Here is a 57,671-nt window from a genome sequence, read left to right on the forward strand (position 1 = left end):
TGACAGTACTGGAATATGCAGATAGAATCATCCCGACAGAAGACCATGATATTTCCAGTGAAATGCTTCGTCTCCTGACGAAAAAAGGCGTCAAATTCGTTACAGGTGCCAAGGTATTGCCTGAAACCCTGAAAACGGATGATTCAGCATCCATTTCTGCTGAAGTCAAAGGTTCGGTAGAGGAATTCACAGCTGAAAAAATGCTGGTTTCCGTAGGCAGATCGGCAAATGTTGAAGGGATCGGCCTTGAAAATACGGAGATTGTGAAAGAAAAAGGTTTTATTGAAACCAATGACTTTTTCCAAACGAAGGAATCACATATCTATGCGATCGGTGACTGTATCGGCGGTCTGCAATTGGCACACGTTGCCTCCCATGAAGGTATTACGGCCGTTGAACATATTGCAGGCAAAAAACCGGAACCGCTGGATTATTCGCTCATTTCAAAATGTGTATATTCAAGCCCAGAGGCTGCAAGTGTCGGTTTGACGGAAGATCAGGCAAATAAGGAAGGCTATGACCTTAAAATAGGGAAATTCCCATTCCGTGCAGTTGGTAAGGCCCTTGTTTTCGGGGAAGCGGATGGTTTTGTCAAAATCATCGCCGATAAGAAAACGGATGATATACTGGGCGTTCATATGATCGGGCCACATGTTACGGATATGATTTCAGAAGCTGGACTTGCAAAAGTGCTTGATGCGACACCTTGGGAAATAGGCAAGACAATTCATCCGCACCCAAGCCTTTCCGAAGCAATCGGAGAGGCGGCCCTTGCTGTCGATGGACGTGCCATTCATTCATAAAGAATAAGGTCAGGAGGTTTTATGATGGTAGAAAAACGTCATGAACAATTAGGCTTAAATGAGGAAACGGTTTTAGATATGTACCGGACAATGCTTTTGTCCCGCAGAATTGATGAGCGCATGTGGCTTTTAAACCGATCCGGGAAAATTCCCTTCGTGATTTCCTGCCAGGGGCAAGAAGCTGCTCAGGTTGGGGCTGCGTTTGCGCTTGATCGGCAAAAGGATTATGTACTGCCTTATTATCGGGATGTAGGTGTTGTGCTTACCTTCGGAATGACCGCAAAAGACTTGATGCTTTCAGGCTTCGCGAAAGAGGAAGATCCCAATTCCGGCGGGCGCCAAATGCCTGGTCATTTTGGTCAAAAGAAAAATAGGATCGTCACTGGTTCATCGCCTGTAACGACACAGGTCCCGCATGCTGTCGGAATTGCCCTTGCAGGGAAGATGGAAGGTAAGGATTTGGTAACATTCGTAACGTTTGGGGAAGGTTCATCCAATCAGGGCGATTTTCATGAAGGGGCCAACTTTGCAGGTGTGCATAAGCTACCGGTCATTTTCATGTGTGAAAATAATAAATATGCGATTTCCGTTCCTATTGAGAAACAGCTATCGTGTGAAAATGTTTCCGACAGGGCGATTGGATATGGGATGCCTGGAATAACGGTGGATGGCAATGACCCATTGGAAGTGTATGCTGCGGTGAAAGAAGCGGCTGACCGTGCACGAAGGGGAGAAGGCCCTACACTGGTAGAAACCGTCTCATACAGGCTCACACCACATTCAAGTGATGATGATGACCGAAGCTACCGGACGGCGGACGAAGTGGCCGAAGCCAAAACGAAGGATTCCATAATGACATTTGGAGCCTATTTAAAAGAAGTGGGAATCATGGATGATGACCTTGAGAAACAAATGAATGATGAAGTAATGAAGATAGTCAACGAAGCAACCGATTATGCTGAAAATGCTCCATATCCGAAGGCTGAAAGTGCTATGAATCATGTATATGCACAAAAGTAAGGGGGTAATAGAATGCCAGTGATTTCATATATAGATGCCGTGACAATGGCAATGAGGGAAGAGATGGAACGAGATTCCCGTGTATTCGTATTGGGAGAGGATGTAGGAAAAAAAGGCGGGGTCTTTAAAGCCACTAATGGTTTATACGACCAATTCGGTGAAGAGAGGGTCATCGATACCCCGCTCGCTGAATCTGCAATCGCAGGAGTTGGGATTGGAGCCGCCATGTATGGGCTTCGGCCGATAGCTGAGATGCAATTCGCTGATTTCATCATGCCTGCCATTAACCAAATCGTTTCAGAGGCAGCCAAAATCAGATACCGTTCCAATAATGACTGGAGCTGTCCTATGGTAATCCGTGCTCCATATGGAGGGGGGATTCATGGAGCTCTTTATCATTCGCAATCGGTTGAAGCGATCTTTGCCAATCAGCCGGGCTTGAAAATTGTGATGCCTTCCACTCCTTATGATGTAAAGGGTTTGCTTAAAGCTGCCATTCGCGACGAAGACCCAGTGCTTTTCTTTGAACATAAACGCGCGTACCGCTTGATCAAGGGTGAGGTGCCTACTGAAGATTATGTACTTCCCATCGGTAAGGCGGATGTGAAAAGGGAAGGGGAAGACATTACTGTCATCTCCTATGGCCTTTGTGTGCATTTTGCCCTTCAGGCAGCCGAAAAATTAGCTGCAGATGGAATTTCTGCACATGTTCTTGACTTGCGTACCGTCTATCCTTTGGATAAGGATGCTATCATAGAAGCGGCTTCTAAAACAGGGAAAGTATTACTTGTTACGGAAGATAATAAAGAAGGAAGCATCATGAGTGAGGTCGCAGCCATAATAGCCGAGCATTGCCTTTTTGATTTGGATGCCCCTGTAAAACGATTGGCCGGCCCGGATGTACCTGCCATGCCTTATGCGCCTACGATGGAAAAACAATTCATGGTGAATCCCGATAAAGTGGAAAAAGCAATGAGGGAATTGGCCGAGTATTAATGACTGTTAAGAAGGAGGAATGAATTATGGCTATGGAATTAATGAAGATGCCCCAACTAGGCGAAAGTGTCACGGAGGGAACCATCAGTAAATGGCTTGTGAAGCCTGGGGATCATGTCACGAAATACGACCCGCTAGCTGAAGTGATGACGGATAAAGTAAATGCTGAGGTTCCTTCTTCCTTCACCGGCATCATCAAGGAATTGAAAGCGGATGAGAATCAAACATTGGCAGTCGGGGAAGTCATCTGCTCGATTGAAGTTGAAACGGCAAAGACGGATAACGAAAATGCCGGGCAAGTTTCTCATAGTGAGGAAAAAGTTGATGCACCTGTTACAAGAGATGTGCAGCAAGCGGCAGAACCATCAAGGAAAGCTCGCTATTCGCCAGCTGTGTTAAAACTTTCCCAGGAGCATGGAATCGATCTATCAAAAGTTAAAGGAACGGGGAATGAGGGACGGATCACCCGTAAAGATTTACTGAAACTTGTTGAATCAGGGAATCTTCCTAAGGCGGATGAGCCTTCCGCAATTTCCGATGCGGCTCCTAAAGAGATCGCCCCTCAAGTCAATCGTCAAACAAGTCCAGTAACAAACGTGCCGACTGCGGCAGGTGACAAGGAAATACCGGTAACCGGCATCCGTAAGGCAATTGCGTCCAATATGTTGAAAAGTAAGCACGAAATTCCGCATGCTTGGACGATGGTGGAAGTTGACGCCAGCAATATGGTGAAATTGCGTGATAATCTAAAATCCGATTTCAAACAAAAAGAAGGCTATAATTTAACGTACTTTGCCTTTTTCGTAAAAGCGGTTGCTCAAGCCCTTACGGAATTTCCAGAACTGAATTCGATGTGGGCCGGCGAAAAAATCGTACAAAAGAAAGAAATCAATATATCGATAGCCGTTGCAACTGAAGATGCCCTATTTGTTCCGGTCATTAAAAATGCAGATGAAAAATCAATCAAAGGTATAGCAAGGGAAATACAGGAACTTGCATCCAAAGTGAAGTCAGGTAAGTTAAAAGCAGAGGATATGCAAGGTGGTACGTTCACTGTTAATAACACTGGCTCTTTCGGTTCTGTCCAGTCCATGGGAATCATCAATTATCCACAGGCAGCCATTTTACAGGTTGAAACGATTGTAAAACGTCCAGTGGTCATTAATGACATGATTGCAGTACGAGATATGGTGAATCTCTGTTTATCACTTGATCATCGTGTTTTGGACGGACTGGTATGCGGACGATTCCTCGCGAGGGTCAAAGAAATCATCGAAAAGATTTCCAAAGACAACACTCCCATATACTAAAATGAAAAAAGGAAGGCCGGAAGGTCCTTCCTTTTTTTTGCACTTCGCTTTTCCGTAGAAAAACATCGACAAAAATTTTATTTTTGCTATTATTTTATTAAGAGCTGTTCTAATACAGGTCAGGGGCTGTACTTGATTTGAAGAGGCAAAATAGGCTAGTGGTTTCCCTAATAACAGGTTTGCTAATTTCTATTGTCTTAAATTTCAAGAAAATTATGGTAGAATGTTAGTATAATCCAGATCAAATTGACGGGAGGGTGGTTTTCTTATCCAAAACTGACTGAGCGTTCGTTCTCCCAATGAAGGAAAAGGGCGTATGAGGATAAGAAAGCGATTACAGATGGAACTGAAAAATGTAAAAAACATAACCTTTCCTAAGCCTTCTTATGAAGAGTGGAAAGAAGCTGCGGAAGCAAGTTTAAAAGGGAAAAGTGTAGAAAAGCTTAAAACGAATACATATGAGGGCATCGCTTTATATCCACTCTATACAGAAAAGGCGGAATCAACGGAAAAAGTAGCTGAATTGCCAGGATTTTTCCCTTTCACCCGAGGAACGTCCCCAACGGGATATCATGACAAACCTTGGCTTGTCGTTCAACCTGTAAGCGGTATCACGGCTGAAGAAGCAAATGAAAAGATGAGGGCTGCATTCAAGCGCGGTCAAAATGTCGTGGCATACCCTGCACGATTGCTTTCCGAGGGAGCAAGGGCTGAAACATTGTTTAAGGAAATACCATTAAAAGAAATGCCGGTTTTCATTGACCTTAAGGGGAAACAAAAAGAATTATTCCCTCAATTCAAAGCTGTTGCCGAAGCACAAAATACCCAATTGACAGGCGTCATTGCTGAAGATCCAATTGCAGAATGGCTCATTTGCGGTCAGCTGCCAGAAGATACGGATAACTATTTTGCAGAATGGCTGAAGACGATCCAGGATTATCAGAAGGTAGGCAGTGATTTAAAAACAGTTTTGATTAATACGGCAGTCTACCATAATGGAGGAGCCAACGCCGTACAAGAAATAGCTTACGGATTATCGGCAGCCGTCCAATATCTATTGGAAGGGCAAAAGCAAGGGCTTTCTATTGCTGCGGTTTCTGAAAAAATAGTATTCTCGTTTGCAGTGGATTCAAATTACTTCATGTCCATCGCTAAACTGAGGGCTGCCAGAAGGCTTTGGGCAGGTCTTGCAGAAGCTTTCGATACAGCATCGGACCATTTTAAAATGACGATACATGCCGTAACTTCCGAGTTGACAGAAACGCTATATGATCAGCACGTCAATATTCTTCGGACCACGAACCAAGCTTTTGCAGCAGCTATCGGAGGCATTCAATATCTTCAAATCCATCCATTTACACACGCAACAGGTGAAACCGATGAGTTTTCAGAAAGAATTGCCCGTAATACTCACTTGATTTTAAAAGAAGAAACAAATATTACAACAGTCGTCGATCCTGCTGGCGGTTCATGGTATGTTGAGCAACTAACGGATGAATTGGCTGAAAAGGTTTGGGCAAAATTCCTTGAAATCGATGCAGCTGGGGGGATTCTGGAGCTAATTAAACAAAGTACCCTTCAGAAAGAAATAGCTGAAGTTTTCAAAGGAAGAGTTCAAAATGCGGCTTTCAGAAAAGAAAGTATCATCGGAACGAATGTATATCCAAATCCCGCTGATAAGATTAAAACCACGACAAAGGATAAACATGTGTCATATATGAAAGTTGCGAAGCCGATTGGCATTACCCCACTTGAATTGGAGCGGGTATCCAGTCAGTTCGAACAGATAAGACTACGCAGTGAAAAGTTTAAAGGAATAAGCGGAACGGCTCCAACTATCGGTTTAATTAATTTGAAAAATCTCAAATCCTATAAACCTCGTGCAGATTTCGTTCAAAGTCTTGCGGCAGCAGGTGGTATCGAAACAATCGTCAGTAAGGGATGTCAAACCGTTGAGGAAGCAATCGATTATGTAGCTGCGACCAAGCTCCCAATCTATTGTCTTTGCGGAAGTGATGGTGACTATTCGGAATTAGCGCCAGTCATCATTAAAGAAATTAAAAAGCAATTCCCTGAAATCACTATTTATAGTGCCGGCAAGCAGCAAGAAGAATTGGAGATTACACTAAGAGAAGCCGGGGTCAAAGATTTTATCCATGTTAAAACGAATGCAATATCCATTTTACTTGAATTATTGCAAAAGCTAGGGGTGAACTGAAATGAAAAAACCGAATTTTTCTGCTATAAATCCTGCTAAGTCCGAAATGAAAGGTACAGTGGAAGCATGGAAAAAGGAAGTCGAAAAAGCCGTTGGGAAAAACATTGAGGATCTTCTGTTTGAAACCAATGAACAAATAAAAATCAAACCGCTTTATGTTGAGGAAGATATTCGCGGCCTGGAACATATGGAAAGTGTGCCAGGCATCGCTCCTTTTACAAGGGGGCCCTATCCTTCGATGTATGTCAATCGTCCTTGGACGGTACGGCAGTATGCAGGTTTTTCGACTGCTGAGGAATCCAATGCGTTTTACAGACGTAATCTGGCGATGGGGCAAAAAGGGCTCTCAGTTGCTTTTGATTTAGCTACACACCGCGGTTATGACTCCGATCATCCACGCGTTGTCGGTGATGTGGGGAAGGCGGGAGTTGCCATTGATTCCATTCTTGACATGAAGATCCTGTTCGACGGCATTCCGCTTGATCAGATGTCCGTGTCAATGACAATGAACGGTGCAGTATTACCGATCCTTGCGTTTTATATCGTGACAGCTGAAGAACAAGGCGTAACACAGGATAAGCTTTCAGGCACGATTCAAAATGACATCTTAAAGGAATACATGGTTAGGAATACGTATATCTACCCGCCTGAAATGTCCATGAAAATCATAGCTGATATCTTTGAGTATACTTCCAAATATATGCCCAAGTTCAATTCCATTTCCATCTCCGGTTATCATCTGCAAGAAGCGGGGGCGCCGGCTGATATCGAACTTGCCTATACGTTGGCGGATGGGCTTGAGTATGCACGTACCGGAATGAAAGCAGGCATTGATATCGATAAATTTGCACCACGTCTGTCATTCTTCTGGGCTGTAGGAATGAACTATTTCATGGAAGTTGCGAAAATGCGGGCGGCTCGTTTCATTTGGTCAAAACTGATGAAACAATTCGAACCGAAAAATAATAAAGCGATGGCATTGAGGACTCATTCCCAAACCTCCGGCTGGAGCCTTTCCGAGCAGGATCCGTTTAACAATGTCGCAAGGACCCTTATTGAAGCGCATGCTGCTGCACTTGGACATACACAGTCGCTCCATACTAATGCATTGGATGAGGCCATTGCCCTGCCAACGGATTTCTCGGCGCGTATTGCACGTAATACACAGCTCTATCTGCAGGAGGAAACCGGGATCACAAAAGTAATCGATCCATGGGCGGGTTCTTACTATGTAGAATCGCTCACTAATGAATTGATCGAACGGGCTTGGGCGCACATAGAAGAAATCGAAGGTCTGGGAGGAATGGCGAAGGCAATTGAAACCGGCCTTCCAAAAATGAGGATCGAGGAAGCCGCTGCAAAGCGTCAGGCTAAAATCGATTCTCAAGATGAAACGATCGTAGGCGTCAATAAGTATCGGTTGAAAAAAGAAGATCCGATTGAAATACTGGAGATTGACAATACAGCAGTTCGGGAAAGTCAGCTTAAGCGTTTGAGCGAATTAAAAGCGAAACGTGATCAGGCAAAGGTGGATGAAGCTCTTCAAGCGCTTTCAATGGCTGCCAGAACTGGAGAGGGTAACCTTCTTGAACTGGCTGTGCAAGCAGCAAGAGTACGGGCTTCATTAGGTGAAATATCCGATGCGATCGAAGAGGTGGCTGGACGTCACAAAGCAACGATCCGTTCTATCAGCGGCGTATACAGCTCGGCATACTCAAAAGAAGCGGAAATTGAGGAAGTCGTCCGCATGACGGAAGAATTCCTTGAAAATGAAGGAAGAAGACCGCGTTTGTTAATGGCTAAAATGGGCCAGGACGGTCATGATCGCGGAGCTAAAGTAGTCGGAACGGGGTTTGCGGATTTAGGCTATGATGTCGATATCGGTCCATTATTCCAAACACCGAAAGAAACCGCCATCCAGGCAGTGGAAAATGATGTGCATGTAGTCGGAATGAGTTCCCTTGCTGCCGGCCATAAAACATTGTTGCCGCAGCTTATGACGGAACTGAAGAACTTGGGACGAGAGGACATCATAGTGATAGTAGGCGGCGTCATCCCTGCACAGGATTATGATTATCTTATGGAAAATGGCGCTACAGCCATTTTTGGACCTGGGACGGTCATTCCGCAGGCAGCAAAGAAAGTGCTTCAGGAAATATACAATCGCCTCGGATATGAGGAAGTGGCCCAATAATGAGTGAAGACAAGAAGCCGGAATGGGTCGATCTTAACAATCAGGAAGGTTTTGCTTCTTCATTAAAGCCAGGTGTGGAATTAGCGGCCAGCCAAAACAAACCTTCAAAAAGCAAATTCGTCAAAAAACATAATGTAAACATACCGGTCCATGAACTTAAAGAGGGAATCATAAAAGGGGACAGGGCCAAGCTAGCCAAAGGGATTACATTGGTTGAAAGCAATGCATCCCACCATTTGGATCATGCACAGGAATTATTGCAGGCCGTCCTTCCTTATACAGGGAACTCAATGCGCATCGGGATTTCCGGAGTGCCCGGTGCCGGGAAAAGTACCTTCATCGAGACGTTCGGAACCTACTTATGTGACAGGGGCCATAAGGTTGCCGTTCTAGCCGTCGATCCAAGCTCTTCGGTCAATGGCGGAAGTATACTGGGCGATAAGACAAGGATGGAGGAACTGGCTAGAAACCCCCATGCCTTCATAAGACCCTCACCATCCGAAGGAACTTTGGGCGGGGTTCACCGCAAAACGAGGGAAACGATGTTGCTTTGTGAAGCGGCAGGATTTGATGTGATACTGATAGAAACTGTCGGGGTCGGTCAGAGTGAAGCTATAGTTCGAAGTATGGTCGACTTCTTCATGCTTCTTGTCCTAACGGGTGCCGGAGATGAATTGCAAGGGATGAAAAAAGGGATTCTGGAACTTGTGGACGGAATTGTTGTCAATAAGGCCGACGGCGAGAACCTCCCCCTGGCGATTAGGACGAAATCCGAATATAGCAGAATCCTGCACTTCCTTCAGCCAGCCACAAAGGGTTGGGCAGGAAAGGCATATACTTGTTCCGCCATAACCGGTAAAGGAATTCCTGAACTTTGGGATGTATTGAATGAATTTTCCCATATGACCAAGGAATTGGGTGTTTTTCAAGAACGGAGAAGAATGCAATCTAGGGAATGGCTTTATTCATTGATCGATCACCAGCTTAAAACGATGTTTTATAAAAATGAAACCGTCAAGAGTCTTCTCCCTATACTCGAGAATCAAGTGATGTCAGGGAATAAAACGGTCACTGCTGCCGTTAAGCAGGCCTTTCAATCTTTTGCCGAAACATTTAAGTCTAATGAAAAATAAATGGGATGGGGCAGGCATGGATCATCTCCCACGCCTGCCCCATCCTTTTGTAAGTCTTGTTGTTACACACATGATTGCCGCTCCCCTTTCGTTTTAAACATGTTCGGAACGGATTATGCGGTTTTAACAGGTAAATTTATTGAATCACGAAGAGGCAATTGTTATGATAGGATTGAAGAGAAAACTTGGAAGGAGCAAATGCCATGAATATGGATTTTAATTTTTTAATGAACGACGTAGTCAAACAGGCTCGTGATGAGATTAAGACTGCTGGATATACAGAACTGACCACTCCCGAAGAAGTAGAGGAAGTATTTGCACAAAAAGGAACGACACTTGTTATGGTAAACTCCGTTTGTGGCTGCGCTGGGGGAATAGCTAGACCTGCAGCTGCTCATGCAATCCATAATGATAAACGCCCAGATCAGCTTGTAACCGTTTTTGCTGGGCAAGATAAAGAGGCGACGGAAAAAGCCCGTGATTATTTCGAAGGATATCCGCCGTCATCCCCATCATTTGCATTGCTGAAGGATGGAAAAATCATCACCATGATAGAACGCCATGAAATTGAAGGGCACCACCCGATGTCTGTAGTAGAAAAATTACAAGACTACTTCGATCAATATTGCGAAGAAGTTTAATCCGTATCGATAACCAAAAAACCCGCCCAATCGGCGGGTTTTAGTTTGTCGACAAAAAGAGGATTGGAATGGTCTCATCCTGAACATGCTTAAAACAAGACTAGAACTTCATAGGTGGTTTTTGCTTTAAACCATAATTGGATTGCAGCGATTACGAAACCCCTCCAGGATAATTGGCTTTTAAGCCCTTGCTTTAATGAGGCATGGCAGACAGTCGGCGGAAAGGGAGCAGATTTCTGGAATCAACAGAAATGTAATTTTTAGAGAACCTGTAGGCTGGACACTCCCGAACCAAATTTAAGAACAGATGATCCTTGATTGTGTTTTACATTGATCCTTAATGGATGAAGAAATTTGCGACACTCCTGCCGAGTAACTGGCTAGCCGAGACCCCACAGGCGGCTTGCGCCGAGGAGGCATGGCAGACAGTCGGCGGAAAGGGAGCAGATTTCTGGAATCAACAGAAATACTTTTTTAAGAAAAAAACTATATGAAAACTGGCTTTTGTTCGAATTTTGTCTACAGTCTATACCCACCCAATCGGTGGTTTTTTTTATTCATGAAATTGCATAAGTCAGGAACTTTTGGGAAAGAAGATAGATATGGAAGCGGATATATTACCTTTGGTGAGAAAGCACGAAGCCCAAATGTTAAATTATGATAATATTCTGAAAAATGAATCTATTATTTACGTTATTGAATAATTATTAGAGTGTGTTAAAATACACATTAGTGTATGAATATTAGTTATTCGAAATTTAACTAACCTATTTTAATAACAAGAGAATTGAAAATATCATTTTGGAGGAATAATAATGAAGTTGAAAAAGCAGTTAGCATTGTTGCTTACTTCTATTTTATTAGTAGGTATTTTAGCGGCATGCGGAACATCAGAGAAAGAAGATAAGAACACAGCTGACAATGAAGACAAAAAGGTCCTGGTAATGGGAACATCTGCGGATTATCCGCCATTTGAATTTGTTGAAACATCTAAAAGTGATGAAATCCAAGGATTTGACATTGATATCGCTAAAGCAATCGGAAAAAAATTAGGTTATGAGGTCGAAGTGAAGGACATTGACTTTAATAGTCTTGTGCCTGCCCTGGAAAATAAATCGGTCGATTTCGTTATCTCCGGAATGACTCCAACTGAAAAACGTGAGCAATCAGTCGATTTCAGTGATATTTACTATACAGCTAAAAACATGATCATTACGACAAAGGACAGTAAAATCAAAACTGTTGAAGATTTAAAAGGGAAGACGGTTGGCGTACAGCTTGCATCCATTCAGGAGACATTGGCAAATGACTTGAATAAATCCCAAGATATCGGGATGAAAGTTGAAAAAAGGAATCGTATTCCTGAGGTTGTTCAAGAAATGTCAACAGGACGTTTTGACGCCGTGATCATGGAAGATACTGTGGCAAAAGGCTACTTGAAAGATAATAAAGAATTGGTGGGGCATTTGATCGAGTCCGGTGAACAAGATGCCGGTTCGGCAATCGCTTTCCAAAAAGGAAGCAAGTTAACTGAAGAATTCAATGCCGAGTTGAAAAAAATGTTAGAGAATGGTGAAATGGAAAAATTAATATTAAAATGGTTCGGTGGCAGTGAAACTGAATAATGCAGAGAGATGAAAAGCGTTCAGAATGCCTTCTGAACGTTTTTCCGCGCTTTATTGTTAATAAAATGAAGCAGGAGAAAGGCCCGATAACGGCCTCATAAGAGAGGATGAATGGAGTGAATCTGGAATTTGAAAGGATTATGCCTTCCCTTCCATATATCCTGGAGGGAATACCGACTACATTAAAGGTTGTAGCGGTAGCGGCAGTAATCGGATTTGTTTTGGGAATATTATTATCTATACTTAAAATCAGCAGAATCAAGCCATTGAATTGGATTGCTGACTTTTATACATCCATTTTTCGCGGTACCCCTTTGGTGCTGCAATTAATGCTGATTTATTTTGGTTCACCACAAATATTAGGGATTCAAATCGAAGCGTTCCAAGCAGCATTTTTAGCATTCGGTCTAAATTCAGCTGCATATATCTCTGAAATTATCAGGGGAGGCATTTTAGCGGTCGATAAAGGCCAACGAGAGGCTGCACTTGCACTTGGGGTTCCCTATTCAGGGATGATGCTTAATATTATCCTTCCGCAGGCCATCAAGAACATCCTGCCATCCCTTGTTAACGAATTGATTTCCTTAACGAAGGAATCAGCCGTTGTCACAATTATTGGATTAGGGGATATCATGCGCCGTGCTTATATTGTCGGCGGTGAGACATATAAATTCTTCGAGCCGATTTTATTTGCCGGTCTCATTTATTATGTGATGGTCATGATTCTTACCATCTTAGGCAAAGTGATTGAAAGGAGAATGAGACGCAGTGATTAAAATTGATGGACTAAAAAAAAATTATGGTAAGCTCGAAGTTTTAAAAGGAATCAGCACCGAGATAGGACAGGGTGAAGTGGTAGCGATCATCGGTCCATCCGGTTCGGGAAAATCAACATTCTTACGCTGCATCAATATGCTTGAAACTCCAACTGATGGTCAAATCAGGTTTAAAGATCAAATCATCACTGAAAAAAAGACCAATATCATGAAAGTGCGTGAAAATGTCGGAATGGTATTTCAACATTTTCATTTATTTCCACATAAAACCGTACTGGAGAATCTGATATATGCACCTATGAAGGTGAAAAAATTATCAAAGGCCGAGGCTGTAAAACAAGCTCGTGAGCTATTGACTAAAGTCGGTTTGGCCGATAAAGAATCGACTTATCCGAATCGTCTGTCAGGCGGACAAAAACAAAGGGTCGCGATTGCACGGGCATTGGCAATGAACCCGGAAGTAATGCTTTTCGATGAGCCGACTTCAGCGCTTGATCCCGAGATGGTAAAAGAAGTGCTCGAGGTTATGAAGTCACTGGCACATACGGGGATGACCATGCTGATCGTAACGCATGAAATGGGATTCGCCAAAGAAGTGGCCGATCGAGTACTATTCCTGGACGGGGGTCTGCTCGTTGAGGAAAGTGCTCCGGAAGATTTCTTTTCCAATCCGAAAAGCCAGCGTGCAAAAGACTTCTTGGAAAAAGTTTTATAAGCTAAAGCAAATAGTATATAATTGTGAAAAAAGGTAACGTTTAGTTACCTTTTTTATTTTTTTCCTATAATGTATTTTTGCGTGCATGTATTTAGAAAAATTGGAAATTTAACTCGCAAAGGACTGTAAAAATATCTGATTTCCTGATAGTATTATAATAGATAGAGAAAGAGCCAGGTGATACATAACAATGTTTAAAATCGGATACAGGACGATTAAAACTGCTTTGGGGGCCACCCTGGCAATTATTATTGCACAAATGCTTAATCTCGAATATTTTTCTGCCGCAGGAATCATTGCGATCTTATGCATCCAAGTTACAAAAAAGAAGTCGGTGTATGCCTCCTGGCACCGGTTTTTAGCTTGTTTGATTGCAATGGCCTATGCATCCCTATTATTTCAGTTCATCGCATTTCATCCGCTGATAATAGGTTTGATTCTCTTGATTTTCATTCCAACGACAGTGGCCTTGAAGATTAATGAGGGGATCGTGACGAGCAGCGTCATCATCATGCACCTATACGGGTCCGGTAACATCACTTTTTCCCTGCTGATCAATGAAACGATATTAATTGCAGTTGGAGTTGGAGTGGCACTTGTCATGAATCTGTACATGCCCAGTGTCGATGACAAACTGCTGGCCTATCAGGAAAATATCGAAACGAACTTCAGTGCGATCTTGATGGGAATTGTCCGCTATTTGAGGGATAATGATCACACATGGGATGGTAAGGAAATTACCGAAACAGCCAATCTTCTTAATCAAGCCAAGAGCCTTGCCTTCAGGGACGTGGAAAATCATTTCTTAAGGGAAGAAGACCTGTATTACCATTATTTCAAAATGCGTGAAAAGCAATTTGAAATAATTGAACGAATTCTTCCCCTGGTCACGAATATTCCGTTGGTCGTCAAGCAAAGCGGGATAGTGGCTGATTTTATAGAAGATTTGGCAGAAAACGTCCACCCACAAAATACGGCCATCCTTTATCTGAAGAAGCTTGAAGAAATGGAGATTCATTTTAGGGGAATGGCACTGCCGCAGACACGTGAAGAGTTCGAATCCAGGGCTGCATTACTGCAGCTCATGAAGGAAATGGAGCGCTATTTATTGTTGAAGCATTCCTTCAAGGGATTACCCAAGCTGACCGGCAACCGAATGAAAAAGAGGCACTTGGCTTAAACTAAGTAAAAAAGTAAAGGAATGATACAAATGAAATGGATCCTTTCTTTGTTGCTTATGCTATCTTTGTGGCCGTTACAGGTACAGGCCCAGCCTCAATCGGTTAAGCCTGTCGATCCGTTTATCATCATCAATAAAGCCAACAATAAATTGGCGTTCATTGATGATAACGAGGTCAAGGAGATTCTGCCGGTCGGTACGGGAAAGAGTCAGGAACTGACACCTGAAGGGATCTTCACGGTCAAAGTAAAAGCGGTCAATCCATATTACCGGAAAAAGAATATTCCTGGCGGTGATCCCAGGAACCCTTTGGGGTCGCGGTGGATTGGCTTCGATGCGCGAAATACCGATGGGAGGATATACGGCATACATGGTACGAATCAGCCATCATCGATTGGTGAATATATTTCAAATGGCTGTGTACGGATGCATAAATCCGATGTGGAGCGTTTGTACGAAAAAGTCCCCATCGGCACTAAGGTGTTGATCACCCTATCGAACGAGGATTTCAAAACGCTGGCTAAGAAAAACGGAGCGATAAAATAAAGAGAGGGAAGCTTTTTGCTCCCCTCCCCATTACGGTGTCTATTACATAAGAAATGCGATACCTGATAATAAGCTCGTTAATAACATTGAGATAAGCATTAAATACACGACGATCTTTCTGATTTTCTTGTTTCCCATATGCTCTCTCCCTCAATACAGTTTGATTGATTTTATTTTAACTTGAACATTTAGTAGAAACAAGTAAAAGTATAATGTTCATATTATTCCGAATCTTAAAAGGCTTTAATGCAAGATTAGTAGTATTTTAATGGAGTCATCCAATAATACATAGCATGGGGGTTTTTATGATGATTAAAAATATCGATCATATCGGTATTGCCGTCAAGTCACTAGACGAAGCCTTGCCGCTTTACACGGAAACGTTGAAATTGAAACTTGAAGGAATCGAGACAGTGGAGAGCCAAGGAGTGAAAGTGGCCTTCATCCTGGCAGGCAATACCCGTTTGGAATTGTTGGAAGCGTTGTCACCTGCAAGCCCAATCGCCAAATTCATCGAAAAACGCGGTGAAGGGATTCATCATGTGGCACTTGGCGTCGAAGACATCGAAGATAGAATAAAAGAAATCAAAGAAGCTGGATTGCGCATGATTGATGATTCTTCAAGAAAGGGAGCGCACAATGCGGATGTTGCTTTCGTTCATCCGAAGTCTACCGCGGGAGTATTATATGAGCTTTGTGAACAAGCATTATCAAAGGAGGAGCAGAAATGACAGACATTTATGATACGATCAATGACCTATATGACAGACGCCGCAAAGTGGAAATGGGCGGCGGTGAAGAAAGAATCGATAAGCAGCATGATAAGGGCAAACTTACGGCAAGGGAAAGAATTGAACTTCTAGTTGATCCAGGTACTTTCATCGAGCTTAATCCTTTTATCAAACACCGTAATACCAATTTCGGAATGGAAAAGGAAGAAGGGCCGGGAGAAGGGGTTGTCACCGGTTACGGAAAGGTCAACGGCCGCGACATTTATCTGTTTTCACAGGATTTTACTGTTTTTGGCGGTGCACTCGGTGAAATGCATGCTCTGAAAATTGCCAATGTTATGGATTTGGCAGCGGAAAATGGAGCCCCTTTCATAGGTTTGAACGATTCCGGCGGGGCGCGTATTCAAGAAGGCGTAGTTTCGCTTGACGGATATGGCCAAATATTTTACCGGAATTCCATATATTCAGGGGTCATTCCACAGATTTCGGTTATTATGGGACCTTGTGCAGGCGGAGCCGTATATTCCCCAGCCATTACCGACTTTGTCTTCATGGTTGAAAAAACGAGCCAAATGTTCATAACAGGCCCTAAAGTCATTGAAACGGTTACAGGTGAAAAGATTTCATCCGAAGGATTGGGCGGAGCGACTGTACATAATACCATAAGCGGTAATGCCCATTTCAAAGGAGCATCTGAGGAGCAAGTTTTGGCTGACGTTAGACGGCTCCTGAGCTATCTTCCACAAAATAATGAAGAGAAGCCGCCGGTTTTGGAAGCGGATGAGGGAGATGACTACCGGCCGGACTTAACGGATGTAGTCCCTTATGAAGGCATCCGCCCATATGATGTTCGGAAAGTATTGGAGCAGGTTGTCGATGAGGGTTCCTTTATGGAAGTGCAAGAGGGCTTTGCGAAAAACATAGTGGTCGGCTTGGCGCGGATCAAAGGGAAATCTGTGGGGCTTGTCTGTAACCAGCCAAAGGTGTTGGCGGGGGGACTTGATATAGATTCATCAGATAAAGCTGCCCGTTTTATTCGTTTTTGTGACTCGTTTAACATTCCGCTTATTACGTTTGAAGACGTTTCAGGTTTTTTCCCCGGCGTTAAACAAGAACATGGCGGGATCATTCGCCACGGTGCAAAGCTGCTATATGCTTATTCGGAAGCAACAGTACCTAAATTGACGATCATTCTGCGAAAAGCATACGGAGGAGCTTATGTGGCTCTTAATAGTAAATCCATCGGTGCGGATCTTACATTTGCATGGCCGAATGCTGAAATCGCTGTAATGGGTTCTGCTGGAGCGGCAAATATCATTTTTGCCCGTGAAATTCAAAATAGCCAGGATCCGGAAGCGACACGAGCAGCTAAAATTGAAGAATACCGTGAGAAGTTCGCCAATCCATATGTTGCCGCAAGTCTTGGAATGGTGGATGATGTTATCGATCCCCGTGAAACCAGGATTAAGATCATTCAATCTCTTGATATGCTACGCAACAAAAAAGAAACTCGACCATGGAAAAAACACGGAAATATCCCATTGTGATCAAACGTTGCAAGGAGCCCAAACTTATCTGTTTTGGGCTCTTTTCCATACGGGGCCAAGATATCATTTTGAAATAAGTCATCATTCACTTTTTAAAACGGTCTTTAGGATCAGCATGCCACATTATTTGCCGGGGCGCCGCTTTTAGAAGTATAATTGAAGAGGAAAACTTTTTTGGAGGTTTTATTTTATGATTAATGAAGAACGTTTAGTTAATGAATTTATGGAATTGGTGCAGATCGATTCCGAAACGAAAAATGAAGCAGCCATCGCCAAAGTGCTGAAAGAAAAATTCGGGGCACTAGGTGTAGAAGTTTTTGAAGATGATACAACAGCAGTCACCGGTCATGGTGCAGGGAATTTAGTATGTACTTTAAAAGGAACGAAAGAAGGCGTAGATACCATTTATTTCACCTCCCATATGGATACGGTTGTACCGGGGAATGGAATCAAGCCTTCCATCAAAGATGGATACATAGTGTCAGACGGAACGACCATTTTAGGGGCGGATGACAAAGCTGGATTAGCGGTCATGTTAGAAACGCTTAAAGTGTTGAAAGAACAGAATATCGAACACGGTACCATCGAATTCATCATTACAGTCGGTGAAGAATCTGGCTTGGTAGGGGCAAAGGCATTGGATCGCTCCCTTGTAACGGCTAAATTCGGTTTTGCACTTGATAGTGATGGAAAAGTGGGCAATGTGGTTGTTGCTGCACCTACTCAGGCGAAAGTGTCCGCAACCATTTTAGGCAAGACTGCTCACGCTGGTGTCGCTCCAGAGAAAGGCGTTTCGGCCATTACGATCGCTGCCAAAGCAATCTCTAGAATGCCATTAGGAAGAATCGACGAGGAAACGACAGCCAATATCGGACGTTTCCAGGGGGGACAGCAAACCAATATTGTTTGTGACCATGTTGAAATCCTTGCAGAAGCAAGATCCTTGATCCCTGAAAAAATGGAAATACAGGTAGCGAAAATGAAAGAGGCTTTCGAGACTGCAGCCATTGAAATGGGCGGACGTGCTGAAGTTGAAGTTACCGTCATGTATCCTGGTTTTAAATATGGTGCTGGTGACCATGTTGTCGAAATTGCAAGAAAGGCAGCAGAGAAAATCGGCCGTCCATGCGAGCTGGTTAAAAGCGGCGGTGGAAGCGATGCAAATGTCATTGCAGGCTTTGGCATCCCTACTGTCAATCTCGCAGTGGGCTATGAAGATATCCATACTACGAATGAAAGAATTCCAGTTGAGGAATTAACGAAGCTAGCTGAAATGGTCATCACTATCATCAAAGAAGTTTCAGGGGAATAATCACCCATAATAGGTCAAGATGTTCAAAGTATTGAAAGAATATATGTACAGTCATCAATGACATGATGGCTGTTTTTCTTGGAGTGGAAGCATCTTTCACCGTGGTTACCAAAGATAAATAGGGGTACTTTAATAGAAATGTTTTTTATTTTTACAAGGATGTGACGGTCAAGCATGAAGGACATGTATCCCAAAAATGGCAGGGTCATTCTCCATGTAGACATGAATAGTTTCTATGCTTCAGTGGAAATGTCATATGATGTTTCATTGAAAGGCAAACCGCTTGCCATTGCAGGGAATGTTGAAGAGAGAAGGGGCATAATCGTCACCTGCAGCTATGAGGCGAGGAAGTTCGGGGTTAAAACGACCATGCCGATTTGGCAGGCAAAAAAATTATGTCCTCAATTAGTCATTCAGAAACCGAATTTCGAGCGCTATCGAAAGGCATCACTGGCTATTTTCGATGTTTTGAGGCAATATACAGAGATGGTTGAACCGGTTTCGATTGATGAGGGGTATCTGGATATCAGTGAATGCGCCGAATTGGGTTCGCCTTTAGATATAGCCAATAGCATTCAGGAAAGAATTTTTAATACGATGGATCTCCCTTGCAGTATCGGGATTGCCCCTAATAAATTTTTGGCCAAAACGGCTTCTGATATGAAGAAACCTATGGGTATCACCGTGTTAAGGAAACGGGACATTCCGGAAAAGCTCTGGCCTTTACAAGTGGGCGAAATGCATGGCATCGGGGATAAGACATCGGAAAAGCTTCAAACTATCGGGATAATGACGATCAGGGACCTTGCACACGCCAATGATAGTCAACTTAAACAGCTTCTTGGGATCAATGGCATCCGTTTGAAGGATAGGGCTAATGGAATTGACCCAAGGGTAGTGGATCCCGAAGCGATTTTTGAGCATAAGAGCATCGGGAACTCGACAACTCTTCCGCATGACTGCGCCAATCAAAAAGAATTGATCGGTGTATTGGAAAGGCTTTCCAAGAAAGTTTCCGTCCGCTTGAGAAGTAAACGCCTCCTTGGTCAAAAAATAGGTGTGACGATCCGTTACAAAGACCGCCGGACAATTACGAGAAGCAGAACGGTTCCTAATCCAGTTTTTGAAAAAAAGGATATTTTGGATGAAGCTATCGATCTCTTCATGAAAAATTGGAATGGGGAAGGAATCAGGCTTCTTGGTGTCACAGCCTATGATGTCATCGAAAAAGAGTCGGCCTTCAAGCAACTGGATATTTTCTCCTTTCAAGAGGATGCAGAAAAAGAACCTCTGTATGATGCGATGGAACACTTGCAAAATAAGTACGGAGAAAATATTATTAAAAAGGGATTACCCTTGAAAAACCGTTCAATAGGAACAGACACTAGCTTCAGTAAAGATTTCTTTGAGCAATCCAGGAGGAATGATCCTTCTTTTGACAAAGAATAGCGTACAAGCTGTGTAAAGATAGAGAGAAGGGATGATGAATCATGACAAAACAGCAGATTGGCGTTATCGGACTAGCCGTAATGGGCAAGAACCTTGCATTTAATATTGAAAGCAGGGGATATTCAATTTCCGTATATAATCGCTCAGGATCAAAAACGGACGAGATGATGAAGGAAGCGGAAGGCAAAAACGTAACAGCCGCTTATACGCTTGAAGAATTCGTCAATTCTTTGGAAACACCACGCAAAATTTTATTGATGGTTAAAGCCGGTGCGGCAACTGATGCAACAATCGAGCAATTAAAACCGTTGCTTGAAAAAGGTGATATCGTTATTGATGGAGGGAATACCTTCTTCAAGGACACTCAGCGCCGCAATGAGGAGTTAAGCAAGCTTGGCATCCATTTCATCGGTACAGGCGTGTCAGGGGGGGAAGAAGGAGCTCTAACAGGTCCTTCCATCATGCCTGGAGGTCAAAAGGAAGCATATGAACTTGTTGCACCGATTTTGAAGGATATTTCAGCTAAGGTCGATGGTGATGCTTGCTGCACGTATATCGGACCGGATGGGGCAGGTCATTATGTTAAAATGGTACATAATGGTATTGAATACGGGGACATGCAATTGATTTCCGAATCTTATTTCCTTCTGAAAAATCTCCTTGGACTATCTGCTGAAGAATTCCATGAAGTCTTTACTGAATGGAATGAAGGGGAACTTGATAGCTATTTAATTGAAATTACTGCTGATATTTTCAAAAAATATGATGAAGAAACCGGCAAGCCGATGGTCGATGTCATTTTGGATAAAGCTGGCCAAAAAGGTACAGGTAAATGGACAAGTCAAAGTGCGCTTGATCTTGGTGTTCCGCTTCCAATCATTACGGAATCCGTGTTTGCCCGGTTTATTTCAGCAATCAAGGACGAGCGTGTCGAAGCGAGTAAAATCCTTCGTGGTCCAAAAACCGATTCATTTACAGGCGACAAAAAAGCTTTGATTGAAAGTATCCGAAAAGCACTTTATATGAGCAAAATCTGTTCATATGCACAAGGATTTGCACAAATGAAAGCAGCATCAGAAGAAAATGGCTGGAACTTGCAATATGGGGAAATCGCGATGATTTTCCGTGGCGGCTGTATCATTCGTGCACAATTCCTCCAAAAAATCAAGGAAGCGTACGATCGTGAAGCGAACTTGAACAATCTTCTTCTAGATCCTTACTTCCAAGGGATCGTCGAAAGCTACCAAGGAGCTTTACGTGAGGTAGTATCAACGGCTGTGATGAACGGAATCCCGGTTCCTTGCTTGTCATCGGCACTTGCCTATTTCGACAGCTATCGTACAGAAACACTGCCAGCTAACCTGATTCAAGCTCAGCGTGACTATTTTGGAGCTCATACTTACCAACGCATTGATAAAGAAGGAACGTTCCATACCGAATGGATGGAAAAATAAAAAGTTCAAGCCGGCTTAGAAGGGGATTCCCTTTAAGCCGGCTTTTTTGTTTCATCATGTAAAAAGGGGGCGCTTGGCGCCCCCCTTTTATTACTATCTCCGATGCTCTACAAGGTCAATGACCCCTAATACAACATGTGCCAAACCGAAACCAAAAACCGTATTAGCTACCATTTTGTTTGAACCCCGGGTCTGCTTCATTGCATAACCCGCAGCTGTCACGGCTGTGCCCAACGCTGTTGGAATTAATCCTTCACGAATGTCCATCGTTTAATCCCTCCACATCGAAGTTAGCGGTACTGTCACTAAGCACCTTTTTTAGTGTATCCTCAGCAAAGGCTTACCATTCTTTTTAGAAAAGGGTAAAAATGGTAAAGATGAACTAGTTGTAAATAGTTCCAATTAATTTACCTTTTTTAGGGAAAATGTAGTATGATGTATGACATTCATCCTTGCTTTTATTAGGTTTAAACACCTGTGGAAAAAGGAATATAAACATTGAAAGAGATGGGCGGACCGTAGAATACAGTAGGCAGAAAGAGAGAGAAGGAGCGGAGGACTTTATGTTCATTATCTGGTGGGCTGTAGCCATTTTTTTATTTTTCATTGCCTTAGAATCCGGTGTTTCATTTTGGCTTAATTCAGAAAAAGAGGAAGAAATGTCTAAGTCCAAGGAAATGTTTCATATTATCCGGAATAAATTGCTGAGGAAGAGTGTTTCATGAAGAAGAAGGGATGCAGATTCAAATCTGCATCCCTTTTTCATTTCAATCATTATTTTCGTTTTTCTTGACTTGCCACCAAATATGTCCATCTTCCGCCAGGAGTTCATCGGATGCAAGTGGACCTGTTGATCCCGCTTCATAGTTAGGGAAAGACTCGTCTTTAGTATTTTCCCATGCATTGGAAATGGTATCGACGAACTTCCATGAGAGGGCAACCTCGTCCCAGTGCGTAAAGTTTGTAGCATCCCCGCGCATGCTGTCAAACAATAGCTTTTCATATGCCTCGGGAGAATTGATGTGTTCGATCCCTTTGTTCGAGACGGTCAGCTTCATTGGCTTTGTATTGGATGTCGTCCCGGATTTCTTGACATTTAAGTACAATGTGATACCTTCGTCAGGCTGGATATTGATGACGAGAAGATTCGGATTCAGCGTTTCTTCCGTTTTATAATACAGATTCATTGGGATATCTTTGAATTGAACAACGATATTCGTTGATTTGACATCCATTCTCTTACCGGTACGGATATAAAAAGGAACACCGGCCCAACGGAAGTTATCAATCATCAATTTACCCGCAACATAGGTCTCTGTGTTGGATTCGGGATTTACATTATGTTCATTTCGGTAGGCCGGAAGCATTTGACCGTCTATCGTTCCTTCACCATACTGGCCACGAACGAAGTATTGGTTGACTTCGTCGACCTTCATTGGTCGAAGTGAACGCAATGCCCGTACTTTTTCGCTTCGAATTTCTTCTGTCGTCAAAGCGATCGGGGGTTCCATTGCAAGCAAGGCCACCATTTGCAGTAGGTGGTTTTGGACCATATCCCTTAGGGCACCGCTGGTTTCATAATAACGCCCGCGTTCTTCAACGCCGAGTGTTTCGCTTGAAGTAACCTGGATGTTGGATATATATCTGTTATTCCATAGCGGCTCGAATAGGGCATTGGAAAAACGGATGACCTCGATATTTTGTACCATTTCTTTACCTAAATAATGATCGATGCGGTAGATTTCATCTTCAGCGAATGCAGTCCGAATCTGCTCATTCAATTGTTGTGCTGTTTCAAAACTGTGTCCAAATGGCTTCTCGATGACCAGGCGCTTATATCCATCCGTGTCACTCAGGCCTTGAGCTTTAATCTGTTCGGCAATCGTTCCGAAAAACTCAGGTGCCATCGCCAAATAGAAGATCCTGTTTCCTTCTAATTGATATTGTCCGTCTAATTGTTCGGCAATGTCTTTTAATTGCAAATATGACTCCGAACTTGAGACGTCATGGGAGTGATAATGGAAATGGGAAATGAATTCGTCGACCTTTTCTTCCGCATGTCCGAACGTAAGAATTGAGTCCTTGACACTTGTTTGGAACTCCTCGTTCGTCAATGGCCTTCTTGCCACTCCGACGACCGCGAACTTATTGATTTTCTCTTTTTGAAATAGTCGATATATGGAAGGAAACAATTTCCTTTTCGCTAAATCTCCGGTAGCACCAAAAATCATGATCAATGCTGTGGGTTTATTGTTTTCTGTCATGTTAAAACCTCAACTTTCCGTTAAATCTGTCTATAAAGTTGGAATTCCCGAATGTGTACCAATTTCTAATTTTACGTTTAGCTTTCCCTCAAAGCAATCAATTTGCGCATTTTTTCTCAGATTTCATTAAAAGTTTAATTTGGTTTCTGTTTTAATGGGTCATAAATGAAAGAGCACCTTGGTTATGCTATAGTTAAGGCATAAAGTATTTGCAACGGAGGTAGTATGAGTGGATTTCGTTTTATTGGGTACAGGCGCTGGCGTTCCGGCCAAAGCGCGTAATGTGACATCAATCGCCCTTCAATTATTGGAAGAACGAGGGACTATTTGGTTATTCGATTGTGGGGAAGCAACACAGCATCAAATATTAAAAACGGCAGTCAAACCGCGAAAGGTTGAAAAGATCTTCATCACCCATTTACATGGTGACCACATCTTCGGACTGCCTGGTTTTTTAAGCAGCAGATCTTTTCAGGGCGGAGTGGATAAATTGACCGTATATGGTCCACAAGGCATAGATTCATTCATTAAGACGAGCTTACAGGTGAGTGGAACTCATTTAAAATATCCCTTGGAAATCATCGAAATAGAAGAAGGCACAGTGTTTGAGGACGAACAATTCACAGTGACGGCCAAGTCGCTTGATCATGGCATTTACAGCATCGGTTATCGGATTGTGGAAAAAGATCGTCCGGGTAGCTTACTGGTCGACCGGCTGCGTTCCGAAGGTGTGAAGCCGGGGCCTCTTTTTAAAGCATTGAAAAATGGACAAACGGTCTGTCTCGATGATGGCCGTGTCATAAATGGGAAGGACTATATCAGTGCTCCGCATAAAGGCCGGATCATCACGATTCTTGGTGATACAAGAATGTGCAGCAATGCGCTCATTCTTGCTGAATCGGCGGATTACCTTGTTCATGAAGCTACATTTTCAGCGGAAGAATCTGAAATGGCATCAGCCTATTATCATTCGACCACCGTTCAGGCTGCAGAAACGGCTTTGAAAGCGGGAGCTAAGCATCTAATCCTTACCCATATCAGCTCACGGTATACTCCAGAGGATGCTGAGAGGCTAAAAGAGGAAAGCAAAGCGATCTTTGCAAATACGATCATGGGTGAAGATCTGATGGCAATTAAAGTTCCTTTGTATTCAGAGGAATCGGGCAGCTGAAATCAAAGCCAATGTTTGATATAATTAATCAATTGTTCATTGGATATTTAAAGGAGTGTAAATATGACTGACAAAAGTGACCTACATACTAAAGCAATGGATTTTCTCCTAAAAACAAGCCGGACTTTTTTCATTCCAATCAGTTATCTTCCAAAGGGATTACAAGAGGCTATTGGAGCTGCATACCTTTGCATGCGCGCCATTGATGAGATCGAGGACCACCCAGGTCTTCCGGCAGATAGTAAGGTTTCCCTGTTACAGGCCCTTAGTGAGCTGCCGGATGCGGATTTCAAGGAAGAAGATCTTCAAAAGTTATTTGAACCATATAAGGATGACCTGCCTGAGGTGACCCTGTTTCTTTCGGACTGGGTTGAATTTTGTCCCCCTGGTGCAAAAGACAAAGTCTTGGAGTCGACAAAGGAAATGGCCGAAGGCATGGCAAAATGGGTTATTAAGGACTGGCAAATCCATAATGAAGAGGAACTCGATGATTACACTTATTATGTTGCAGGTTTAGTAGGGGTCATGCTGTCTGATATGTGGAACTGGTACGATGGAACCGAAACGGACCGTGAACTTGCCATCGCATTTGGCCGTGGACTCCAAACGGTCAATATCCTGCGTAACCGCGAGGAAGATGCAGAACGTGGTGTGAACTTTTATCCCGATGGCTGGGGTTTCGACGAGATGCTTGCCCATACGGAGCGTAATCTTGCATTAGCCGATGCGTACATTGGAGAGATTAAAACGAAGGAAATCATCCAATTCTGTAAAATACCCTTGGAATTGGCAAAAGCCACATTGAAAGCCCTAAAAGAAGGCAAAGAAAAAATTGATCGGGCTACAGTTACCGAAATTGTCAGCCAGGTTGTCGAACATTGATTTTTCCAAAAGCTGCTGTGAAAGTTACCATACCTTTCACAGCAGCTTTTTTCATGTTTTACATGCAGAACTCAAAAAATTCTAAAAAGTTAAAAAATATATTGGAATAATTGGGACTAAACGATTATAATTTAGGAAATAAAAGCGAAAAAGCTGGCGTCGATAGAAAAACATTATTTTAAATAAGGAAAAAGCGGGGGGAAAATATGAAAAAGAAATTATATTCAACTGCAGCCATGACATTGGTCGCAGGTTTATTATTGGCTGGGTGTGGAAATGAAAAGGAAAAAGATGCGGCAAAGGATGAAAGCGGAAAGGATACCTTCAACATTGGGGTAACACAAATCGTTCAGCATGATTCCCTGGATCAAGCATATGAAGGCTTCCAGGCGGCATTGAAGGATAGTGACATCAATGCGAAATATGATCTTCAAATTGCTCAGGGTGACCAAAACAACAGCCAAACGATTGCCAATAACTTCGTTGGGGATAAAGTGGATCTGATATTTGCGAATTCGACTCCTAGTGCTCTAAGTGCTTTAAATGCGACCAAGGATATTCCGATCGTCTTTACATCGGTTACCGATCCTGTAGCGGGGGAGCTTGTCACTTCCTTGGAAAAACCAGGCGGAAATGTGACGGGTACGACGGATTCCCATCCTGAAGCCATTGCCAAGTCAATGAAATTCCTAGCGGAAGAGCTTGGCGCCAAAACGATTGGAACGGTTTATAACACAGGGGAGCAAAATTCAGTCGTCCAAATAAAAAATGTGAAGGCGGAAGCGAAAAAAGCTGGATTGAAAGTCGTGGAAGCATCCGTCTCGACTTCAGCGGATGTTAAACAGGCAACGGAATCATTAATCGGAAAAGCGGATGCTTTCTATATCATTACTGATAATACAGTTGTCTCGGCACTGGAATCGGTCATTTCCGTGGCAAATGATCAAGATATCCCCTTGTTTGTCGGCGAGCTTGATTCCGTGAATGCTGGCGGTTTTGCAGCATATGGCTTCAGTTACTATGATATTGGTTATGAAGCGGGGCAAAAAGCGGTTGAAATCCTCAAGGATGGTAAAAAACCTGGAGATATCCCGGTTCAATATCCACAAAAACTGAAATTGGTCATCAATGAAAAAGCAGCAAAAGATATGGGTGTTGAAATAAAAGAAGAATGGAAAGCAGATGCTGAGTTTGTAAAATAAACTCTGCTTTTGTTCGGGGAAGGAAGAAAAAAATGTTCTCAGCCTTATTCAACTCTTTTGAGTCGGGAATGATTTATGCAATCATGGCACTTGGTGTCTATTTAACATTCAGGATTCTCGATTTCCCGGATATGACTGTGGAAGGCAGTTTTGTGACAGGGGCGTCTGTTGCCGCGATTATGATCGTTAACGGTTACTCGCCGATCGTAGCCACGTTGTGTGCCATGGTGGCAGGGTTCATCGCTGGGACGATAACGGGGTTCCTTCATACGAAAGGGAAAATCAATCCTCTCTTGGCAGGTATCTTAATGATGATTGCGCTCTACTCGATCAATTTGCGGATCATGGGTGCATCCAACATTCCGTTGCTTTCCCAAACAACCATTATCACGAATATCCAGGATGCCTGGGCTGGCACCGGACTGGACAATTTGTTGAATGGTCTTTTATCATTCGTGGGTCTCGGTGACAGCCTGCCAAAAACGTGGGCCATATTAATCGTTATGCTGGTTGTGGCTGTAGTCATCCAAGCGGGAATGTCAGCGTTTTTAAAAACGGAAATTGGTCTTGCCTTACGGGCGACTGGTGATAATGAAGCCATGGTCAAGAGTTTTTCCGCCCATACCGGCAACATGAAGATCTTAGGACTTGCAATCGGAAATGCACTTGTGGCTTTTTCGGGATCCCTGGTTGCCCAATATAACGGTTTTAGCGATATAGGCATGGGGATTGGAATCATTGTCATCGGATTGGCATCCGTCATAATCGGTGAGGCTCTATTTGGTGCAAAAACGATTGCACGTGCTACGCTGGCTGTTATTGGAGGGGCGATCATTTACCGAATCGTCGTAACCTTGGCACTTCGCGTTGAATTCCTTGAAACGGGAGATGTTAAATTAATTACGGCACTTATTGTGGTCGGGGCACTTGTCATTCCAAAAATTTCCGATAAACAAAAGGAAAAAACCCGGAAGAAAAAGCGGCTTAAAGAAATACAGATGCGTCATGGTGGCACTTTACCGAAAGGGAGGGAAGAATATGCTTCGGTTAAATCAGATTTATAAAGTGTTCAATGAGGGAACACCAGATGAAAAGCTAGCCCTTGGAAATCTGGAACTGCAGATGACAAAAGGTGAATTTGTAACAGTCATCGGTAGTAATGGAGCAGGTAAATCGACTTTGATGAATATGATTTCCGGTAAGATTCTCCCTGATGCCGGTGAAGTCATCATCGATGGTGAAAACGTATCGGCCATTGAAGAACATGCCCGTGCAAAAATGATTGGACGCGTTTTTCAGGATCCCATGCTGGGTACTGCACCGCATATGACAATCGAAGAAAATATGGCAATTGCTTATGGCAGAACCAATAGAAGAGGTTTAGGCTTTGGGGTGACAAAAAAACGGAAAGAACTTTTTAAAGAATGTTTGGGCACCCTTCATTTAGGCTTGGAAAACCGGATGACTGCAAAAGTGGGATTATTGTCAGGAGGGGAGCGTCAGGCACTATCACTGCTGATGGCGACCTTCACCGATCCTAAAATCCTGCTTCTTGATGAACATACTGCAGCGCTTGATCCTTCGCGGGCAGAACTTGTTACAAACCTGACGAAGGAAATCGTCGAAAAGAACCAATTAACGACGTTGATGGTGACTCATAATATGCAGCAGGCAATCGATCTTGGAAATTCCCTGATCATGATGGATAAGGGACAGATCATTTTCGAAGCCAGAGGCGCTGCAAAGCAGAAGTTAACCGTCGAAAAACTGCTTAACGAATTCCAACGCATCAAAGGCGAAAAAATGATCAATGACCGTGCAGTGTTGATTTAAGATGATGAAAAGGCCCGACCCAGGTGAGATTAATCTTGGGTCAGGGCCTTTTTATTTTGGGGTAATTAATAAGATCAGGTCCTATTTCTGAAGAAATGCTTTGCCTAACAAAAATGGTTATTTGTGGGGTACTCATGAAAAATCTTGATATTAGATGTCAATCGCTGTCGGCTGTGCTCCATGATGAACTATCGTTCTTTCTGTTTCCGAAAATCATTTTTATGAATGGCCTTTTCTTCGTCTTTTTAGTGGCAGCAGCTTCTTCAGCCGCGAGGAAATAATCAAAGTGCTGGCCCGTTGGTGTTTCTAACGCTTCGATACGGGCTTCAAGCTTTTTAACGAGTTTGTGCATTTCTTCCATTTCACTTCTGTGCTGTAAAAGCTGATAGGATACAACATCGTCCGCTTTTGTTTTCAGGCCATTTTCAAGCCTGATGACCCGTTCAAGCAGTTGATCATGTTCTTTATTCGGTTCGGAGTGTTTCTGGATGGTTGCTTTTCTAACTTTTTTCTCTGAGATGCTGACCTTTTGGAGAATGATGCCCTCGTTCAGCTGATCTTGGATTTTTCTCAATAATGCAATGTCTTCATCCGAAAACTGGTAGTGGCCAAGCTGATTCCGTTCTACTTCCATGTTCAATTGGGTGACCCAGCGTTGAATCGTACTATGGGAAACATTCAGTAACCGGGCAACTGCACTTGTATTCATCGAGATTCCCCCTTTTGCTTGTTGAATTCGATAAGTGTGGGGGAATTCCTTTACAGATGACAAAACATGTATTCATTCGGCAAAGAAAGTGGAATTCCTACGTAATTTGCATGAGGGTCAATCCAAGGTGGATTCCCCGTGCAACTGCTTTTTGCAAAGTGGTGAGCAGTGTTAGGAACTTTAAAAAGCATTTGCTATGGTATGGGTGATGGTCAATTAAGCTAAAAAGGGAAAAATGATCCAGATGTCGAATTTACCCTTAAAACATGGAAAAGGAGGACTAGCATGAACAGGATCAACATTATAACTTTAGGTGTCAGGGATATTACTCAATCATTAAGGTTTTACCGGGACGGGTTGGGATTCCGTACATTGATTAAAGAGGACGATCCCGCAATCGTTTTTTTTAATAATGCCGGTACGAAACTTGCTTTGTATCCTTTAGAGGAGCTAGCAAAAGACATTAATGAGATAGAACCGCCTAAGAAAAATGGTTTCCCGGGTCTTACGCTCGCTTATAATGCTAAATCCATTGAAGAAGTGGATGAAGTGATCAACAAGGCTGAAAAGGCTGGGGGAACGATCGAGAAATCACCTCAGCATGTTTTTTGGGGAGGATACAGCGGATATTTTTCAGACCCCGATGGTTACTATTGGGAGGTTGCGTATTCGAAGGACTGGAGTTTCGATGAAAATGATATGCTGATTATAAAGTAACGCTCACTTCAGAAGGTTTACCCTTTATAAGATGTATGGATCATATAAAGGGCTGTTGCCTGCCACTGCTGCAGGAGTGGCCAGGCAACAGCCGATCATCATCATGCGGCTTACTGCGAAACTACATATTTGGCCAGTTCTTTACTTATTTGATTGCCCATTCGCTTTGATTGCTCTGTCGCTTCTTGTACACAGGCAATGAATGCATCTTCCACTTGATGTGCTTGTAGAGCCTTCAGACCTGCTTCAGTCGTTCCGCCTGGTGAAGTTACTTCCTTTCTTAGTACGGCAGGCGTTTTAGGTGATTTCTGTAACATGTCGGCTGCGCCCATCAATGTCTGGAGAATCAATTGCTTAGCGGTTTCGGAATCGAGCCCTATTTTTTCCGCTGATTTTTCCAATGCCTCGACCAGGTAATAAATATAAGCAGGACCGCTGCCTGATAAGCCTGTTACCGCATCTAGCTGGGTTTCTTCGACCACTGCCACCGTACCCACCGTTTCAAAAAGGGTAATCGCCGTTTGTAATTGCGAGTCTTTCGTATGACAGTTAGCCGCAAGGGCCGTTGCTGATTTTCCTACAGCTGCCGATGTATTAGGCATGGCACGGACGATCGAAAACCGCTTGTTTGCGATTCCTTCCAAGCTTGATGTATGAACCCCGGCAACAACGGAAATGAACAGCATTTCTTCACGAATGTATTCTTTTATCGATTGCATCGTTTCTAAAATATCTTTCGGTTTCACCGCCAGTACGACAAGGTCTGCATCCTGTATTAATAACTGCAGTGATCGTGTTGCAGTTACACCATATTGGTCCTTTAAATAAACGAACCGATCATCATTTGATTTATTTGTTACAAAAATATTTTCTGGTTCAATTACCTGTTGGGTCACCAGCCCCGAAATGATTGCTTCTGCCATCGATCCAGCTCCGATAAACGCGATTTTTTTCATATTTCCCGCTCCTTTTTCTTTTGAATTTTCGGCCATTATATGAAGGCTGTTTTCACATACTTTGTTGCTATTTACCAGGTAGTGAGTTGTGGTTGATTTCCCTTCCAGATGCTCGCTTTCCGCGGGGCGGGCGGTGAGCCTCCTCGGCGTAAACGCCTGTGGGGTCTCACCTGTCCCGCTGCTCCCGCAGGAGTCTCGCACTTCCGCTCCAATCAACCTTAATTAGTTTCGTTTAAAAACAACAATCTTTACGAAAGAGCCTTTATGAAAAACAAAAAGACCCCTCATCCAATAAAGGACGAAAGGTCTAGCTTCCGTGGTACCACCTTTGTTCAACTTTCCCATAATAAATATACAGAAAAGCTACACTTGATTCCTCTAACGCGGGAATTACGTCAGGTTTTCCTGAAGGCTCATAAGGTAGGTTCAATAATGAGGGGGCGATGAAGCCTTTCAGCACATTCCGAGCTTCATTCTCTTTACGCCATCAATAATTTACTTGGCCTTAATCAAAGCCATGCCGTCTTTAATTACTTGTGATTATGAAGGATATATCAGTACTCTGTCAATGATAATATATGCATGGACGATAAAAAATAGACATGAATTATGTGAAAATAATGACAGTAATTAAAAATACATGTAAAATGGTAATTATACATGATAACTATACTTAGAATCCTGGTTAGCGTATAAAAAGATTTATATAAATATAATTTTCTAAGGTGGAAAAGATTATGACGAATTGGAATGGAGATATTGCGAAAATTGCTTTGCCCACGCCGTTTGCAGTGGGTGATGTGAATGTATATGTCGTTAAAGGGGATGCTTTAACATTAATCGATACCGGAGTGAAAACAAAACGTTCAAAGGAAGCCTTGACTAACGGTCTTGGGGATTTGGGTCTGAAACTGACTGATATCGAACAAATCATTTTAACCCATCATCATCCCGATCATGCTGGTGCACTCGATTTCTTTGAAAAGGATATCCCGGTTTATGGGCACAAAAATAATCAGCGCTGGCTTACTATCAGTGATGAGTTTCTTGAAACCCATAATCGTTTTTTCCTTGATTATGCCAAAAAGTTCGGAGTGGCAGAAGAGCTGAAAAATAAACTGATCCATAACCGCGACGAAATCCGTTTCCTTAGTGAACGGAAGCTGCATGGATATTTGGCTGAGGGGGATGAGCTCCCTGGTCTTCCAGGCTGGAAAGTGATCGAGACTCCAGGGCATGCGCAAAGCCATTTATCTTTTTACCGGGAAAGTGACGGGGTCATGATCGCTGGCGATCACTTGCTTGCCAAGATTTCACCTAACCCATTAATGGAACCACCTATACTCCCTGGAGGCATGAGGCCTCGTCCGTTACTGCAATATAATGCATCACTTCAAAAATTATTGGATTTCCCCATATCCACTGTTTACTCAGGACATGGATCTGAAGTGGCAGGAGATGCAGTTGCAGACTTGATTCAATATAGATTCGAGCGGCAGCATAACCGTGCCATGCAGGTGAAAAGCATGCTTCAAGATAAGCCTTTATCTGTCTTTGAAGTGTGTCAGCAGCTGTTTCCGAAAGTATACCTTCAGGAAGTGGGCCTGACACTTTCGGAAACGGTCGGTCAGCTAGACTATTTAGAAGACTTGGGTGAAGTCCAAACAGAAATCCAATCAGGGGTCATTCTGTATTCAATCGCTTAATGTTCGCAAGGAGGCTCACTTTTTTTGAATAAGTTACAAGGTAAAGTTATTGTTATTACCGGTGCTTCCGGAGGGATTGGCAAGGAAGTTGCCATTCAAAGTGCAAAACAGGGAGGCCGTCTCGTCCTCTTGGCCAGAAGCATGGATAAATTACTGCTGCTGAAGAATGAACTGATCACCCAATATGGGATTGATGCATATGCCTATAAGCTTGACGTTGCAGACACTGATCAGGTGACAAATGTTTTTAATGACATCCATGAGCAAATAGGTGAAGTGGATGTGTTGGTCAACAATGCTGGTTTCGGCACGTTTAAAGAAGCGCAGGATACGGAATTAAATGAAACGAAAGCAATGTTTGCTGTCAACGTCATTGGCTTAATGGCCTGCACAAAGCTGGTTCTGCCGTATATGAAGCAGAGGAAATCGGGGCATATCATCAATATCGCTTCACAGGCCGGTAAAATCGCCACTCCTAAATCAACATTGTACTCTTCTACCAAGTTCGCAGTTCTTGGCTATTCAAACGCACTTCGGCTCGAACTGATGGAAGATCATGTTTTTGTGACCACCGTCAATCCTGGCCCTATAGAAACGAATTTCTTTAACATTGCGGACGAATCAGGTACATACTTAAAGAACGTTGAAAAATTCATGCTTAAGCCTGGAGATGTCGCTGCTAAAATCGTAGCGGCGATGCTGACCAACAAGAGGGAAATCAATCTCCCTGGCTGGATGAATTTAGCTGGGAAATGGTATAACATGTTTCCGAAGATCACCGAAACATTAGGAAAAAAAGCATTTTTCAAAAAGTAGGCTAGTCTTTCGATACCAGACGAAAAATGGTCCAATAATAGGTAAAGGGGAATGTCGATGACATTCCCCTTTTGATTTAACCGAAGTTATCATTTGAATGGGTAACTATTTCATGGGGAGTCCGTCTATTTCTATTAGGAGGGATTTTCATGAAGATGATTGTAAACCTTTATATATATTTATTCGTCGCCCTTATTCTGGGCAGCTGTCAATCCCCCGATTGGAACATGGATGAATCCATTGATAAAGGGGAAGAAGGTTTCATTACGGATCTTGACGATAAAAGGATTTTGATTAAAGGGACGTACTATAAGGTGACCAATGATACATATATTCAAAATCAACATGGTAATGACCTCGATTATTCCGAACTGGAAATTGGGATGAAAGTGAAACCATGGCACCGGGGCGGGGTGAAGAAATCATTTCCTGGGAAAGCGGAAGCGGAATTGATTCTTGTTTTGACGGATGAAAGCAGCTTAGCCGAACAAAGGGCGGTCATTGCTGCTCTCGATCATGTCAGCAAAGCGGAAAGTCAGCGATTCATGGTTCTCGAAGTCGTCCATTTACCCTCAGAGCATGTTTATAATATCGAAATGATGAATCGTTCCAACTTGGATTCTTCATTCACTGTGACTGTTGAGGATGTAACGGATGAAATATTATATATAAAATAAAACGACCGGACTGAATCACTTTGAATTCCGTCCGGTCGTTTGTCCTGGATTTTATAAAGTTTTCGCACCTAAATATTTTGGTTTCCAATAAGAATTATCCATATCCGTAATGGTTATCCCTTTAGAAGACGTAGCACTGATGAATTGACCATTTCCGATATAGATCCCAACATGTGATACTCCTGTACTTCCAGAAGAAGTATCAAAGAATACAAGATCGCCTTTAGATGGTGAAGTTACTTTTAACCCTGTATTGGAATAGAGCAAGGATGTTGTACGCGGTAAGGTAATTCCTTGTGATTTCTGGAATACGTAATAGACGAAGCCTGAACAGTCGAATCCAGTTGGTGTTGTTCCGCCCCATTTGTAGGGTGTGCCGATTAAGGTTTTCGCATAGCTGATCAAGGTTGTATTGTTGACATTATAAACACCAAGTGCATTAAATGTGTTACGGCCGGCAATTCCGTCAGCGGTTAACCCTTTAGATGTTTGGAATTTTTTTACTGCAGATGTAGAATAGGTGCCGTAATATGTAGTCAGTGAACCTGAATATGTGAAATAACCTTTGGTTTTTAAAAGTTGTTGTAATTGTTTGACATCGCTATGTGTCATTCCGGGTCTGAGGGTTTGGTCTCCAATATTGGCAAAAGCTTGCAGTGGGGTTAGCATCATGGCAGATGCAACAGCAGCTGAAGCGATCCATTTCTTCATAATTTTCATTTCCTCTCTATCTATCTCTCTATTATTTCTTAACAATATTATCCTACAATACCATTATGACAAATAGACATAATTTTGGTTACATTTTCATTACAAAAAATGAGCATTAAGACTGGATTCCAAGTAGACGAAAGCCTGTTGAAAAGGGTGGGGGGATTTTAAAAAACTAAGCATATAGACCTACTAAAAATTATTCAAGCTACCAATTAATCTTTTTCAAAAAAACAATCTGGATTCTCAGTTTAAATTTTGTATTTTATCCATTTTTAGTATCTATTATATTTTTCAAGGAAATTACAATAAAAAGTAGAAATTTGTATGAAAACTTCCATTGAATAAGAACGTATATTCGGTTAAAGTTATGAATATAATAAAGCGAACGTATATTCTTGTTAGGGTGAAGAAATGATGGATTATGGGACGATGCCGAAACAATCAATTATGTGTATCGATATGAAAAGTTTTTATGCAAGCTGTTCAGCGGTCATGCTTGGTCTGGACCCGCTTGATTGTTATCTGGCGGTGGTTGGTGATTTGAAGAGGACAGGGAGCATTGTGCTCGCGGCTTCTCCAAAGATGAAGAAGGAATTTGGCATCAAGACAGGTTCGCGGATGTTTGAGATCCCGAATGACCCGAGGATTGTCGTCGTTGAACCTAAAATGGCGACTTATTTAAGGGTTTCGACGGAAATCACCCGCTTGTTCAACCGTTATGTGCCAAAAGAAGCGATTCACGTATATAGTGTGGACGAAAGTTTTGTGAAAGTCGATGGTGCCGCTTCTTTATGGGGAGATGCCCGCATGATAGCTGAAAAGATAAAAGATGAAATTGAACGGGAATTACAGCTCCCCTGTGCCATTGGAATTGGACCGAACATGCTCATGGCAAAACTTTGCCTTGATTTGGAAGCCAAACATCAGGGGATTGCAGAATGGAAGTATGAGGATGTGCCAAGCAAACTTTGGCCGATTTCCCCGCTTCGTGAAATGTGGGGGATCGGCAGGCGCGTAGAAAAAACCCTTCATGGAATGGGTATATTTACGGTTGGGCAGCTTGCCAATTATGATCTTGAATTACTTGAAGCGAAGTTTGGAATTATGGGCAATCAGCTTTACCACCATGCCTGGGGAATAGATTTATCCGATATGGGGGCAGCGATCATCGAAGGGCAGGTGAGCTTCGGCAAAAGTCAAATCCTGCTGTGGGATTATAAGGAGGAGCATGAGGTAAAGCAGGTCATGCTGGAAATTTGCGAAGAAGTTGGAAGAAGGGCACGCACCCATCGCAAGGCAGGAAGGACGGTGAGCCTAAGCATTGGTTACAGCAAGGACGAGTTCGGCGGAGGTTTCCATCGTTCGCGTTCGATTAATGAACCGACCAACATCACGATGGAGTTATATAAAGTTTGCCTGGAGCTTTTCCATGAGAACTATAAGCAAAAAACGGTTCGAAGCATAGAGGTCAGACTCTCGAATATTGTGGATGATAATGAAATGCAGCTGACTTTATTTGATGCTTCGTGCTGGAAGAAGCGGGAATTGAGTTACACGGTTGATCGAATCCGCCACAAATATGGAGCCAAATCGTTATTGCGTGCCGTTTCGTATACAGAAGCAGGTACAGCCGTATACCGAAGCAAGCTGCTTGGTGGGCATAAGGCGTAAGGCTGACTATGAAAGGAGGGAAAAGAATGATTCGTGATCGCGGCCGTATCAAATGGACATCGATGATGTTGCCGGAACATGTGAAGATGCTCCGGGATTGGGTGGTGGAGGATGGCTATGAAACGAAGCGCATCCTGGATGAGCAGCAACTGGAAGAAATGAATGCGGTAATGGGGGAAGCGATGGAGGAAAGAAAGGATGTCACGATTGCTCATTATGAAGGAAACCGGTATCAGCTGTTAATCGGCAGGATCCATTATTATAATGAGCTCACCCAAAAGCTCCATATCGTTGACCGGTTTGAGCAGGCTCACTATATCAGGCTTTCCGATATAGCGGATGTAAGGATAATGGAATGATGAGCGGAAGGGCTGTTCCCCAAGGGACAGCCTTTCATTTTCGAAACGGCATCGTGATGAAAGGACTGACGTGACATAAGAGAATCGGCATTTGTTAGAACGGTCCATGAGGAAAGTGATTTCCGTGAGGGCAGATCTTGCGTAAGGAAGCAGGCAGTTTCGTTAACAGAAACGTTTTTATCGTTTATAATGGGGGAATGCAAAGACATCGGGAGGCAACAATCATGTATATTGAATGGACGGAAACAGCGGCTGAGAAAATAGCCGGTAAGGTACAGGGACAAGAAGGATATTTACAATTGAAATATGATACTGATGGCTGCGGCTGCGTGGTAAGTGGTGTGACGGCGCTATGGTGGGTCAACGAACCTGAAGAAGGTACCGAAAAAGTGGAAACAAACGGAATTCCGCTATATGTTGAGAAATCAAAAATGATTTTTCTTGATGAAGTCATGAAAATAGACTTTGTTCCGGAAGCGAACAGCTTTCAATTAAAAAGTCCGAATCAAATCTTAAATCCGAGGATGAGCTTTTTTAATAAAATATAACTAAAAGCAAAAGAGGGGATCGTGGATACCCTCTCTTTTCTTCTCAGACAAGTTTTAGAAACTGATCGATTTGATCTTCATATTCTTTTGGATTTTCATTATAAGATTGAGCGTGGGCCCCTTTTTTAGCGATGTACAGCTGTTTTGGGCCCTCTTTTGCTGCATATAATTCCGCTGTCATGGAAGCGGGAATGAAACTGTCATTTTCACTATGGATGAAGAGCACGGGTTTTCGGATATTTTTCATATAATCGATTGGGGACACTTCATTGGTCCAATATCCGTCACGGAGTTTGATGAACGTACGCCCGAGCGGAAATACGGTCCAAGAAGGAAATGGGACTTCATGCTTGAGCTGGTGTTTGATCTGATCCTCGAAGTTTGAAAATGGACAGTCGGCAATGTAAAAATCAGCACCATCTTCAAGCATTCCGGCATATAAAAGCAGGGTTACGGCCCCCATGGATTCTCCATGAATGCCAATATGAAGGTCGGGCCCTTTGCGTCTTTTCAATTCATCGATTACGGCCTTCAGGTCGAATTTTTCATAATGTCCATAACTGCTCGTCTTGCCACCGGAATCCCCATGCCGGCGGTGGTCATAAATGATCGCATTGAAGCCCCGCTTAAGAAAAATGTTCATGTACTTAATCGAATTGACTTTGTTCTCCGTCACACCATGAGAAATGACCACCCACTTTTTGGTGTCATGCAGTTCGATAAACAAGCATTTCAAGGAATATCCGGATGGTGACGATACCCAAATTTCCGATTTAGGCAGATTATCAAAATCCTTCGTGATCAGGCGTTTAGCCATGATTTCACGATTCTGGATAAAATCATCTTCCTTCTTTTTCATGTACATGATCCGATTGGAAAAATAAAGGCCGACGCCGATGATATACGCTAGGATTCCAGCCAGTGTAAACCACCATTTCTTCATGAAAGGACCTCCTCGATTGATTTTCTTTATTTTACCATGAGGGAAATGGGAAAACACTGTCTGAAAACCATGATGAGGAAAACAGCAGTCGTGATATAATAATTTCATAAATGGCCAGGAGGTTTTAAGGATGAAAAAGAAACAGCCGCGAAAACAAAATCAAAGCAAAAACCAAGATAAAGATTCATCTTCATTGAAACTCGGTGATATGATCAATCAAGATATCATGTCCCAGCTTCGTCAAAAGCAAAAAGAACTTAATGAGGCTGAACAAGAGAAAAGGGAAGCGGAAGAAGAAAAAAAACGTGAAGAAAGAAAGCGGCGGGAGAAGAATAAATCATTCGAAGAACTATTGGGTGAAAGCAATTTGAACTGGAAGAACTATAAATAAAAACAGGGAGCAGTTAAAATTTTAAAAGGGCTGGCTCCCTTTTTCTGTTCAGGAAGATTTATTCCTTGCTGATATTCCTTTATTTTATAAAGTATAACGATTATATTAAAGATAAGTTCGATATGCTTTCATATCGGATGGACTACTATTAGCTGGTGATAGGATGCAAAATAAAATAGAAAAAGTACTGGAAGACCAATTATGTTTCCTGCTTTATGCAAGTTCGCGGGAAATGACGAAGAAATATAAACCTCTGCTTGATAAACTTGAAGTGACATATCCTCAATATCTTGTTCTGCTTCTATTATGGGAACAGGATACACTTACAGTAAAAAAACTTGGGGAGCTCCTTGCCCTCGACTCAGGAACACTTACCCCCATGTTGAAACGAATGGAGCAGAATGGCTTGATTGTCCGTGAACGTTCCACTGAAGATGAACGGTCTGTCATGATTAAGTTGACGGAAAAGGGACTTGGTTTACGGGAAGATGCCTGTTTCATTCCCGATCGCATTTCGGCAATGTCGGGTGAGGATAAGAAGGTGGTTGAGGATTTAAAAGCTTCGCTGCTCCAACTATTGAAAACATTACAGGAATTTTAGCGAAGAAAAGACGCTTGGGAACCCCAAGCGTCTTTTTATTGATTGGATTTAGTCTACATCTATTTCAAAGGCGACATCCACATTGCCATTGATTGCTTTTGAATAAGGACACATTTGATGCGCTTTATGAACAAGGGTTTCGAAAGTCTCCTTGTCGACCCCGGATCCTTTCACAGCCAAAGTTACAGCCAGGCTGTACTGATGCATCTCACCCATCAATAGACTGACGCTTGCGGTAACTTTTGAATCGAAAGAAACGCGTTCGATTTTACCAACTGATTGCAAAGCGCTATCAAAACATGCAGCATATCCAGCTGCAAAAAGCTGTTCCGGATTAGATGCTTCAGGCATCTGTTTAGCCCTTGGTGTTCCAGGCATCGCAATATCAACTGTGAAATTGCCGTCAGCAGAAATTGCTGTTCCTTCTCTTCCGCCATCGACTGTTACAGAGGTTGTAAATAATGTTTTTGTCATCATTTTTTCTCCCTTATCTTTTTATTTTTAATTGTGCACAACTGAATTGTACAATATTAATTTTGGGATGTCCAATGAAAAGTTTAAAACCGTTAAATTAGAATGATTGGAAACTTGAAGTTGGTAAAGAAGGCGAAAAAAAGATGGAACGGAAAAAGGCTGACTATCCCGTTGGTTAAACGGAGATAGAGCAGCCTAAAGGTTTGTCCTGACATTTCTTTTTTAATTCCGATGACTTTCATAATTGTTCACTTTGGTCAACCGCTTCAGGATATCCAACTCGGTGGTGGACAGTGAAGGGCTGTTGGCAGCTTGGCAGTTATCACGAAGCTGCTGTACTGAGCTTGCGCCTGGAACAATGGTAGCTACGCTTTGATGGGACAATACATATTGAAGTGCCGTTTCATTCAACTTCCTATCGGAAAGTTTGTCCTTAATTTGCGGAAGCAAATCTTTAAGTTCGTGATAGCTATAGTCAAGGTATCCATCCTCATTTGCCTTTTCAAGCATTTTTTCACTGAGCAGCCCTTTGGCAAGGGGGCCACGGGCGATCATGCTGATTTGTTTGTTGGCCAAAAGGGACAGCCACTCTTCTGGGCGGCGGTCGAGCAGATTAAACTGCATCATCACGGAATCAAGCTCAGACTTTTCAGTGAATTCCTTGATGACATTCGGACGAATCGAGGAAATTCCATAATATCGGATATAGCCTTCTTTTTTCAAATCTTCAAATGCTTCTACCGTTTCTTCGATATTGTCTGAAATGGTGCCGCCATGTAACTGATAAAGATCAATATAATCAGTCCCCAATCGCTTTAAGCTATCTTTTACTGCCGTTTTAATATGAGCGCCGGATGGGTCCCAGCTCCAGGAATCTTTATTTTCATTCCAGCGGTTTCCGACCTTGGTGGCTATGTATACCTTATCGCGGACCGATTTTAAATTCTTTCCGACGATTTCTTCATTCATACCGAAATCATATAAATCGGCCGTATCAAAATAATTGATTCCTTCATCTAAAGCGGCCTGTATGATTTCGGATGCCTGATTTTCAACAGTCCCCAATGACATGCACCCAAGCCCGATTTCAGAAACTAGCAAGTCAGAATTTCCTAGTCTGCGTTTTTTCATGTTATCCACTCCCTTTACATTCATTGTAAAGGAGAAATCCATTTCACTCAAAGAATTCACTTGATCCGTTTTAAAGGAGTGGGTGGCACCTGATCGTGAATGTCGGCAATCCAATCATTGACATAGACATATTGATTTTGTAATTGCTTTAGTTTTTGAAGGATTTCCCAGCTCTTTCCGGATAAAGTAACGCTTTTTTCCAATACGTAAACTTTCATTAAATCGCCCTCCATCTCTATTATGGTAAAATGTATGAGGAATCATGCTGCAATTAGAACAGAGGAGTGGTCACGATGAAAAAATTTGAAGAAAAAACGCTGTCTTCGAAAAAAATCTTCACAGGAAAAGTAATCAGCCTGCAAGTGGATGATGTAGAGCTTCCTGATGGGAAAACGGGTAAACGTGAAATAATCAAGCATCCGGGAGCGGTTGCCGTCATAGCTCTCACGTCAGAAAATAAAATCATCATGGTTGAACAGTACCGTAAAGCGCTGGAGAGAAGCTTGGTGGAAATTCCTGCAGGGAAGCTTGAAAAAGGCGAAGAACCGGTTCTGTCGGCTAAACGGGAGCTGGAAGAGGAGACAGGTTATGAATGTGAAAAAATGGAGCACATCATATCCTTCTATACATCCCCAGGTTTCGCCGATGAATTGGTCCACCTGTATGTGGCCCACAATTTGAAAAAGAAAGAAAATGCGGCACCGCTGGATGAAGATGAATTTGTCGAAATGCTTGAACTCACGCTGGAGGAAGCTCAAACTTACATGGATGAAGGGAAGATCCAGGATGCCAAAACGGCATATGCAGTTCAGTATCTGCAGTTGAAAAAGGCGATGACATCATAAATGAAAGAGTTTTACGCTGACCTGCATATCCATATAGGCAGAACGAGAAGCGGAAGGGCCGTGAAAATAACAGGTGCTAAAACGTTAACCTTCAGCAATGTGCTGCAAGTGGCAAGTGAAAGGAAGGGCCTTGATCTAATCGGGATAATCGATTGTCATTCTCCTGAAATTATCGAAGAGATCGAAGCGGGGATTCTTGATGGCGAAATCACGGAAAAGACTGAAGGCGGACTTCAATATAAGAATACAACCATCATTCCGGGCTCGGAGATTGAAATTTATGATCATAATTGTAATGGACCGATCCATGTCCTCGCCTATTTTCCCACTTTAAAAGCGATGAAGGAATTCTCCTCATGGATGAGCGGACATGTTAAAAATATCACCTTAAGCTCCCAAAGGATTTATTGTGATGGAAGAACGCTGCAAAAAACCGTGAAGTCACTGGGTGGCCTGTTTATCCCGGCACATGTTTTCACCCCATTTAAAAGCTTATATGGAAAAGGGGTGCGATCCAGTCTGACTGAAGTATTCGATCCGGAGCTAATTGATGCCATCGAGCTTGGTTTAAGTTCAGATACAGAAATGGTCAAGGATATCGAGGAGTTGGACTCCTATGTATTCGTAACAAATTCCGATGCGCATTCGCTTGGGAAAATCGCTCGTGAATATCAAAAAGTCCTGCTTGAAGAACCAAGTTTCAATGAGCTGGCAAAAGCCCTTAAAGAAACAGGGAATCGCAAGGTGACCGTTAATTATGGATTGAACCCCTTATTGGGAAAGTATCACCAAACCGTATGTTCAGGGTGTTTACATCAGGTATTGAGGGATAGTGAACAATGTCCTGAGTGTGGTAATAAATCCATTATTAAAGGGGTATCGGCCAGGATTGAAGAACTCTCCGTTTCCGGGATGGACAGAAGAGACGGGAAGGAAAGGCCGCCGTATATCCATCAAGTGCCACTCGACTTCATCCCGGGACTCGGACCTAAATCCATGGAAAAACTGCTGGTGGCATTTGGAACAGAGATGAATATCCTTCATGAAGTTACGCTTGAACAGCTAATGGAAATCGTTCCTGAAAAATTGGCGGTCTACATCGATTCTGCCAGAAAAGGGACGCTTTCTTTTGAAGTAGGGGGCGGAGGAAAGTACGGAAAGGTCAAAAAGGAATTATCCTGAAAAAAGTCCTGACAGATGAGATCTGTCAGGACTTTTTTAATTTGTTGTTTTTGCATAAATGGAGGTGTCCCGCACTTCCATGCTGTCTGCACTAAGGCAGTCATTACGCAAAATTCCTTCAAGGGTGAATCCCAGCTTCTCGGGAATCCGTTTGCTGGCAATATTATTAGGATCACAGCGGATTTCGACCCGTTTTGCACCGTAATGGTAAAAGGCGAATTTAGTTAACTTTTCCACTGTCTCCGTTATGTAGCCCAGTTTACTGAATCTCGTATCAATCCAATAGCCAATTTCGAATTTAGGAATACCCCAGTTGATTCGGTGCAGACCAGTGGACCCGATGAATTGATCGTCTTCTTTCCTATAAATATGGAGTCTTATATCCTCTTTTAAAATAAAGTCCGCAAAGGCCTTAAGGACGTTCTGTTCAGAAGTTTCCAATGAAACATCTTGATGGGCAAACGGCAGCCACTGTTTCAATTCAGGTTTAGAATGGACAATGGCTTCGTAAAGGTCCGGGCCATCGCCAGGCTGACAAGGTCTTAGATATAATCGAGGTGTTTCAATTTTTTCGGGAAAATCCATTAATATAGCTTTCATATCCTGCCTCCATCTCATTGATATGGAAAATTATAACATAAATTGGGTTCAATGTGTTCGGCTGAAGGGGAAAGTTTTCTTAGCATAAATGAAAGAGTGAAAACATAGATTCTAGTAAGCGGAGTTGGGAGGATGAAAGATGAAAAAAAAATCTGTCGTACAAAATGCCGTAATGAAACATATTAACGAACATTCCTCATTATATGTCTTTATCACTGTGCTTTTTTTGATGGGTGTCATTTTTGGGGCAATATTGGTGAATAGTTTAAGCTTTACCCAAAAGGAAGACTTGTTCTATTATTTATCGCAATTTTTCGGACAAGTATCCAAAGGTGAATTTGCATCTTCGCATGATATGTTCAGCCAAAGTATTATGCATAATATAAAATATATCGGGGTCATCTGGATTCTCGGAATATCGGTCATCGGTTTGCCTGTCATCCTGGTTTTGTTATTTATAAAAGGGATGGTCGTTGGATTCACGGTCGGCTTTTTAGTCAATCAAATGGGATGGAGCGGGTTCTTATTATCGTTTGTCGCTATTCTGCCCCAAAATATATTCATCGTCCCGATATTCATCGTAATAACCGTCCTTGCCGTTTCACTATCCATGAAAATGATCAGCCGGATTTTCCTTAAGCAGGTTCGTGAACCGCTGAAGCCGATAATTTCACGGTATATTTTCTCATTGGTTTTGTCGGGGTTATTCTTGATTACGGCTGCTGTATTTGAAGCGTACCTATCCCCTTCTTTAATGAAAAATGTCGTAAGTTTATTGGGTCATTGATGGAAATATACCGTTCCCGCAAATTTTTTTATCATTAACAAGAAATCTATTTTGACAGTTTTCCCTCTTTTGATATAATGGATAAGATAGCGGCGCGGGAGGGAATATTAGGTATGGAAATAGAAAACAGAATTGATAGGATAAAAAAGCAGTTACACTCGTCCAGCTACAAATTAACGCCTCAGCGAGAAGCGACCGTCCGCGTTTTACTTGAGCATGAAGAGGATCATTTAAGCGCAGAAGACGTTTACCTCCTTGTCAAAGAAAAGTCGCCGGAAATTGGATTGGCAACAGTTTACCGTACGCTAGAGTTGCTGACTGAATTGAAAATAGTAGATAAAATTAACTTTGGAGACGGGGTTTCCCGTTATGATTTAAGACAAGAAGGAGCTGCGCATTTCCATCATCATCTTGTTTGTGTGGAATGTGGTGCGGTAGATGAGATCCAGGAAGACCTACTTGAAGACGTAGAAGACATTGTGGAACGCGACTGGAACTTCAAGATAAAAGACCATAGATTAACCTTTCATGGCATTTGTCATCGATGTCATGACAAAGAAGAAAATTAAGGTGAGTGAAGTCGGACCTTTTCCATTTAATGGAGAAGGTTTTCTGCATTTTAATAGCTGGTTTTCTCAAGTAAGAGCTGTTTTTGTTTTCTCCTTTCCGAAACACGTATAAAACTTGTCCTGTTGGGCATAGATTGATACAAAGGGTCGAATGGGAGGGGAAAGGATGAAAACATCATTATCGCTTATTTTGCACACGGCTAAAGTGATGATTCTCTTTGTTAGCTTCACTGTTCTTTTTTATATAGGAATGGTATGGTTAAATCAGGAATATCAAAGTTATCATCGTTATGATGAACCGAAAGGCATGGCTGTAAAAGTATCGAAGGCTGTTGATACGGGTGATGATGCATGGCTTGAACGCCTAATGTTGTTTTATTTAAACGGGGAGTAATGAATATGGAGAATCAAATTAGGGATTTCATTCATTTTTTAACCATTGAAAAAGGACTTGCCAAGAATACGCTCGTCTCGTATGAGCGTGACTTAAGATCATATTGGAGCTTTCTGAAAGATGTTGAAACCATTGAAGATTGGAATGATTCACGACGGGTGAACATCCTGCATTTTCTCGTGCAGTTAAAGGATCAAGGGAAATCATCGAAGACGGTGGCGCGTCATATAGCTTCCATTCGTTCTTTTCATCAATTTCTTCTAAGGGAAAGAGTAACAAATCAGGATCCGTCCATACATATAGAAACGCCAAAACCGGAACGAAGCCTTCCAAAGGTATTAAGCATGGAAGAGGTTGAAGCACTATTGGAAGCCCCGAAGAAAATGGATGAATTCGGATTACGCGATAAGGCAATGCTCGAACTGATGTATGCGACGGGTATGCGTGTCAGTGAGTTGATATCCATGGATGTGAGTGATGTCCATGCATCGATGGGTTTTGTCCGTTGTGTAGGGAAAGGAAATAAAGAGAGGATCATTCCGATTGGACAAACTGCATTGGGTGCAATTGAACATTATATGGAAAGTTCCCGGGGGAAAATGACCAGCCCCAAGCACAGGACAGATTCACTTTTTTTGAATCATCATGGAAACAGGCTGACAAGGCAGGGGTTCTGGAAGATTCTAAAAAAACTTGTAAAATCGGCACAAATTGAAAAAGAAATTACACCGCATACACTGAGACATTCTTTCGCGACACATCTATTGATGAATGGGGCTGATTTACGTGCCGTCCAAGAAATGCTTGGTCATGCGGATATTTCGACAACTCAAATTTATACACATATTACGAACGTACGGATCAAGGATGTCTATTCAAAATTCCATCCGCGAGCTTAAAGGATTAGTAGACTGATAGAAAGGTTGTGAATTTAACTGCGAGGCAGTTGAAGGAGCAGCCTTTTTTCTGTGTCGGCAAGACGGCTATAAGGGATGCTGATGATTCTAACGCACATCTTATGGCACTTTGTTTCATTCCGAAATATATTATTTGTCTCCATCATGGTAATCGTTTACAATGTAGAGAGGTCAGACTTCTGACGTTCTTGCGATTTCATTTAAATGAAGAGTAACTGAGCAGAATAAGGGTATTATAGAGAGTATAAAAAGTGATTTACTATTTTAGGAGGAATGACTCATGAAAGGGAATTCAGCATTTAAACGAATATTTGTAATAGTTATGGATTCAGTTGGGATTGGCGAAGCACCTGATGCAGATTTATTCGGCGATAAAGGTGCGGATACACTCGGCCATATCGCAGAAAAAATGAATGGATTGAACATGCCGACTCTCGCAAAATTGGGTTTAGGCAATATCCGTGAAATCAAGGGAATTGAAAAAGCTCAGCAACCTCTCGCATACTATACGAAAATGAAGGAAGCCTCTACAGGGAAAGATACGATGACTGGACATTGGGAAATCATGGGGTTGAATATATCGACTCCATTCCGTGTATTTCCAGATGGTTTCCCGGAATTATTAGTCAATGAACTCGAGGCGAAAATGGGTCGGGGAATTATTGGGAATGTCCCGGCAAGCGGTACGGAAATCATTGAGAGGCTTGGCGAGGAACATATGAAAACGGGTGCGCTGATTGTATATACATCAGCTGATTCCGTATTACAGATTGCTGCACATGAAGATATCGTCCCGATAGATGAATTATACAAGATTTGTGAAATTGCCCGTGAAGTGACAATGGCTGATGAGTTCAAGGTTGGACGCGTTATTGCCAGACCGTTCACTGGTGAACCAGGCAACTTCAAAAGAACGCCTAACCGTCATGATTATGCATTGAAACCGTTTGACCGGACAGTAATGGATGAATTGAAAGATTCTGGATATGATGTCCTTGCAATCGGGAAGATCTCGGATATCTTTGATGGGGAAGGTGTCACTGAATCAGTAAGGACCGTATCCAATATGGATGGAATGGATAAATTAATCCAAACGGTAGAACAGGATTTCAAAGGGTTAAGTTTCCTTAATCTAGTCGACTTCGATGCTTTATACGGTCACCGCCGCGACCCAGAGGGATACGGAAAGGCATTGGAAGAATTCGATGCTCGGATGCCTGAAGTCCTTGATAAACTGAAAGAGGATGATTTATTGATCATCACTGCCGATCACGGGAATGATCCGGTCCATGAAGGAACCGATCACACACGTGAATATGTACCATTGTTAGTCTATTCCAAACGATTTACAGAAGGTGCCGAACTCCCGATAAGAGATACATTTGCTGATATTGGGGCGACGGTCGCTGCTAATTTTGATGTGAAAATGCCTGCCTTCGGAAAAAATATATTGGGCGATCTAAATTTAGGGGAGAATAAATAGATGTTTAATAAAATAGAGACTGCTGCGTCATTCATAAAAAGTAAAATTGAAGGCTCTCCGGAGATAGGACTGATTCTTGGTTCCGGACTTGGAGTATTGGCGGATGAAATTGAAAATCCGATAACGATTCCTTACCATGAAATCCCGGAATTCCCGGTATCGACTGTTGAAGGACACGCTGGACAGCTTGTCATTGGACAATTAAGTGGCAAAAAAGTTGTCGCGATGCAAGGACGTTTCCACTTTTATGAGGGTTACTCCATGGAAAAGGTCACTTTCCCTGTCCGTGTAATGAAACTTCTTGGTGTTGAACAGTTAATCGTCACGAATGCTGCCGGAAGCGTTAATGAAAGCTATCAACCAGGTGACTTGATGCTCATTACGGATCATATTAATTTAATGGGGGCAAACCCATTGATTGGTCCTAATGAAGAGCGTTTCGGCCCTAGATTCCCTGATATGTCGGAAGCTTATAATAAAGACCTTCGGACGCAAGCAAAAAAAATAGCATCTTCACTAGGATTGGATATTAAAGAAGGTGTCTATATCGGTAATACAGGACCGACCTATGAGACACCGGCAGAAGTGAAAATGGCAAGGATCCTTGGCGGGGATGCAGTTGGTATGTCGACAGTCCCGGAAGTTATCGTAGCAAGGCATAGCGGAATGAAGGTGCTCGGAATCTCATGCCTTACCAATATGGCCGCGGGCATTCTGGATCAGCCTTTGTCACATGAAGAGGTAATTGAAACGACTGAAAAAGTGAAAAGCAGTTTTCTTGAATTTGTTAAGCAAATCGTTAAAGACATATAAAACGAACCAAAAAAAATACAAGTACACCTAAAGAAAATCGGTGTCTTTAAAAAGTGGGGATTCTAATATGAGAATGGTAGATCTAATCGAGAAAAAGCGTGATGGAAAGGCTCTTACTACAGAAGAAATACAGTTCATCATCAATGGGTTTACCGATGGATCGATTCCGGATTACCAAATGAGCGCTTGGTCAATGGCTGTTTATTTTAAAGGCATGAATGAGCAGGAACGTGCTGATCTAACCATGGCAATGGTCGAATCGGGAGATCAAATTGATTTATCGATGATTGAAGGAATTAAAGTCGATAAACATTCAACAGGCGGTGTGGGCGATACCACAACTCTAGTGCTTGGACCATTGGTTGCTGCTGTTGGTGTTCCAGTGGCAAAGATGTCAGGACGCGGTCTTGGCCATACAGGCGGGACGATCGATAAGTTGGAGTCTGTAAAAGGATTTCATGTCGAAATAGAAAATGACGAGTTCATCCGACTTGTCAATAAAAATAAGATAGCTGTCATTGGACAAAGCGGTAACCTGACTCCGGCCGACAAAAAGTTATATGCATTGCGCGATGTTACGGGTACCGTTAACAGTATCGGTTTGATTGCTGGCTCGATCATGAGTAAGAAAATCGCCGCTGGTGCTGATGCAATCGTACTTGATGTTAAAACGGGAGCGGGCGCTTTCATGAAAACTCTCGAAGATTCCGAAGAATTGGCGCATGCAATGGTTAGCATCGGAAACAATGTGGGACGAAACACGATGGCTGTCATTTCCGATATGAGCCAACCGTTGGGTTACGCTATCGGAAATGCTTTAGAAGTGAAGGAAGCAATCGATACGCTTAAAGGAGAGGGACCGGAAGATTTAACGGAACTTTCTTTAACACTGGGAAGCCATATGGTATACCTTGCCAAAAAGGCAAGCTCGCTGGAAGAAGCAAGAACCTTGCTGGAAAATGCGATCAAGGATGGTTCTGCACTTAACTCATTCAAGATTTTCCTGGAAGCGCAGGGAGGCGATGGTTCGGTTGTGGATCAGCCGGAAAAACTACCGCAGGCTGCTCATACTTTCGAGCTGGAAGCGAAAGAGGACGGATATGTATCGGAAATCATCGCTGATGAAGTAGGAACGGCAGCCATGCTGTTAGGCGCCGGGCGGGCGACAAAAGAATCAGAGATTGATTTGGCAGTCGGACTGGTACTTCGTAAAAAAATCGGGGAAACCGTGGCAAAAGGTGAATCACTTGTGACGATTTACAGCAATTTCGAAGATGTTTCAAAGGTAAAAGAAAAATTGTATGAAAGCATTGCGATTTCCAAAGAGAAAATAGAAAAACCTACATTGATCTATAAAGAGATCATGGAATAAACATTTTCCAAAAAAGGCCGCGCTTTTGAGCGGCCTTTTTACGTTTATCCCATTGAATTCTTAAAAGAGGATGCCCATGCGCATCCTCTTTTAATTTGGTTTACTTTGTTACCCTATATCCAGTATATGTTCAAAATTCATCTTTATTTGTATAAAAATGGGTTTAATGGAAAAAATAAAAAATATAAAGATTGGAGGGTATGGAGATGAAGCGGATTCTTTCTGTATTTTTAACCGTTTTGGTAGCATTGGGTTTTAACATCCCGCATACAAAAGCAGCTGAAGAAAAAGGAGTCGAATTGGCGGCAAATGCTAAATCCGCTATTTTGATTGAACGGGATACAGGTACTGTTCTCTATGATAAAAATGCAGACGATCGCCTTTCACCGGCAAGCATGACGAAAATCATGACGATGCTGCTGATCATGGAAGCGATCGATAAAGGCGAACTCAGCATGAAGGAGAAAATCAGGACTAGTGAGTATGCAGCGTCGATGGGCGGTTCCCAGATCTTCCTCGAGCCAGGTGAAGAAATGACCACGGAACAAATGCTTAAGGGCATCTCGATTGGTTCGGCGAATGATGCATCGGTGGCGATGGCTGAACGTCTAGCTGGATCGGAAGAAGAGTTTGTCAGGGAAATGAACAAAAAGGCGAAAGACCTCGGGTTGAAAAATACAAAGTTCCAAAACGCAACAGGACTTCCTGTTAAAGATCATTACAGTTCGGCACATGACATGTCGATCATGGCGAAGGAATTATTGAAATACGATACGATTACAAGGTTCACGGGTACATATGAAGATTATCTCCGTGAAAATACCGAAAAGAAATTTTGGCTTGTCAACACAAATAGGTTAGTGAAATTTTATCCTGGGGTCGATGGACTGAAAACAGGATTCACAAATGAAGCGAAATATTGTTTGACAGCGACTGCTAAAAAAGGGAATATGCGTGTCATTGCCGTCGTTTTCGGAGCCGTTTCTCCAAAGGAACGAAACGCTCAGGTCACCAAGATGTTAGATTATGCATTTTCACAATACATCACATACCCTATTTATAAACGCGGTGAGGTGTTAGGTGAAGCCAAGGTAAGTAAAGGGCAAAAGAAAACCGTGGTGGGCGTCACAAGTGAACCTATTTCAGTTTTGACAGCCAAAAACGGAACGGCAAAGGACTTTACTAAAAAAATCACGCTTGATAAAGATTTGAATGCCCCGATTAAAAAAGGTGATGAAATTGGTACGCTTGAATTGAAGAAAAACGGTAAGGTATATGTCGAATCTCCGATTGTTGCGAAGGAAACTGTTGATAATGCCAGCTGGTGGCAATTGTATAAACGGGCTTTCGGCATGTTTACCCAGGCGAAATAGAATAAATTGTCGCATTGCCTGTTAATCGTACTAATTTAGGCGAAACTCCACTAGTTTTGCTAGTAAGGAGGAATCGGCAGGTGAAAAAGAGAATTTGACTCTTTATAAGACAGTGAAGGAGGCTGTATATAATGAGTCTTACGATTAATATGGAGGCGAAAAATCGCGTATTGTGCATTCGTCTCAAAGGTGATTTAGATCATCATACAGCAGAAAAATTGAAAAATCAGGCAGAGGCAGCCATTCAAAAGCATAATATCAAGCATATCATCCTTAACATGGAAGAATTGGATTTTATGGACAGTTCAGGGCTCGGAGTTATTTTGGGCCGTTATAAGCAGGTAAACAAAAAGCAAGGTGAAATGGTGGTCTGTGCAATTTCTCCAGCAGTAAAGCGGTTATTTGAGATGTCAGGGTTGTTTAAAATTGTTAAAATGGAACTATCCGAAAAAAACGCTTTGCAAAGACTGGGGGTTGCCTAATATGAAAAATAAAATGGAAACGAAATTTTCTGCACTTAGCCAAAATGAATCTTTTGCCAGGGTAACTGTTGCGGCATTCATTGCCCAATTGGACCCGACGATGGATGAATTGACAGAGATCAAGACTGTCGTGTCAGAAGCCGTTACGAATTCGATCATCCATGGGTATGAGAGTGACCCGGAAGGTTGGGTCTACATTTCAGTGGTCATCGAAGGCGATACTGTGGAATTGACCATCCGGGATGAAGGACTGGGCATTGAAGACGTCGAGGAGGCTAAACAGCCGTTATTTACGACAAAACCCGAACTTGAACGTTCCGGTATGGGATTCACCATCATGGAAAACTTCATGGATGAAATCAATATAATTTCCCATAAGGGCGAAGGCACGATCATTCGATTAAAAAAGCACTTAACTACAAGCAGAGCTTTGTGCAATTAAGGGAGACTTGCATATGGATGTGGAGGTTAAAAACGAGAAGAGCAAGAAAGGCCAGCCCCATTTAAAAGATGAGGAATTGCGGAATTTAATCCAACGCAGCCAGAGCGGTGACCAAGATGCAAGGAATCTGATTGTCAATAGCAATCTGAGGCTTGTATGGTCAGTAGTGCAAAGATTCCTCAATCGAGGTTACGAACCGGATGACCTTTATCAAATAGGCTGTATTGGTCTGTTGAAGTCCGTGGATAAATTTGACTTATCGTTTGAAGTGAAATTCTCAACGTATGCTGTGCCTATGATCATTGGTGAAATCCAACGTTTTATCCGTGATGACGGAACGGTTAAAGTAAGCCGGTCATTAAAGGAAATGGCGAATAAAATTCGCAGGGCCAAAGAGGAACTTTCAAAGACGTATGGCCGCGTTCCGACTGTCAATGAATTGGCGGAACATCTAGAGCTGTCGCCAGAGGAAATCATCATGGCCCAAGAAGCTAGCAGGAGCCCCTCATCGATCCATGAAACGGTTTACGAAAATGATGGAGATCCGATTACTCTTCTTGACCAGATTGCCGACCATAATGAAACATCCTGGTTCGATCAAATCGCTTTGAAAGAAGCCATACATGAATTGAATGAACGTGAAAGGCTGATTGTTTTCCTGAGATATTATAAAGATCAAACGCAATCGGAAGTGGCGGCAAGGCTTGGTATTTCCCAAGTTCAGGTATCAAGGCTGGAAAAGAAGATCCTTCAGCAAATGAAAAACCACATGAATCAGTGATTCATGTGGTTTTTTTTTATTGAGCTGAAAATAAATACTGATTTTAGGAAAAAGTAAAAGTGATTTAAGATGAAACTAGGGATGGGGTCGAATTTTTAGTTGAATTTAGGAATAAAAACGAATATTATAGTAAAGGTCGCGTTTCTCATTCGTTTTTTTTATCTTTCTTTCAATGAATAATGATCAGGAAAAACGTCGATGCAGTACAATATTAGGACACCTTGTCTTTTCGTGCAAACGGTTGTCGGTGATTCCTTTAGATCTGGAGGTCTAAATATGTTTATGGAAAAGTTTTTCTCCCTGAAAGAAAATGGGACGGATGTCCGTACAGAAGTCATGGCGGGTGTTACGACATTTTTAACTATGGTTTATATCCTCATTGTGAATCCGGCTTTATTGTCTTCAATCGGAATTCCATTTGAACAAGTTTTCATGGCAACGGTCATATCAGCGGTGATTGGTACCCTAATCATGGGGCTTGTTGCAAAATACCCGATTGCGATAGCACCAGGGATGGGCTTGAATGCTTATTTTGCCAGCGTGGTGGGAGCACAGGGCCTTTCATACCAGACCGTATTCGGTACGGTTTTCATTGCTGGTTTGCTATTTCTATTAATTAGCGTGACTAGCTTGCGTAAAATGATAATGGATGCGATTCCTAACTCATTAAAATATGGCATCACATCCGGAATTGGTTTATTCATTGCGTTTATCGGATTGAAAAATGCTGGAATCGTAGTGCCAAATGAATCAACGATGGTGACGCTTGGCGATTTGCATCAGCCAGGAACCGTTTTAGCGTTAGCAGGCTTATTCATAACCTTGATTTTTATGGCCCGTAATATAAAAGGGGCCATTTTCATTGGTATGATCGTTACGGCAATCATTGGCTACTTTATCGGTTTGCTCAACTTCGATGGGGTCTTATCTGTACCTCCAACACCGGTATTTTTCGATATCGATATTGCTGGGGTCTTCACGAATTCTTTATATTCAATTGTTTTCGCCTTTTTACTTGTGACGATCTTCGATACGACAGGTACCTTGATTGGCGTGACAGAACAGGCAGGACTAACGAAGGATGGGAAAATCCCTCGTGCCAAGAAAGCCTTTTTAGGTGATGCGATTGCGACTACAGTCGGCTCGGTGTTTGGTACAAGCCCATCGACTGCCTATGTGGAATCGAGCACGGGAGTGGCCGCAGGCGGACGTACGGGATTAACAGCTACTGTCGTGGCAATCTTGTTTGCTGCATCGATTTTCTTTTCTCCATTGATATCGGCAATTTCTTCCGTTCAAGCAATCACAGCTCCCGTTTTGATCATTGTGGGATGTTTCATGATGGAAGGGCTGGCTAAAGTCAATTGGAAAATTTTTGATGAGGCATTTCCGGCCTTTGCGATCATTTTAACGATGCCGCTTACTTCAAGTATATCTACAGGGATTGCAATTGGGTTCATCACATATCCCCTAATGAAGGTATTCAGCGGAAAAGGAAAATCGGTACATCCGCTCATTTATATTTTTGGATTGATATTTTTGGTCCAGCTGATTTTCTTCCCCACTCATTAATAGATGAATGTAAACCAAAAAGACATGCTGTCATTGCAGCGTGTCTTTTTTTGGTTTCAAATTAGTAATATTTGGACATGGCTCACTTCCTGCATTTTCAAACTGCTTCCAATCCATACTACTAGCATAAGGAAATAAAAGGTCGGGATGTGATGATAATGGCAGTTGTATATATCAGGATGAGGAACCGTGTACAAGCAAAGGGAAATCAAACGGTGAGGATAAAAGATATTGCAAGGATAATCGGACCTGAAGAAGTGATTATCAAAATTGAAGAAATCATATTATTAACGGTCAAGAAGGAAGATAAGAATATTATTGTCATTGATTTAGCTCAAGTTATCATGGCCATCCGCAAGGTGGATCCGACTATTGAAGTGGAAACATTCGGCCCCTCCCAAACGATCATCGAAATCATCCTCTCGAAAAAGAAAATGTCATACCTGACATTCGCCTTGGTTTGGTTTTTGTTATTTGTCGGCGGCGGGATGACGATCATGAATTTTCATGTGGATGTCAGCATGGGGGAAGTGCATCAAAAAATCTTTACTATAATAACGGGAAAAGTGGAAGATAAGCCGTTATTAATCCAAATCCCATATAGCTTCGGCCTTGGTATGGGCATGATTCTATTTTTTAATCATTTCTTTAAAAAACGCTTCAATGAGGAACCTAGTCCGCTCGAGGTTGAAATGTTCAACTATCAGCAGGATTTGGACCGTTATGTAATCATGAATGAAAATAAGGAAAACGTGCGCCACCTTGATGACCGGTAAAATCATCTTCGGAATTTTTGTCGGTTTAGCCGGGGGGTTTGCGACAGGTGCCGGTTTTGTAGCGTTTTTAACTGTACTTGGGGTGATTCCAAGACTGACTCAGCTGACAAAAACAATGAAAATGATACATTACTACGAAGGAGCCATCATTGCCGGAGTTGTCGCAGGAACATGGTTAGGATTACAGGAAACGGAACTTTCCCTCCCGCATTTTCTTTTAATTCCGATCGGTTTGGCTGACGGGATATTTAATGGGATGCTTGCGGCTGCCTTAACTGAAGTCCTGAATGTATTTCCGGTTCTTTCAAAACGAATCGGAATTCAAGAGAAGATCATTTATCTGTTAATGGCACTCGTATTGGGTAAAATAGCCGGATCTTTATTCCAATGGATTTATTTTGTCGATTTATAAGTGTATGAGGTAACTATTCCTGTTGATGAAAGGTAGGCCCAAGATGGTGACCAAACGAAAAGTGATATTGATTACGGATGGAGATGAGTATGCGAAACGGGCTGTCGAGCATGTAGCCAAGGAAATAGGGGGAAGATGTATCTCCATGTCCCAAGGTAATCCATCACGATATACGGGCTTGGAGTTAGTTGAATTAATAAAAAAGGCGAAGTATGATCCTGTATTGGTCATGTTTGATGATAGCGGTTATATAGGAGAAGGATCAGGCGAACAGGCAATGAAGGTAGTTGCCGGACACCCTGATATTGATGTCCTTGGCGTGATAGCGGTCGCTTCAAAGACTAGAAGGGAAGAATGGACCAAGGTGGATATCTGTATTGACCGCGATGGTAATTTGACACCGAACGGGGTTGATAAATACGGCGCCGAGGAATTTGAACTGGGCAAGATAACAGGAGATACGGTGTATTGCATCGATCAATTACATGTTCCCATAGTAGTTGGGATAGGGGATATCGGAAAAATGTCCCATCAGGATGATTTTAAAAGAGGAGCACCGATAACAAAGCTAGCGGTGGAAATCATATTGGAAAGGAGTGGTCATGATGACTTCAGAAAAACCTCAAAACATGACGCCGATTCCGAGTAGGGTAGCGGAAGTTGACGCATACATGGAAGAGAAAGTAGGTCTAGGCGTCAGCTTTGACTTAGGAGTAAGAAAGATAAAGGTCTTAAGAAAAGATGTGCATATTTACTATATAAACGGGCTGACGGATACTGAGTACATCATTGATATCCTCGATTCTCTCATTCATAACAAAAATGCCGATATCGTGTCTACAAAAGTTTTTGATGTAGTCAAAGACTTGCTCGTACACCAATCCGTTCAGGAAATAAAGACGATGGATGAGCTTGTTGATCAGGTATTATCCGGTTTAATCGTCGTTGTTGTTGATGGTAAGCCAATAGGGCTGGTCGTGGATGTGAGGAGTTATCCAGGTAGACAGCCAGTTGAACCCGATACGGAAAAAGTCGTCCGTGGATCAAGGGATGGTTTTGTCGAGAATATCATCATTAACACAGCGATAACCAGACGAAGAATCCGGGATGAAAGATTACGTTTCGAAATGCTGCATGTAGGGGAACGATCGAAATCGGATATATCCATCGGCTACATAAAAGATATTGCCGATCCGGATTTAATAGAAATCGTTCGTAAGGAATTGAACAGTATTGAGGTTGATGGCATAACGATGTCTGATAAAACGATCGAAGAATTCATCGTAAAGCAAAGGTATAACCCATACCCGCTTGTCAGATATACGGAACGGGCTGATGTGGCTGCAACGCATTTGCTTGAGGGCCATGTCCTTATTTATGTGGATACTTCACCGAGTGTCATCATTACCCCGTCCACCCTTTTTCATCACATGCAACACGCTGAGGAGTATCGGCA

61 protein-coding genes (2 of these 61 cut by a window edge) are annotated in these 57,671 nt (G+C 42.5%); 50 read left to right on the top strand and 11 right to left on the bottom strand.

The window, feature by feature from the left end:
- The 13 genes from lpdA to ACZ9AO_RS05635 form a co-directional block, all read left to right on the top strand.
- A protein-coding gene (gene lpdA / locus ACZ9AO_RS05575; RefSeq protein ID WP_251540899.1) for a dihydrolipoyl dehydrogenase crosses the window boundary here: on the top strand, window positions 1–803 show its 3' portion. It extends 619 nt beyond the left edge of the window; only the last 803 of its 1,422 coding nucleotides appear in the window; the start codon falls outside the window, past its left edge; its stop codon occupies window positions 801–803.
- Between the two features lie 24 nt (window positions 804–827).
- On the top strand, window positions 828–1,823 hold the full coding sequence (locus ACZ9AO_RS05580; RefSeq protein WP_048679300.1) for a thiamine pyrophosphate-dependent dehydrogenase E1 component subunit alpha: 996 nt from the start codon (window positions 828–830) through the stop codon (window positions 1,821–1,823).
- A 12-nt stretch (window positions 1,824–1,835) separates the two neighbouring features.
- On the top strand, window positions 1,836–2,819 hold the full coding sequence (locus ACZ9AO_RS05585) for an alpha-ketoacid dehydrogenase subunit beta (protein WP_048679296.1): 984 nt from the start codon (window positions 1,836–1,838) through the stop codon (window positions 2,817–2,819).
- Between the two features lie 26 nt (window positions 2,820–2,845).
- Window positions 2,846–4,129 (top strand): dihydrolipoamide acetyltransferase family protein, encoded by a 1,284-nt coding sequence (locus ACZ9AO_RS05590; protein ID WP_476108621.1) that lies wholly within the window; start codon window positions 2,846–2,848, stop codon window positions 4,127–4,129.
- A gap of 316 nt (window positions 4,130–4,445) precedes the next feature.
- Entirely contained in the window at window positions 4,446–6,347 is a 1,902-nt protein-coding gene (locus ACZ9AO_RS05595; RefSeq protein WP_476108622.1) for a methylmalonyl-CoA mutase family protein, read from the top strand.
- A gap of 1 nt (window position 6,348) precedes the next feature.
- Window positions 6,349–8,541, top strand: a complete 2,193-nt coding sequence (gene scpA / locus ACZ9AO_RS05600; RefSeq protein ID WP_053535666.1) for a methylmalonyl-CoA mutase — start codon at window positions 6,349–6,351, stop codon at window positions 8,539–8,541.
- Window positions 8,541–9,674 carry a methylmalonyl Co-A mutase-associated GTPase MeaB gene (meaB, locus tag ACZ9AO_RS05605; RefSeq protein WP_476108623.1) on the top strand — a complete coding sequence of 378 codons (1,134 nt, stop codon included), beginning with the start codon at window positions 8,541–8,543 and terminating at the stop codon, window positions 9,672–9,674. The genes scpA and meaB overlap by 1 nt, the downstream gene beginning before the upstream one ends.
- Before the next feature lie 203 nt (window positions 9,675–9,877).
- Window positions 9,878–10,315, top strand: a complete 438-nt coding sequence (locus ACZ9AO_RS05610) for a BrxA/BrxB family bacilliredoxin (protein WP_034308239.1) — start codon at window positions 9,878–9,880, stop codon at window positions 10,313–10,315.
- Window positions 10,316–11,136: 821 nt separating this feature from the next.
- A complete protein-coding gene (locus tag ACZ9AO_RS05615; protein WP_197281878.1) occupies window positions 11,137–11,940 on the top strand; it encodes a transporter substrate-binding domain-containing protein in 804 nt (267 codons plus the stop codon).
- Between the two features lie 116 nt (window positions 11,941–12,056).
- Entirely contained in the window at window positions 12,057–12,716 is a 660-nt protein-coding gene (locus tag ACZ9AO_RS05620; RefSeq protein WP_034311315.1) for an amino acid ABC transporter permease, read from the top strand.
- Window positions 12,709–13,431 (top strand): amino acid ABC transporter ATP-binding protein, encoded by a 723-nt coding sequence (locus ACZ9AO_RS05625; RefSeq protein WP_048678537.1) that lies wholly within the window; start codon window positions 12,709–12,711, stop codon window positions 13,429–13,431. Before ACZ9AO_RS05620 ends, ACZ9AO_RS05625 begins: the two co-directional genes overlap by 8 nt.
- 190 nt (window positions 13,432–13,621) lie before the next feature.
- Window positions 13,622–14,611, top strand: a complete 990-nt coding sequence (locus ACZ9AO_RS05630; RefSeq protein WP_048678535.1) for an aromatic acid exporter family protein — start codon at window positions 13,622–13,624, stop codon at window positions 14,609–14,611.
- Window positions 14,612–14,641: 30 nt separating this feature from the next.
- Window positions 14,642–15,157 (top strand): L,D-transpeptidase, encoded by a 516-nt coding sequence (locus ACZ9AO_RS05635; RefSeq protein WP_476108624.1) that lies wholly within the window; start codon window positions 14,642–14,644, stop codon window positions 15,155–15,157.
- A gap of 42 nt (window positions 15,158–15,199) precedes the next feature.
- Here the strand turns inward: ACZ9AO_RS05635 and prli42 are convergent, their stop codons facing one another.
- Window positions 15,200–15,295 carry a stressosome-associated protein Prli42 gene (gene prli42 / locus ACZ9AO_RS05640; protein WP_152908319.1) on the bottom strand — a complete coding sequence of 32 codons (96 nt, stop codon included), beginning with the start codon at window positions 15,293–15,295 and terminating at the stop codon, window positions 15,200–15,202.
- Between the two features lie 167 nt (window positions 15,296–15,462).
- Between prli42 and mce the strand changes: the two genes are divergently transcribed.
- The 5 genes from mce to gndA all read left to right on the top strand — a co-directional run bounded on the left by mce (window position 15,463) and on the right by gndA (window position 21,650).
- Window positions 15,463–15,888, top strand: coding sequence for a methylmalonyl-CoA epimerase (mce, locus tag ACZ9AO_RS05645; protein WP_072273208.1), 426 nt, complete (start codon window positions 15,463–15,465; stop codon window positions 15,886–15,888).
- Window positions 15,885–17,435, top strand: a complete 1,551-nt coding sequence (locus tag ACZ9AO_RS05650) for an acyl-CoA carboxylase subunit beta (protein WP_476108625.1) — start codon at window positions 15,885–15,887, stop codon at window positions 17,433–17,435. The genes mce and ACZ9AO_RS05650 overlap by 4 nt, the downstream gene beginning before the upstream one ends.
- Before the next feature lie 190 nt (window positions 17,436–17,625).
- On the top strand, window positions 17,626–18,747 hold the full coding sequence (locus ACZ9AO_RS05655; RefSeq protein ID WP_048678525.1) for a tripeptidase T: 1,122 nt from the start codon (window positions 17,626–17,628) through the stop codon (window positions 18,745–18,747).
- A 174-nt stretch (window positions 18,748–18,921) separates the two neighbouring features.
- Window positions 18,922–20,196, top strand: a complete 1,275-nt coding sequence (locus ACZ9AO_RS05660) for a DNA polymerase IV (RefSeq protein WP_476108626.1) — start codon at window positions 18,922–18,924, stop codon at window positions 20,194–20,196.
- A gap of 41 nt (window positions 20,197–20,237) precedes the next feature.
- Complete coding sequence (gene gndA / locus ACZ9AO_RS05665; protein WP_106026865.1) at window positions 20,238–21,650, top strand: NADP-dependent phosphogluconate dehydrogenase; 1,413 nt, start codon at window positions 20,238–20,240, stop codon at window positions 21,648–21,650.
- 93 nt (window positions 21,651–21,743) lie between these two features.
- On the opposite strand, the gene ACZ9AO_RS05670 is transcribed toward gndA, so the two are convergent.
- Both ACZ9AO_RS05670 and zwf read right to left on the bottom strand, forming a co-directional pair.
- Complete coding sequence (locus ACZ9AO_RS05670) at window positions 21,744–21,917, bottom strand: hypothetical protein (RefSeq protein WP_034308217.1); 174 nt, start codon at window positions 21,915–21,917, stop codon at window positions 21,744–21,746.
- A gap of 500 nt (window positions 21,918–22,417) precedes the next feature.
- On the bottom strand, window positions 22,418–23,914 hold the full coding sequence (gene zwf / locus ACZ9AO_RS05675; protein ID WP_034308214.1) for a glucose-6-phosphate dehydrogenase: 1,497 nt from the start codon (window positions 23,912–23,914) through the stop codon (window positions 22,418–22,420).
- 229 nt (window positions 23,915–24,143) lie between these two features.
- On the opposite strand from zwf, the gene rnz reads away from it, so the two are divergent.
- The 5 genes from rnz (at window position 24,144) to ACZ9AO_RS05700 (ending at window position 29,002) form a co-directional block, all read left to right on the top strand.
- The gene (gene rnz, locus ACZ9AO_RS05680) at window positions 24,144–25,085 is read left to right on the top strand and encodes a ribonuclease Z (protein ID WP_476108627.1); all 942 of its coding nucleotides are present in this window, start codon (window positions 24,144–24,146) and stop codon (window positions 25,083–25,085) included.
- A 63-nt stretch (window positions 25,086–25,148) separates the two neighbouring features.
- Window positions 25,149–25,967: a squalene/phytoene synthase family protein gene (locus tag ACZ9AO_RS05685; protein ID WP_476108628.1), complete on the top strand. Its 819-nt coding sequence runs from the start codon at window positions 25,149–25,151 to the stop codon at window positions 25,965–25,967.
- A gap of 206 nt (window positions 25,968–26,173) precedes the next feature.
- Window positions 26,174–27,169: an ABC transporter substrate-binding protein gene (locus ACZ9AO_RS05690; protein WP_053535655.1), complete on the top strand. Its 996-nt coding sequence runs from the start codon at window positions 26,174–26,176 to the stop codon at window positions 27,167–27,169.
- A gap of 32 nt (window positions 27,170–27,201) precedes the next feature.
- Window positions 27,202–28,233, top strand: coding sequence for an ABC transporter permease (locus ACZ9AO_RS05695; protein WP_476108629.1), 1,032 nt, complete (start codon window positions 27,202–27,204; stop codon window positions 28,231–28,233).
- Window positions 28,208–29,002 (top strand): ABC transporter ATP-binding protein, encoded by a 795-nt coding sequence (locus tag ACZ9AO_RS05700; RefSeq protein WP_048678506.1) that lies wholly within the window; start codon window positions 28,208–28,210, stop codon window positions 29,000–29,002. The genes ACZ9AO_RS05695 and ACZ9AO_RS05700 overlap by 26 nt, the downstream gene beginning before the upstream one ends.
- Window positions 29,003–29,159: 157 nt before the next feature.
- On the opposite strand, the gene ACZ9AO_RS05705 is transcribed toward ACZ9AO_RS05700, so the two are convergent.
- Window positions 29,160–29,711, bottom strand: coding sequence for a MerR family transcriptional regulator (locus ACZ9AO_RS05705; RefSeq protein WP_063594070.1), 552 nt, complete (start codon window positions 29,709–29,711; stop codon window positions 29,160–29,162).
- A gap of 285 nt (window positions 29,712–29,996) precedes the next feature.
- On the opposite strand from ACZ9AO_RS05705, the gene ACZ9AO_RS05710 reads away from it, so the two are divergent.
- On the top strand, window positions 29,997–30,428 hold the full coding sequence (locus tag ACZ9AO_RS05710; protein ID WP_133347701.1) for a VOC family protein: 432 nt from the start codon (window positions 29,997–29,999) through the stop codon (window positions 30,426–30,428).
- A 110-nt stretch (window positions 30,429–30,538) separates the two neighbouring features.
- On the opposite strand, the gene proC is transcribed toward ACZ9AO_RS05710, so the two are convergent.
- Window positions 30,539–31,384, bottom strand: coding sequence for a pyrroline-5-carboxylate reductase (gene proC, locus ACZ9AO_RS05715; protein WP_476108630.1), 846 nt, complete (start codon window positions 31,382–31,384; stop codon window positions 30,539–30,541).
- 737 nt (window positions 31,385–32,121) lie between these two features.
- Here proC and ACZ9AO_RS05720 point away from each other — a divergent pair.
- From ACZ9AO_RS05720 to ACZ9AO_RS05730, 3 genes are all read left to right on the top strand, one after another.
- A complete protein-coding gene (locus ACZ9AO_RS05720; protein ID WP_476108631.1) occupies window positions 32,122–33,090 on the top strand; it encodes an MBL fold metallo-hydrolase in 969 nt (322 codons plus the stop codon).
- A gap of 24 nt (window positions 33,091–33,114) precedes the next feature.
- Window positions 33,115–33,906, top strand: a complete 792-nt coding sequence (locus ACZ9AO_RS05725) for an SDR family NAD(P)-dependent oxidoreductase (protein ID WP_095678600.1) — start codon at window positions 33,115–33,117, stop codon at window positions 33,904–33,906.
- 149 nt (window positions 33,907–34,055) lie between these two features.
- On the top strand, window positions 34,056–34,583 hold the full coding sequence (locus tag ACZ9AO_RS05730; protein WP_421162631.1) for a hypothetical protein: 528 nt from the start codon (window positions 34,056–34,058) through the stop codon (window positions 34,581–34,583).
- A 51-nt stretch (window positions 34,584–34,634) separates the two neighbouring features.
- Here the strand turns inward: ACZ9AO_RS05730 and ACZ9AO_RS05735 are convergent, their stop codons facing one another.
- Entirely contained in the window at window positions 34,635–35,294 is a 660-nt protein-coding gene (locus ACZ9AO_RS05735; protein ID WP_191928981.1) for a C40 family peptidase, read from the bottom strand.
- A 414-nt stretch (window positions 35,295–35,708) separates the two neighbouring features.
- Between ACZ9AO_RS05735 and ACZ9AO_RS05740 the strand changes: the two genes are divergently transcribed.
- From ACZ9AO_RS05740 to ACZ9AO_RS05750, 3 genes are all read left to right on the top strand, one after another.
- Window positions 35,709–36,968, top strand: a complete 1,260-nt coding sequence (locus ACZ9AO_RS05740) for a Y-family DNA polymerase (RefSeq protein ID WP_476108632.1) — start codon at window positions 35,709–35,711, stop codon at window positions 36,966–36,968.
- 26 nt (window positions 36,969–36,994) lie between these two features.
- Window positions 36,995–37,327: a YolD-like family protein gene (locus tag ACZ9AO_RS05745; RefSeq protein WP_054400243.1), complete on the top strand. Its 333-nt coding sequence runs from the start codon at window positions 36,995–36,997 to the stop codon at window positions 37,325–37,327.
- A 224-nt stretch (window positions 37,328–37,551) separates the two neighbouring features.
- Window positions 37,552–37,875, top strand: a complete 324-nt coding sequence (locus ACZ9AO_RS05750) for an iron-sulfur cluster biosynthesis family protein (protein ID WP_063595027.1) — start codon at window positions 37,552–37,554, stop codon at window positions 37,873–37,875.
- Between the two features lie 43 nt (window positions 37,876–37,918).
- On the opposite strand, the gene ACZ9AO_RS05755 is transcribed toward ACZ9AO_RS05750, so the two are convergent.
- Window positions 37,919–38,818 (bottom strand): alpha/beta hydrolase, encoded by a 900-nt coding sequence (locus ACZ9AO_RS05755; protein ID WP_476108633.1) that lies wholly within the window; start codon window positions 38,816–38,818, stop codon window positions 37,919–37,921.
- Window positions 38,819–38,948: 130 nt separating this feature from the next.
- Between ACZ9AO_RS05755 and ACZ9AO_RS05760 the strand changes: the two genes are divergently transcribed.
- Window positions 38,949–39,209 carry a YqkE family protein gene (locus tag ACZ9AO_RS05760; RefSeq protein WP_048680192.1) on the top strand — a complete coding sequence of 87 codons (261 nt, stop codon included), beginning with the start codon at window positions 38,949–38,951 and terminating at the stop codon, window positions 39,207–39,209.
- Between the two features lie 163 nt (window positions 39,210–39,372).
- Window positions 39,373–39,810: a MarR family winged helix-turn-helix transcriptional regulator gene (locus tag ACZ9AO_RS05765; RefSeq protein WP_251540872.1), complete on the top strand. Its 438-nt coding sequence runs from the start codon at window positions 39,373–39,375 to the stop codon at window positions 39,808–39,810.
- Window positions 39,811–39,858: 48 nt separating this feature from the next.
- On the opposite strand, the gene ACZ9AO_RS05770 is transcribed toward ACZ9AO_RS05765, so the two are convergent.
- From ACZ9AO_RS05770 to mciZ, 3 genes are all read right to left on the bottom strand, one after another.
- Entirely contained in the window at window positions 39,859–40,284 is a 426-nt protein-coding gene (locus ACZ9AO_RS05770) for an Ohr family peroxiredoxin (protein ID WP_053535641.1), read from the bottom strand.
- A gap of 222 nt (window positions 40,285–40,506) precedes the next feature.
- Window positions 40,507–41,415, bottom strand: a complete 909-nt coding sequence (locus ACZ9AO_RS05775) for an aldo/keto reductase (protein ID WP_476108634.1) — start codon at window positions 41,413–41,415, stop codon at window positions 40,507–40,509.
- A 56-nt stretch (window positions 41,416–41,471) separates the two neighbouring features.
- The gene (mciZ, locus tag ACZ9AO_RS05780; protein ID WP_072273199.1) at window positions 41,472–41,633 is read right to left on the bottom strand and encodes a Z-ring formation inhibitor MciZ; all 162 of its coding nucleotides are present in this window, start codon (window positions 41,631–41,633) and stop codon (window positions 41,472–41,474) included.
- Window positions 41,634–41,708: 75 nt separating this feature from the next.
- Here mciZ and ACZ9AO_RS05785 point away from each other — a divergent pair, with 75 nt between their 5' ends.
- Window positions 41,709–42,260 carry an NUDIX hydrolase gene (locus ACZ9AO_RS05785; RefSeq protein WP_048680183.1) on the top strand — a complete coding sequence of 184 codons (552 nt, stop codon included), beginning with the start codon at window positions 41,709–41,711 and terminating at the stop codon, window positions 42,258–42,260.
- The gene (locus tag ACZ9AO_RS05790; RefSeq protein WP_048680180.1) at window positions 42,261–43,442 is read left to right on the top strand and encodes an endonuclease Q family protein; all 1,182 of its coding nucleotides are present in this window, start codon (window positions 42,261–42,263) and stop codon (window positions 43,440–43,442) included.
- Between the two features lie 36 nt (window positions 43,443–43,478).
- Here the strand turns inward: ACZ9AO_RS05790 and ACZ9AO_RS05795 are convergent, their stop codons facing one another.
- Window positions 43,479–44,042, bottom strand: coding sequence for a GNAT family N-acetyltransferase (locus ACZ9AO_RS05795; protein WP_476108635.1), 564 nt, complete (start codon window positions 44,040–44,042; stop codon window positions 43,479–43,481).
- Between the two features lie 139 nt (window positions 44,043–44,181).
- Here ACZ9AO_RS05795 and spoIIM point away from each other — a divergent pair, with 139 nt between their 5' ends.
- The 16 genes from spoIIM to ACZ9AO_RS05875 form a co-directional block, all read left to right on the top strand.
- Window positions 44,182–44,829: a stage II sporulation protein M gene (spoIIM, locus tag ACZ9AO_RS05800; protein WP_048680177.1), complete on the top strand. Its 648-nt coding sequence runs from the start codon at window positions 44,182–44,184 to the stop codon at window positions 44,827–44,829.
- Window positions 44,830–44,948: 119 nt separating this feature from the next.
- Window positions 44,949–45,398 (top strand): ferric iron uptake transcriptional regulator, encoded by a 450-nt coding sequence (fur, locus tag ACZ9AO_RS05805; protein ID WP_034311309.1) that lies wholly within the window; start codon window positions 44,949–44,951, stop codon window positions 45,396–45,398.
- Window positions 45,399–45,564: 166 nt separating this feature from the next.
- Window positions 45,565–45,792 (top strand): YqzK family protein, encoded by a 228-nt coding sequence (locus ACZ9AO_RS05810; protein ID WP_034308153.1) that lies wholly within the window; start codon window positions 45,565–45,567, stop codon window positions 45,790–45,792.
- A 5-nt stretch (window positions 45,793–45,797) separates the two neighbouring features.
- Window positions 45,798–46,691 (top strand): site-specific tyrosine recombinase XerD, encoded by an 894-nt coding sequence (xerD, locus tag ACZ9AO_RS05815; protein WP_476108636.1) that lies wholly within the window; start codon window positions 45,798–45,800, stop codon window positions 46,689–46,691.
- Between the two features lie 298 nt (window positions 46,692–46,989).
- Complete coding sequence (gene deoB / locus ACZ9AO_RS05820) at window positions 46,990–48,192, top strand: phosphopentomutase (protein ID WP_476108637.1); 1,203 nt, start codon at window positions 46,990–46,992, stop codon at window positions 48,190–48,192.
- Entirely contained in the window at window positions 48,193–49,005 is an 813-nt protein-coding gene (locus ACZ9AO_RS05825) for a purine-nucleoside phosphorylase (protein ID WP_476108638.1), read from the top strand. It abuts the gene before it with no gap.
- Window positions 49,006–49,072: 67 nt separating this feature from the next.
- Window positions 49,073–50,377, top strand: coding sequence for a pyrimidine-nucleoside phosphorylase (locus tag ACZ9AO_RS05830; protein WP_048680161.1), 1,305 nt, complete (start codon window positions 49,073–49,075; stop codon window positions 50,375–50,377).
- A 206-nt stretch (window positions 50,378–50,583) separates the two neighbouring features.
- Complete coding sequence (locus ACZ9AO_RS05835) at window positions 50,584–51,750, top strand: D-alanyl-D-alanine carboxypeptidase family protein (protein WP_476108639.1); 1,167 nt, start codon at window positions 50,584–50,586, stop codon at window positions 51,748–51,750.
- Between the two features lie 131 nt (window positions 51,751–51,881).
- Window positions 51,882–52,232: an anti-sigma F factor antagonist gene (spoIIAA, locus tag ACZ9AO_RS05840; protein ID WP_034308142.1), complete on the top strand. Its 351-nt coding sequence runs from the start codon at window positions 51,882–51,884 to the stop codon at window positions 52,230–52,232.
- Between the two features lies 1 nt (window position 52,233).
- Window positions 52,234–52,674: an anti-sigma F factor gene (gene spoIIAB, locus ACZ9AO_RS05845; protein WP_034308139.1), complete on the top strand. Its 441-nt coding sequence runs from the start codon at window positions 52,234–52,236 to the stop codon at window positions 52,672–52,674.
- A gap of 13 nt (window positions 52,675–52,687) precedes the next feature.
- Window positions 52,688–53,455, top strand: a complete 768-nt coding sequence (gene sigF / locus ACZ9AO_RS05850) for an RNA polymerase sporulation sigma factor SigF (RefSeq protein ID WP_034308137.1) — start codon at window positions 52,688–52,690, stop codon at window positions 53,453–53,455.
- Between the two features lie 282 nt (window positions 53,456–53,737).
- Complete coding sequence (locus tag ACZ9AO_RS05855) at window positions 53,738–55,027, top strand: NCS2 family permease (RefSeq protein WP_476108647.1); 1,290 nt, start codon at window positions 53,738–53,740, stop codon at window positions 55,025–55,027.
- A 158-nt stretch (window positions 55,028–55,185) separates the two neighbouring features.
- Window positions 55,186–55,803 (top strand): stage V sporulation protein AA, encoded by a 618-nt coding sequence (locus ACZ9AO_RS05860; RefSeq protein WP_318293301.1) that lies wholly within the window; start codon window positions 55,186–55,188, stop codon window positions 55,801–55,803.
- Complete coding sequence (locus ACZ9AO_RS05865; RefSeq protein ID WP_034308131.1) at window positions 55,793–56,215, top strand: stage V sporulation protein AB; 423 nt, start codon at window positions 55,793–55,795, stop codon at window positions 56,213–56,215. Before ACZ9AO_RS05860 ends, ACZ9AO_RS05865 begins: the two co-directional genes overlap by 11 nt.
- Before the next feature lie 43 nt (window positions 56,216–56,258).
- Window positions 56,259–56,864 (top strand): stage V sporulation protein SpoVABEA, encoded by a 606-nt coding sequence (gene spoVAEA / locus ACZ9AO_RS05870; protein ID WP_048680156.1) that lies wholly within the window; start codon window positions 56,259–56,261, stop codon window positions 56,862–56,864.
- Window positions 56,845–57,671: the 5' portion of a spore germination protein gene (locus ACZ9AO_RS05875; RefSeq protein ID WP_476108648.1), read on the top strand. The gene runs 640 nt beyond the window's last position; the window shows 827 of its 1,467 coding nt (coding positions 1–827); its start codon is at window positions 56,845–56,847; its stop codon lies off the right edge, out of view. Before spoVAEA ends, ACZ9AO_RS05875 begins: the two co-directional genes overlap by 20 nt.

Source organism: Peribacillus sp. TE19612 (assembly GCF_056279465.1).

Coding starts and splice junctions, on each gene's coding strand:
- ACZ9AO_RS05755 (WP_476108633.1), bottom strand. CDS start 38,818: ATGAAGAAATGGTGGTTTACACTGGCTGGAATCCTAGCGTATATCATC.
- ACZ9AO_RS05695 (WP_476108629.1), top strand. CDS start 27,202: ATGTTCTCAGCCTTATTCAACTCTTTTGAGTCGGGAATGATTTATGCA.
- ACZ9AO_RS05610 (WP_034308239.1), top strand. CDS start 9,878: ATGAATATGGATTTTAATTTTTTAATGAACGACGTAGTCAAACAGGCT.
- ACZ9AO_RS05825 (WP_476108638.1), top strand. CDS start 48,193: ATGTTTAATAAAATAGAGACTGCTGCGTCATTCATAAAAAGTAAAATT.
- ACZ9AO_RS05855 (WP_476108647.1), top strand. CDS start 53,738: ATGGAAAAGTTTTTCTCCCTGAAAGAAAATGGGACGGATGTCCGTACA.
- ACZ9AO_RS05690 (WP_053535655.1), top strand. CDS start 26,174: ATGAAAAAGAAATTATATTCAACTGCAGCCATGACATTGGTCGCAGGT.
- ACZ9AO_RS05785 (WP_048680183.1), top strand. CDS start 41,709: ATGAAAAAATTTGAAGAAAAAACGCTGTCTTCGAAAAAAATCTTCACA.
- zwf (WP_034308214.1), bottom strand. CDS start 23,914: ATGACAGAAAACAATAAACCCACAGCATTGATCATGATTTTTGGTGCT.
- sigF (WP_034308137.1), top strand. CDS start 52,688: ATGGATGTGGAGGTTAAAAACGAGAAGAGCAAGAAAGGCCAGCCCCAT.
- prli42 (WP_152908319.1), bottom strand. CDS start 15,295: ATGGGAAACAAGAAAATCAGAAAGATCGTCGTGTATTTAATGCTTATC.
- ACZ9AO_RS05810 (WP_034308153.1), top strand. CDS start 45,565: ATGAAAACATCATTATCGCTTATTTTGCACACGGCTAAAGTGATGATT.
- ACZ9AO_RS05760 (WP_048680192.1), top strand. CDS start 38,949: ATGAAAAAGAAACAGCCGCGAAAACAAAATCAAAGCAAAAACCAAGAT.
- ACZ9AO_RS05770 (WP_053535641.1), bottom strand. CDS start 40,284: ATGACAAAAACATTATTTACAACCTCTGTAACAGTCGATGGCGGAAGA.
- ACZ9AO_RS05655 (WP_048678525.1), top strand. CDS start 17,626: ATGATTAATGAAGAACGTTTAGTTAATGAATTTATGGAATTGGTGCAG.
- ACZ9AO_RS05730 (WP_421162631.1), top strand. CDS start 34,056: ATGAAGATGATTGTAAACCTTTATATATATTTATTCGTCGCCCTTATT.
- spoIIAA (WP_034308142.1), top strand. CDS start 51,882: ATGAGTCTTACGATTAATATGGAGGCGAAAAATCGCGTATTGTGCATT.
- ACZ9AO_RS05670 (WP_034308217.1), bottom strand. CDS start 21,917: ATGGACATTCGTGAAGGATTAATTCCAACAGCGTTGGGCACAGCCGTG.
- spoIIAB (WP_034308139.1), top strand. CDS start 52,234: ATGAAAAATAAAATGGAAACGAAATTTTCTGCACTTAGCCAAAATGAA.
- ACZ9AO_RS05790 (WP_048680180.1), top strand. CDS start 42,261: ATGAAAGAGTTTTACGCTGACCTGCATATCCATATAGGCAGAACGAGA.
- ACZ9AO_RS05580 (WP_048679300.1), top strand. CDS start 828: ATGGTAGAAAAACGTCATGAACAATTAGGCTTAAATGAGGAAACGGTT.
- ACZ9AO_RS05720 (WP_476108631.1), top strand. CDS start 32,122: ATGACGAATTGGAATGGAGATATTGCGAAAATTGCTTTGCCCACGCCG.
- ACZ9AO_RS05830 (WP_048680161.1), top strand. CDS start 49,073: ATGAGAATGGTAGATCTAATCGAGAAAAAGCGTGATGGAAAGGCTCTT.
- mciZ (WP_072273199.1), bottom strand. CDS start 41,633: ATGAAAGTTTACGTATTGGAAAAAAGCGTTACTTTATCCGGAAAGAGC.
- ACZ9AO_RS05660 (WP_476108626.1), top strand. CDS start 18,922: ATGAAGGACATGTATCCCAAAAATGGCAGGGTCATTCTCCATGTAGAC.
- xerD (WP_476108636.1), top strand. CDS start 45,798: ATGGAGAATCAAATTAGGGATTTCATTCATTTTTTAACCATTGAAAAA.
- deoB (WP_476108637.1), top strand. CDS start 46,990: ATGAAAGGGAATTCAGCATTTAAACGAATATTTGTAATAGTTATGGAT.
- ACZ9AO_RS05710 (WP_133347701.1), top strand. CDS start 29,997: ATGAACAGGATCAACATTATAACTTTAGGTGTCAGGGATATTACTCAA.
- spoVAEA (WP_048680156.1), top strand. CDS start 56,259: ATGGTGACCAAACGAAAAGTGATATTGATTACGGATGGAGATGAGTAT.
- ACZ9AO_RS05735 (WP_191928981.1), bottom strand. CDS start 35,294: ATGAAGAAATGGATCGCTTCAGCTGCTGTTGCATCTGCCATGATGCTA.
- ACZ9AO_RS05775 (WP_476108634.1), bottom strand. CDS start 41,415: ATGAAAAAACGCAGACTAGGAAATTCTGACTTGCTAGTTTCTGAAATC.
- mce (WP_072273208.1), top strand. CDS start 15,463: ATGATGATTAAAAATATCGATCATATCGGTATTGCCGTCAAGTCACTA.
- ACZ9AO_RS05795 (WP_476108635.1), bottom strand. CDS start 44,042: ATGAAAGCTATATTAATGGATTTTCCCGAAAAAATTGAAACACCTCGA.
- ACZ9AO_RS05630 (WP_048678535.1), top strand. CDS start 13,622: ATGTTTAAAATCGGATACAGGACGATTAAAACTGCTTTGGGGGCCACC.
- ACZ9AO_RS05750 (WP_063595027.1), top strand. CDS start 37,552: ATGTATATTGAATGGACGGAAACAGCGGCTGAGAAAATAGCCGGTAAG.
- scpA (WP_053535666.1), top strand. CDS start 6,349: ATGAAAAAACCGAATTTTTCTGCTATAAATCCTGCTAAGTCCGAAATG.
- ACZ9AO_RS05595 (WP_476108622.1), top strand. CDS start 4,446: ATGAGGATAAGAAAGCGATTACAGATGGAACTGAAAAATGTAAAAAAC.
- ACZ9AO_RS05700 (WP_048678506.1), top strand. CDS start 28,208: ATGCTTCGGTTAAATCAGATTTATAAAGTGTTCAATGAGGGAACACCA.
- ACZ9AO_RS05635 (WP_476108624.1), top strand. CDS start 14,642: ATGAAATGGATCCTTTCTTTGTTGCTTATGCTATCTTTGTGGCCGTTA.
- ACZ9AO_RS05685 (WP_476108628.1), top strand. CDS start 25,149: ATGACTGACAAAAGTGACCTACATACTAAAGCAATGGATTTTCTCCTA.
- ACZ9AO_RS05650 (WP_476108625.1), top strand. CDS start 15,885: ATGACAGACATTTATGATACGATCAATGACCTATATGACAGACGCCGC.
- ACZ9AO_RS05745 (WP_054400243.1), top strand. CDS start 36,995: ATGATTCGTGATCGCGGCCGTATCAAATGGACATCGATGATGTTGCCG.
- spoIIM (WP_048680177.1), top strand. CDS start 44,182: ATGAAAAAAAAATCTGTCGTACAAAATGCCGTAATGAAACATATTAAC.
- ACZ9AO_RS05740 (WP_476108632.1), top strand. CDS start 35,709: ATGATGGATTATGGGACGATGCCGAAACAATCAATTATGTGTATCGAT.
- ACZ9AO_RS05865 (WP_034308131.1), top strand. CDS start 55,793: ATGACCGGTAAAATCATCTTCGGAATTTTTGTCGGTTTAGCCGGGGGG.
- ACZ9AO_RS05705 (WP_063594070.1), bottom strand. CDS start 29,711: ATGAATACAAGTGCAGTTGCCCGGTTACTGAATGTTTCCCATAGTACG.
- ACZ9AO_RS05860 (WP_318293301.1), top strand. CDS start 55,186: ATGGCAGTTGTATATATCAGGATGAGGAACCGTGTACAAGCAAAGGGA.
- gndA (WP_106026865.1), top strand. CDS start 20,238: ATGACAAAACAGCAGATTGGCGTTATCGGACTAGCCGTAATGGGCAAG.
- ACZ9AO_RS05585 (WP_048679296.1), top strand. CDS start 1,836: ATGCCAGTGATTTCATATATAGATGCCGTGACAATGGCAATGAGGGAA.
- ACZ9AO_RS05835 (WP_476108639.1), top strand. CDS start 50,584: ATGAAGCGGATTCTTTCTGTATTTTTAACCGTTTTGGTAGCATTGGGT.
- meaB (WP_476108623.1), top strand. CDS start 8,541: ATGAGTGAAGACAAGAAGCCGGAATGGGTCGATCTTAACAATCAGGAA.
- ACZ9AO_RS05765 (WP_251540872.1), top strand. CDS start 39,373: ATGCAAAATAAAATAGAAAAAGTACTGGAAGACCAATTATGTTTCCTG.
- ACZ9AO_RS05590 (WP_476108621.1), top strand. CDS start 2,846: ATGGCTATGGAATTAATGAAGATGCCCCAACTAGGCGAAAGTGTCACG.
- proC (WP_476108630.1), bottom strand. CDS start 31,384: ATGAAAAAAATCGCGTTTATCGGAGCTGGATCGATGGCAGAAGCAATC.